Annotated in this window: 48 protein-coding genes and 1 pseudogene (1 of these 49 running past the window's edge); 31 read left to right on the forward strand and 18 right to left on the reverse strand. The window is 72.3% G+C overall.

Annotated features, from left to right (window positions below):
- Positions 1-244: 244 nt before the first annotated feature.
- From ACZ7LY_RS30440 to ACZ7LY_RS30450, 3 genes are read left to right on the forward strand one after another with little or no spacing between them, the layout of a single operon-like run.
- A complete protein-coding gene (locus ACZ7LY_RS30440) occupies positions 245-1141 on the forward strand; it encodes a metal-dependent hydrolase (protein WP_471627960.1) in 897 nt (298 codons plus the stop codon).
- A complete protein-coding gene (locus ACZ7LY_RS30445; protein ID WP_471627961.1) occupies positions 1138-2211 on the forward strand; it encodes a PDR/VanB family oxidoreductase in 1074 nt (357 codons plus the stop codon). The genes ACZ7LY_RS30440 and ACZ7LY_RS30445 overlap by 4 nt, the downstream gene beginning before the upstream one ends.
- A 43-nt stretch (positions 2212-2254) precedes the next feature.
- On the forward strand, positions 2255-2947 hold the full coding sequence (locus ACZ7LY_RS30450) for a TetR/AcrR family transcriptional regulator (RefSeq protein WP_471627962.1): 693 nt from the start codon (positions 2255-2257) through the stop codon (positions 2945-2947).
- Between the two features lie 8 nt (positions 2948-2955).
- Here the strand turns inward: ACZ7LY_RS30450 and ACZ7LY_RS30455 are convergent, their stop codons facing one another.
- Entirely contained in the window at positions 2956-3309 is a 354-nt protein-coding gene (locus tag ACZ7LY_RS30455) for a 5-carboxymethyl-2-hydroxymuconate Delta-isomerase (RefSeq protein ID WP_471627963.1), read from the reverse strand.
- Between the two features lie 223 nt (positions 3310-3532).
- Between ACZ7LY_RS30455 and ACZ7LY_RS30460 the strand changes: the two genes are divergently transcribed.
- Positions 3533-4393, forward strand: a complete 861-nt coding sequence (locus ACZ7LY_RS30460) for a phosphatase PAP2 family protein (RefSeq protein ID WP_471627964.1) — start codon at positions 3533-3535, stop codon at positions 4391-4393.
- A 41-nt stretch (positions 4394-4434) separates the two neighbouring features.
- On the opposite strand, the gene ACZ7LY_RS30465 is transcribed toward ACZ7LY_RS30460, so the two are convergent.
- Both ACZ7LY_RS30465 and ACZ7LY_RS30470 read right to left on the reverse strand, forming a co-directional pair.
- On the reverse strand, positions 4435-6009 hold the full coding sequence (locus ACZ7LY_RS30465; protein ID WP_471627965.1) for an amidohydrolase: 1575 nt from the start codon (positions 6007-6009) through the stop codon (positions 4435-4437).
- A 65-nt stretch (positions 6010-6074) separates the two neighbouring features.
- Positions 6075-7526 carry an APC family permease gene (locus ACZ7LY_RS30470; protein ID WP_471627966.1) on the reverse strand — a complete coding sequence of 484 codons (1452 nt, stop codon included), beginning with the start codon at positions 7524-7526 and terminating at the stop codon, positions 6075-6077.
- A gap of 169 nt (positions 7527-7695) precedes the next feature.
- Here ACZ7LY_RS30470 and ACZ7LY_RS30475 point away from each other — a divergent pair, with 169 nt between their 5' ends.
- On the forward strand, positions 7696-8307 hold the full coding sequence (locus ACZ7LY_RS30475) for a TetR/AcrR family transcriptional regulator C-terminal domain-containing protein (protein WP_471627967.1): 612 nt from the start codon (positions 7696-7698) through the stop codon (positions 8305-8307).
- A 340-nt stretch (positions 8308-8647) separates the two neighbouring features.
- Here the strand turns inward: ACZ7LY_RS30475 and ACZ7LY_RS30480 are convergent, their stop codons facing one another.
- Positions 8648-11662 carry a bifunctional [glutamine synthetase] adenylyltransferase/[glutamine synthetase]-adenylyl-L-tyrosine phosphorylase gene (locus tag ACZ7LY_RS30480; RefSeq protein WP_471627968.1) on the reverse strand — a complete coding sequence of 1005 codons (3015 nt, stop codon included), beginning with the start codon at positions 11660-11662 and terminating at the stop codon, positions 8648-8650.
- 318 nt (positions 11663-11980) lie between these two features.
- Between ACZ7LY_RS30480 and ACZ7LY_RS30485 the strand changes: the two genes are divergently transcribed.
- Genes ACZ7LY_RS30485 through ACZ7LY_RS30495 form a run of 3 tightly spaced genes read left to right on the forward strand, consistent with a single transcriptional unit; the run spans position 11981 to position 15172 of the window.
- Positions 11981-12874 carry an alkaline phosphatase family protein gene (locus tag ACZ7LY_RS30485; RefSeq protein WP_471627969.1) on the forward strand — a complete coding sequence of 298 codons (894 nt, stop codon included), beginning with the start codon at positions 11981-11983 and terminating at the stop codon, positions 12872-12874.
- A gap of 1 nt (position 12875) precedes the next feature.
- Complete coding sequence (locus tag ACZ7LY_RS30490) at positions 12876-14150, forward strand: MFS transporter (protein WP_471627970.1); 1275 nt, start codon at positions 12876-12878, stop codon at positions 14148-14150.
- Positions 14147-15172 carry a TolB-like translocation protein gene (locus ACZ7LY_RS30495; protein ID WP_471627971.1) on the forward strand — a complete coding sequence of 342 codons (1026 nt, stop codon included), beginning with the start codon at positions 14147-14149 and terminating at the stop codon, positions 15170-15172. The genes ACZ7LY_RS30490 and ACZ7LY_RS30495 overlap by 4 nt, the downstream gene beginning before the upstream one ends.
- 440 nt (positions 15173-15612) lie before the next feature.
- Here ACZ7LY_RS30495 and ACZ7LY_RS30500 read toward each other — a convergent pair whose 3' ends face one another.
- Positions 15613-16974 carry a glutamine synthetase family protein gene (locus ACZ7LY_RS30500; RefSeq protein ID WP_471627972.1) on the reverse strand — a complete coding sequence of 454 codons (1362 nt, stop codon included), beginning with the start codon at positions 16972-16974 and terminating at the stop codon, positions 15613-15615.
- A gap of 280 nt (positions 16975-17254) precedes the next feature.
- Between ACZ7LY_RS30500 and ACZ7LY_RS30505 the strand changes: the two genes are divergently transcribed.
- The 3 genes from ACZ7LY_RS30505 (at position 17255) to ACZ7LY_RS30515 (ending at position 20710) form a co-directional block, all read left to right on the forward strand.
- The gene (locus tag ACZ7LY_RS30505; RefSeq protein ID WP_471627973.1) at positions 17255-17938 is read left to right on the forward strand and encodes a DUF3105 domain-containing protein; all 684 of its coding nucleotides are present in this window, start codon (positions 17255-17257) and stop codon (positions 17936-17938) included.
- A 74-nt stretch (positions 17939-18012) separates the two neighbouring features.
- The gene (locus tag ACZ7LY_RS30510; protein ID WP_471628009.1) at positions 18013-18564 is read left to right on the forward strand and encodes a DUF305 domain-containing protein; all 552 of its coding nucleotides are present in this window, start codon (positions 18013-18015) and stop codon (positions 18562-18564) included.
- A 196-nt stretch (positions 18565-18760) separates the two neighbouring features.
- Positions 18761-20710, forward strand: a complete 1950-nt coding sequence (locus ACZ7LY_RS30515) for a S53 family peptidase (RefSeq protein WP_471627974.1) — start codon at positions 18761-18763, stop codon at positions 20708-20710.
- Positions 20711-21255: 545 nt separating this feature from the next.
- Here the strand turns inward: ACZ7LY_RS30515 and ACZ7LY_RS30520 are convergent.
- Positions 21256-22239 carry a hydroxyacid dehydrogenase gene (locus ACZ7LY_RS30520; protein WP_471628010.1) on the reverse strand — a complete coding sequence of 328 codons (984 nt, stop codon included), beginning with the start codon at positions 22237-22239 and terminating at the stop codon, positions 21256-21258.
- A gap of 346 nt (positions 22240-22585) precedes the next feature.
- Here ACZ7LY_RS30520 and ACZ7LY_RS30525 point away from each other — a divergent pair, with 346 nt between their 5' ends.
- The 6 genes from ACZ7LY_RS30525 to ACZ7LY_RS30550 all read left to right on the forward strand — a co-directional run bounded on the left by ACZ7LY_RS30525 (position 22586) and on the right by ACZ7LY_RS30550 (position 29795).
- Positions 22586-23440 carry an ABC transporter permease gene (locus tag ACZ7LY_RS30525; RefSeq protein WP_471627975.1) on the forward strand — a complete coding sequence of 285 codons (855 nt, stop codon included), beginning with the start codon at positions 22586-22588 and terminating at the stop codon, positions 23438-23440.
- A 35-nt stretch (positions 23441-23475) separates the two neighbouring features.
- Positions 23476-24339 (forward strand): carbohydrate ABC transporter permease, encoded by an 864-nt coding sequence (locus tag ACZ7LY_RS30530; RefSeq protein ID WP_471628011.1) that lies wholly within the window; start codon positions 23476-23478, stop codon positions 24337-24339.
- Positions 24340-24416: 77 nt separating this feature from the next.
- The gene (locus ACZ7LY_RS30535) at positions 24417-26066 is read left to right on the forward strand and encodes a type 2 periplasmic-binding domain-containing protein (protein ID WP_471627976.1); all 1650 of its coding nucleotides are present in this window, start codon (positions 24417-24419) and stop codon (positions 26064-26066) included.
- Positions 26067-26159: 93 nt separating this feature from the next.
- On the forward strand, positions 26160-27206 hold the full coding sequence (locus ACZ7LY_RS30540) for a LacI family DNA-binding transcriptional regulator (protein WP_471627977.1): 1047 nt from the start codon (positions 26160-26162) through the stop codon (positions 27204-27206).
- 380 nt (positions 27207-27586) lie between these two features.
- Positions 27587-28030, forward strand: coding sequence for a DUF6153 family protein (locus ACZ7LY_RS30545; protein WP_471627978.1), 444 nt, complete (start codon positions 27587-27589; stop codon positions 28028-28030).
- A gap of 118 nt (positions 28031-28148) precedes the next feature.
- Complete coding sequence (locus tag ACZ7LY_RS30550) at positions 28149-29795, forward strand: multicopper oxidase family protein (RefSeq protein ID WP_471627979.1); 1647 nt, start codon at positions 28149-28151, stop codon at positions 29793-29795.
- A gap of 52 nt (positions 29796-29847) precedes the next feature.
- Here ACZ7LY_RS30550 and ACZ7LY_RS30555 read toward each other — a convergent pair.
- From ACZ7LY_RS30555 to ACZ7LY_RS30565, 3 genes and pseudogenes are all read right to left on the reverse strand, one after another.
- Positions 29848-30787: pseudogene (locus ACZ7LY_RS30555) on the reverse strand (endonuclease/exonuclease/phosphatase family protein); the annotation flags it as partial.
- 309 nt (positions 30788-31096) lie between these two features.
- The gene (locus ACZ7LY_RS30560; RefSeq protein WP_471628012.1) at positions 31097-31744 is read right to left on the reverse strand and encodes a TetR/AcrR family transcriptional regulator; all 648 of its coding nucleotides are present in this window, start codon (positions 31742-31744) and stop codon (positions 31097-31099) included.
- Between the two features lie 151 nt (positions 31745-31895).
- Complete coding sequence (locus ACZ7LY_RS30565; protein WP_471627980.1) at positions 31896-33491, reverse strand: DHA2 family efflux MFS transporter permease subunit; 1596 nt, start codon at positions 33489-33491, stop codon at positions 31896-31898.
- A gap of 195 nt (positions 33492-33686) precedes the next feature.
- Here ACZ7LY_RS30565 and panB point away from each other — a divergent pair, with 195 nt between their 5' ends.
- The 3 genes from panB (at position 33687) to ACZ7LY_RS30580 (ending at position 36926) form a co-directional block, all read left to right on the forward strand.
- Positions 33687-34577: a 3-methyl-2-oxobutanoate hydroxymethyltransferase gene (gene panB, locus ACZ7LY_RS30570; RefSeq protein WP_471627981.1), complete on the forward strand. Its 891-nt coding sequence runs from the start codon at positions 33687-33689 to the stop codon at positions 34575-34577.
- 490 nt (positions 34578-35067) lie between these two features.
- Positions 35068-36090 (forward strand): ATP-binding cassette domain-containing protein, encoded by a 1023-nt coding sequence (locus ACZ7LY_RS30575; protein ID WP_471627982.1) that lies wholly within the window; start codon positions 35068-35070, stop codon positions 36088-36090.
- On the forward strand, positions 36087-36926 hold the full coding sequence (locus ACZ7LY_RS30580) for an ABC transporter permease (RefSeq protein ID WP_471627983.1): 840 nt from the start codon (positions 36087-36089) through the stop codon (positions 36924-36926). The genes ACZ7LY_RS30575 and ACZ7LY_RS30580 overlap by 4 nt, the downstream gene beginning before the upstream one ends.
- 19 nt (positions 36927-36945) lie before the next feature.
- Here ACZ7LY_RS30580 and ACZ7LY_RS30585 read toward each other — a convergent pair whose 3' ends face one another.
- The gene (locus ACZ7LY_RS30585; RefSeq protein WP_471627984.1) at positions 36946-40215 is read right to left on the reverse strand and encodes a BTAD domain-containing putative transcriptional regulator; all 3270 of its coding nucleotides are present in this window, start codon (positions 40213-40215) and stop codon (positions 36946-36948) included.
- Positions 40216-40711: 496 nt separating this feature from the next.
- Here ACZ7LY_RS30585 and ACZ7LY_RS30590 point away from each other — a divergent pair, with 496 nt between their 5' ends.
- The gene (locus ACZ7LY_RS30590) at positions 40712-41515 is read left to right on the forward strand and encodes a site-2 protease family protein (protein WP_471627985.1); all 804 of its coding nucleotides are present in this window, start codon (positions 40712-40714) and stop codon (positions 41513-41515) included.
- A 20-nt stretch (positions 41516-41535) separates the two neighbouring features.
- On the opposite strand, the gene ACZ7LY_RS30595 is transcribed toward ACZ7LY_RS30590, so the two are convergent.
- Positions 41536-41733: a hypothetical protein gene (locus ACZ7LY_RS30595; protein WP_471627986.1), complete on the reverse strand. Its 198-nt coding sequence runs from the start codon at positions 41731-41733 to the stop codon at positions 41536-41538.
- Positions 41734-41821: 88 nt separating this feature from the next.
- Positions 41822-42526: an NADPH-dependent F420 reductase gene (gene npdG / locus ACZ7LY_RS30600; protein WP_471627987.1), complete on the reverse strand. Its 705-nt coding sequence runs from the start codon at positions 42524-42526 to the stop codon at positions 41822-41824.
- A gap of 82 nt (positions 42527-42608) precedes the next feature.
- Between npdG and ACZ7LY_RS30605 the strand changes: the two genes are divergently transcribed.
- Positions 42609-43226 (forward strand): hypothetical protein, encoded by a 618-nt coding sequence (locus ACZ7LY_RS30605; RefSeq protein ID WP_471627988.1) that lies wholly within the window; start codon positions 42609-42611, stop codon positions 43224-43226.
- 70 nt (positions 43227-43296) lie between these two features.
- On the opposite strand, the gene ACZ7LY_RS30610 is transcribed toward ACZ7LY_RS30605, so the two are convergent.
- Positions 43297-43530 carry a hypothetical protein gene (locus ACZ7LY_RS30610; RefSeq protein WP_471627989.1) on the reverse strand — a complete coding sequence of 78 codons (234 nt, stop codon included), beginning with the start codon at positions 43528-43530 and terminating at the stop codon, positions 43297-43299.
- A gap of 57 nt (positions 43531-43587) precedes the next feature.
- Here ACZ7LY_RS30610 and map point away from each other — a divergent pair, with 57 nt between their 5' ends.
- Both map and ACZ7LY_RS30620 read left to right on the forward strand, forming a co-directional pair.
- A complete protein-coding gene (gene map, locus ACZ7LY_RS30615; protein ID WP_471627990.1) occupies positions 43588-44460 on the forward strand; it encodes a type I methionyl aminopeptidase in 873 nt (290 codons plus the stop codon).
- A gap of 169 nt (positions 44461-44629) precedes the next feature.
- Complete coding sequence (locus ACZ7LY_RS30620; RefSeq protein ID WP_471627991.1) at positions 44630-45280, forward strand: biliverdin-producing heme oxygenase; 651 nt, start codon at positions 44630-44632, stop codon at positions 45278-45280.
- A gap of 45 nt (positions 45281-45325) precedes the next feature.
- Here ACZ7LY_RS30620 and ACZ7LY_RS30625 read toward each other — a convergent pair whose 3' ends face one another.
- A complete protein-coding gene (locus tag ACZ7LY_RS30625; RefSeq protein ID WP_471627992.1) occupies positions 45326-45964 on the reverse strand; it encodes a PhzF family phenazine biosynthesis protein in 639 nt (212 codons plus the stop codon).
- Positions 45965-46173: 209 nt separating this feature from the next.
- Here ACZ7LY_RS30625 and efeO point away from each other — a divergent pair, with 209 nt between their 5' ends.
- From efeO to ACZ7LY_RS30645, 4 genes are read left to right on the forward strand one after another with little or no spacing between them, the layout of a single operon-like run.
- Positions 46174-47331 (forward strand): iron uptake system protein EfeO, encoded by a 1158-nt coding sequence (gene efeO, locus ACZ7LY_RS30630; RefSeq protein WP_471627993.1) that lies wholly within the window; start codon positions 46174-46176, stop codon positions 47329-47331.
- A 43-nt stretch (positions 47332-47374) separates the two neighbouring features.
- The gene (efeB, locus tag ACZ7LY_RS30635; protein WP_471627994.1) at positions 47375-48664 is read left to right on the forward strand and encodes an iron uptake transporter deferrochelatase/peroxidase subunit; all 1290 of its coding nucleotides are present in this window, start codon (positions 47375-47377) and stop codon (positions 48662-48664) included.
- A 3-nt stretch (positions 48665-48667) separates the two neighbouring features.
- On the forward strand, positions 48668-49519 hold the full coding sequence (gene efeU / locus ACZ7LY_RS30640) for an iron uptake transporter permease EfeU (protein ID WP_471627995.1): 852 nt from the start codon (positions 48668-48670) through the stop codon (positions 49517-49519).
- Between the two features lie 48 nt (positions 49520-49567).
- The gene (locus ACZ7LY_RS30645; protein WP_471627996.1) at positions 49568-50548 is read left to right on the forward strand and encodes an SCO2278 family lipoprotein; all 981 of its coding nucleotides are present in this window, start codon (positions 49568-49570) and stop codon (positions 50546-50548) included.
- Between the two features lie 278 nt (positions 50549-50826).
- Here ACZ7LY_RS30645 and ACZ7LY_RS30650 read toward each other — a convergent pair whose 3' ends face one another.
- On the reverse strand, positions 50827-51549 hold the full coding sequence (locus ACZ7LY_RS30650; RefSeq protein ID WP_471627997.1) for a bifunctional DNA primase/polymerase: 723 nt from the start codon (positions 51547-51549) through the stop codon (positions 50827-50829).
- Positions 51550-51745: 196 nt separating this feature from the next.
- Between ACZ7LY_RS30650 and ACZ7LY_RS30655 the strand changes: the two genes are divergently transcribed.
- Positions 51746-52594, forward strand: coding sequence for a glycerophosphodiester phosphodiesterase (locus ACZ7LY_RS30655; RefSeq protein WP_471627998.1), 849 nt, complete (start codon positions 51746-51748; stop codon positions 52592-52594).
- Here the strand turns inward: ACZ7LY_RS30655 and ACZ7LY_RS30660 are convergent.
- Positions 52566-53246, reverse strand: a complete 681-nt coding sequence (locus ACZ7LY_RS30660) for a TetR/AcrR family transcriptional regulator (RefSeq protein WP_471627999.1) — start codon at positions 53244-53246, stop codon at positions 52566-52568. The two genes, ACZ7LY_RS30655 and ACZ7LY_RS30660, sit on opposite strands and share 29 nt — an antisense overlap.
- Before the next feature lie 134 nt (positions 53247-53380).
- On the opposite strand from ACZ7LY_RS30660, the gene ACZ7LY_RS30665 reads away from it, so the two are divergent.
- Positions 53381-53566 (forward strand): DUF6243 family protein, encoded by a 186-nt coding sequence (locus tag ACZ7LY_RS30665; protein WP_471628000.1) that lies wholly within the window; start codon positions 53381-53383, stop codon positions 53564-53566.
- A gap of 70 nt (positions 53567-53636) precedes the next feature.
- On the forward strand, positions 53637-54512 hold the full coding sequence (gene ddaH, locus ACZ7LY_RS30670; protein WP_471628001.1) for a dimethylargininase: 876 nt from the start codon (positions 53637-53639) through the stop codon (positions 54510-54512).
- A gap of 504 nt (positions 54513-55016) precedes the next feature.
- Here the strand turns inward: ddaH and ACZ7LY_RS30675 are convergent.
- Positions 55017-56027, reverse strand: a complete 1011-nt coding sequence (locus tag ACZ7LY_RS30675) for a small ribosomal subunit Rsm22 family protein (RefSeq protein WP_471628002.1) — start codon at positions 56025-56027, stop codon at positions 55017-55019.
- 27 nt (positions 56028-56054) lie between these two features.
- A protein-coding gene (locus tag ACZ7LY_RS30680) for a serine hydrolase domain-containing protein (RefSeq protein ID WP_471628003.1) crosses the window boundary here: on the reverse strand, positions 56055-56078 show its final stretch. The gene runs 1173 nt beyond the window's last position; 24 of the gene's 1197 nt are visible here — the last part of the coding sequence; its start codon lies beyond the right edge, outside the window — the gene reads right to left on this strand; it ends in the stop codon at positions 56055-56057.

Here is a 56078-nt window from a genome sequence, read left to right on the forward strand (position 1 = left end):
TGCACTGCGTGCAGCTTCCCCAGGGAGGAGGCGGCGACGCAGTCGCCCCTCCAGGGGCGCGGGGAACTGCGCGAGAAGCCCCACCGGCCCGCAGAAAAAGAACGCACGGTCGTGCCCCGAAGGGGCGCGGGGAACTGCGCAAGACGGTCACTTCAAGGGGGCCCGCGCTGGAACAGCACCCTCATCCGGAGAAAGTGCGGAGCAAAGGGTGGGCAGTTCGGCTACCGCTCAGTACATTGACGCCATGTCTAATGAGCGCGTCAAGCTGAAGGCACGCCAGGTGTCCTTCGCCTGGGACAAAACCCCCTTGCACTGGCTCCCGGAAGACCCGTTCGCCACGCACACCATCAACGTGCTGCACCTCCTCCTCCCCGCAGGCGAACGCTGGTTCGTGCACGTCTACAAGCAGGCCCTCCCCCTCATCCGGGACGCCCGCCTGCGCGAGGACGTCATCGGCTTCATCGGCCAGGAGGCCATGCACTCGCAGGCGCACGACGAAGTCCTCCCGCACCTGCGTGAACAGGGCCTGGACCCGACCCCGTACACCGCCCAGGTCGACTGGTTCTTCGAGAAGCTGCTCGGCGACCGGACCCTGCCCCCGGGCAAGGCGCGCCGCTGGTGGCTGCTGGAGCGGGTCGCGCTGATCGCGGCGATCGAGCACTACACCGCGTTCCTCGGCGACTGGGTGCTGAACGCCGACGAGCTGGACCGCAGGGGCGCCGACCCGACGATGCTGGACCTGCTGCGCTGGCACGGCGCGGAGGAGGTCGAGCACCGGGCGGTCGCCTTCGAGCTGTTCGAGCACCTGGACGGGAGCTACCGGCGCCGGGCCCGCACCTGGGCCACCGCGTTCGCGGCGCTGATCTTCCTGTGGCAGCGCGGCGCGCGGTTCTTCATGGAGAACGACCCGACGCTGGTCGACGGCAAGGCCAGCTTCAAGGCGTTCTACCAGGGCGGCAAGGAGGGCGTGCTGCCGTCCACGGGCGCGATGCTGCGGTCCATACCCCGCTATCTGAGCCGGGGTTACCACCCGGAGCAGGAGGGCGACACCGCGCAGGCCGTCGCGTATCTGGCGTCCTCCCCGGCCGCCCTCGCCGCCGAGTCCCGCGAGGACGCGCGCCGCCCGGGGGCCGCCCGATGAGCGCGCTGCGCCGGGCCGCCGTGGTCGTCGGGGCCGCGTTCGTCGTGCGGCGGGCGCTGCGCCGCCGGGTGCGCGTGTCGCCGCTGTGGCCGCTGCCCGCGCTGGAGGAGCCGATCTCGGGCCGCCCGCGCGCCCGCGCGCTGCGCCTGACCGTCGCGCGGCACGAGGAGATCGCGGACGGGGTGGTGCGGCTGCGCCTGGAGGGGCACGCGCTGCCCGCCTGGCGCCCCGGCGCGCACCTGGACCTGGTGCTGCCCTCCGGTCTCGTACGGCAGTACTCGCTGTGCGGCGACCCCGAGGACGCGTCGTCGTACACCGTCGCCACCCGGCTCGTACCGGAGGGCGAGGGCGGGCGCGGCGGGTCACGGGAGGTGCACGAGGTGCTGCGCGAGGGCGCGGAGGTGGAGGTGCGCGGGCCGCGCAACCGCTTCCCGCTGAGCGCGTCGGCGCCCGCCTACCTGTTCGTCGCGGGCGGCATCGGCATCACGCCGGTGCTGCCGATGCTGCGCGAGGTGGAGGCGCGCGGCGCCGAGTGGCGGCTGCTGTACGGGGGCCGCACGCGGGCCTCGATGCCGTTCCTGGAGGACGTGCTGAAGCTGGACGGAGCCCGGGGCCGGGTCACGGTCGTCGCCGAGGACGAGGACGGCCGGCCGGACCTCGCGGCGGCGCTCGCGGCGACGGCGCCGGGCACGGAGGTGTACTGCTGCGGGCCCGAGGGGCTGATGGCGGCCGTCGAGGAGCTGCTGCCGCCGGGGCGGACGCTGCGCCTGGAGCGGTTCGCGCCGCGCGTGGACGTCGCGGAGGGGAACACGGCGTTCGAGGTGGAGCTGCGGCGCTCGGGCACGGTGGTGGAGGTGCCGGCGGACACGTCGGTGCTGGCCGCTGTACGGCAGGCGGTGCCGGCGCTGGCGTACTCCTGCGAGCAGGGGTTCTGCGGGACGTGTCAACAGCGGGTCGTGGAGGGCGAGATCGACCACCGCGACGAGCTGCTGAGCGACGCCGAGCGGGAGTCGTCGATGCTCATCTGTGTGTCGCGGGCGCGGGGCGAGCGCCTGGTGCTCGACCTCTGACCGGGATCGGCGGTCGGCCGGATCCGCTCGGTAGAGTGTTCGCATGACGACCGGGGTGCGACGCAGGATGGGAGTCGAGGAGCGGCGGCGGCAGTTGATCGGGGTCGCCCTCGAACTGTTCAGCCACCGCTCCCCCGACGAGGTCTCCATCGACGAGATAGCGGCCGCGGCGGGCATCTCGCGCCCGCTGGTGTACCACTACTTCCCGGGCAAACTCAGCCTGTACGAAGCCGCGTTGCAGCGGGCCGCGCAGGATCTCGCGGGGCGGTTCGAGGAGCCCATGGAGGGCCCGCTGGGGGCGCGGCTGCTGCGGGTGATGGGCCGTTTCTTCGACTTCGTGGACGAGCACGGGCCGGGCTTCTCTGCGTTGATGCGGGGCGGCCCGGCGGTCGGCTCCTCGGCGACGAACGCGCTGATCGACTCCGTACGGCAGGCCGCGTACGTGCAGATCCTCGCGCACCTGGACGTGCGGGCGCCGTCCGCGCGGCTGGAGCTGGTGGTGCGCTCCTGGATCTCGCTGGCCGAGTCGACGGCGCTGCTCTGGCTGGACGGGCGGCGCATTCCGCGCGCGGAGCTTGAGCGGCAGCTCGTGCACGACTTCGCGGCGCTGGCCGCCGTGAGCGCCGCCTACGACGGGGAGATGGCGGCGCTGCTGACGCGGCTGCTGGCGGGCGAGCCGGCCGACGGCCCGTTCGCGGAGCTGGCCGGACGGCTCGCGGTACTGGCGCCCGCGTAGGGGCGGCGTCAGGCATGGACGGCGGCGCGGTAGGCGGGCGTCAAGTCGCGTACCTCCACGGACAGGTGCACGCCCGCCGGGTCGGCGACGTGCGCGGGCAGCAGCGCGAGGACGGTCTCGGCGAGCGCCGCCTTGGCCTCGTCGGCGCGCCCGGCGGCCAGCGCGATCTCCACGTGCAGGACCGGGTCGGCGCCGGCGCCGTCCCCGACGACGGTGTCCTCGGCGCGCCGGAAGCGGGTCTTGCAGGCGGCGACGCGGGCGCCGACGACGTCCACGCACGCCTGGTGCACGGCCCCGGCGAGCCCGCGCCGGTCGATGCGGTCGGCGAGGGGCGCGGAGTGGTCGACGGTGATGTTGGGCATGCGGGGCTCCGGTGCGTGGCGTCGGGTCGTGTCACCGCCCACCTTGACCGTGATCACCGGCGCGGCACAAACCGCGTCCCGAGCGGCGGACACCGGCGGGCCGCGGGCCGGGCGAGGGCGCCCCCCTGGGGTGCCGTCTCGTCCTTGAGGCGTAGCGGATGCGCCACGAACCCGTCCGAGGGATGATCGGGGCAGGAGCCGATATCTGGCAGACTCTTCGCCTATGGGTGAAACGACCGTGACGACACTGGAAGGCCGACAGGGGCCCACCACCTCACCCATCGCGGGCGACCGCGCCGGGCGCACAGGCCGTGGTCCGTTCCGGCGCCTGCGGGTGCCCCGGCGGCCCCGGCTCTGGTTCGAGATCCTGCTGATCGCGGTGAGTTACTGGACGTACTCGCTGATCCGCAACGCGGTCCCGGAGCAGAAGGCGCAGGCGCTGCGCAACGCCGACTGGATCTGGAGCCTGGAGCAGCATCTGGGCATCGCGGTCGAGCAGAGCGTCAACCACGCGGTGGACGCGGTGACTTGGCTGATCGTCGGGATGAACTACTACTACGCGACGCTGCACTTCGTGGTGACGCTGGGTGTCCTCGTGTGGCTGTTCCGCAGTCATCCGGGGCGCTACGCGGCGACGCGGCTCGTGCTGTTCGCCACGACCGGGGTGGCGCTGGTCGGCTACTACTTCTTCCCGCTGGCCCCGCCGCGCCTGATGAGCGGCGGCCACTTCATCGACACGGTCGCGGTGCACGAGACCTGGGGCTCGATGGCGTCGGGGAACCTGAAGAACATGTCGAACCAGTACGCGGCGATGCCGTCGATGCACATCGGCTGGTCGCTGTGGTGCGGGCTGACGATCTTCGCGCTCGCGTCGGTGCCGTGGGCGCGGGTGCTGGGGCTGCTGTACCCGGTGGCGACGCTGGTGGTGATCGTGGCGACGGCGAACCACTTCTGGCTGGACGCGGTGGGCGGGGTGCTGTGCCTGGCGTTCGGCTTCGCGGTGGCCCGTTTCTGGTACGGGGCACTGCCGTACGCGCTGCCGCGCCTGGTGCCGCCCCCGGAGCCGGTACCGGCGAAGGACTGAGCGCGGGAAGGGGCGGCACCCACGGGTGCCGCCCCTTCGTGTCACCGTTCGGCGCGGTGCGTGACGCGTCCGGCGACCGTGGTGAGCAGGACGGGCGCCTCGGCGACCTCGTCGGCGGGCGCGGTGACCGCGTCGAGGCCGAGGGCGGTGAGGTCGGCGCGCAGGCCGACCGCGATCCGGCCGCCGTCCTCCCCCGCCGCGAGCGCCGCGTGCGAGGTGACGCCCTCCAGGGCCTCCAGGCCGGTCAGCCCCTGTGCGGGCCCGGCGGCGCCGCGCGGGACGCGGGCGGTGGCGAGGACGGCCCGTACGTCGTAGTGGGCGATGGGCCAGTCGGAGCCGAGGGCGAGGACCGCGCCGGCGTCGCGCAGGTCGCGGGTGCGCCAGGCGCGGGCGGCGCGCTGCTCACCGAGCCGCTTGGACCACTCGTCGCTGTGGTCGCCCTTGGTGTACGCGGTGTGCGGCGGCTGCATGGAGGCGGCGACCCCGAGCGCGGCGAACCGGGGGATCGTGTCGTCGGGGACGGTCTCGATGTGTTCGATGCGGTGGGCGCCCCGGCCGCTCGCGCCGAGCGCCTCGATGGTGTCGAGGGCGTGCCGCACGGCCGCGTCGCCGATGGCGTGGGTGGCGGTGCGGACCCCGGCCGTGTGCAGGTGTCGTACGGCGGCCGCGTAGGCGGCGGGGTCGGGCCAGAAGGCGGCGGTGCCCTGGCCGTGGCAGTCGGCGTGCTCCAGCCAGGCGGTGCCGCCCTCGACCGTGCCGTCCATGAAGAACTTGACGCCGCCGACCCGCCAGGAGCGGCCGTGGCGGCGCTGGAGCGCGACCAGCTCGTCCAGCCCCGCGGCATCGACGCCGGGCATGCACCAGGGCGCGATGGTCAGCCGCAGCGGCAGCTCGGCGCCCTCCTCGACGGCGGCGAGCAGGTCCAGGTCGGCGCCGTCCATGACGTGGGCGCCGGTGAGGCCGGTGGCGGCCATCGCGGAGAGCAGGTCGAGCAGGCCCGCGCGGCGCTCCTCGTAGGACAGGCGGGGCACGACGGCGTCCACGACGTCCATGGCGGCGTGCTCGACGAGGTACCCGGTGGGCGCGCCCTGGCCGTCGCAGACGATCTCGGCGCGCTGGGCGAACGTACGGGGTCCGGTGACGCCCGCGGCGGTGAGGGCGGCGGCGCTGGCGAGCGCGGAGTGGCCGTCGTACAGGCGCAGGAACGCGGGGGCGCCGCCGAGGACGTCCTCGATGAGGTCGCGGTGGACGGGCCGGCCGCCGAAGGCGTTGTGGTCGAGGCCCCAGCCGATGATCCAGCCGTCCACGCGGGGCGCGTCGCGCAGCGCGGCCCGCAGGCCGTCGAGGTCGGTGACGCCGGTGAGGTCGGCGCCCGCGGACATGGTCAGGCCCCATACGGGGTGGCTGTGGGCGTCGACGAGGCCGGGGGTGACGGTGGCGCCGGGCAGGGCGACGCGCTCGGTGCGCGGGCCGCTCCAGTCGCGCAGCAGGGTCTCGGTGTCGCCGAGCGCCGCGATGCGCCCGTCCCGGACGGCGACGGCGGTGGCCTCGGGCCGGGCGGGGTCCAGGGTGCGGATGTGCGTGTCGGTGAGGATGAGGTCGGCAGGGGGTGTCACGGTGCGGGTCGTCCGTTCTGGTGCGGGTGCGTTCTCGGCTGCCGTGCGGCGGCCGTACGGGAAGGTCAGGCGCTGCCGAACTTCTCGTAGGTCTCGGGGCGGGTGCGGCGCAGCCTGCGGGCGAGCGGGAAGCCGAGCAGGAACACGGCGGGCGCGATGAGGATCATCACGGTGTTCGCGGTGGTGGAGGCGCCGGTGAACAGGTCGATGTGGGTGACGACGAGGTAGAGCGCCGCCGTGAGCAGGACGGTCGCGGCGATCGGCGCGGCCAGGGTGCGCAGCCGGCCCTCGCCGTGCCCGCGCAGCCGCCGGAAGAAGAACGGGACGGCGAGCGCGGCGAGGAGCTGGAGCGCCATGAGGCCCAGCATGCCCGGGGTGTTCACCCACAGCAGGAGCTGGCTGTACGGGTCGGCTCCGGCGGCCCAGAAGGCGAGGACGACGACGGCGCCGAGGGCGGTCTGGGCGAGTCCGGCCGCGTACGGGGAGCGGTGGCGGGGGTGGACGCGGGCGAAGGCGCGGGGCAGGACGCCTTCGTCGGCGAGGGCGAGCCCGTACCGGTTGATGGCGTTGTGGAAGGCGAGGAGGGAGGCGATGACGCTGGTGACGATGAGGACGTGCATGACGTCGGCGGCCCACGGCCCGACGAAGGTGGTGATCGCGGTGAAGAACAGGCCCGCCGGGTCGTCCCCTGCCGCCGCGACGATGCGGGAGTCGCCGAAGGACTGGATGGCGATCCACACGGTGAACGCGTAGAAGAGGCCGAGGAAGGCGACGGCGATGTAGGTGGCGCGCGGGACGGTGCGGTCGGGGTCGCGGGCCTCGCGGCGGTAGATGACGGTCGACTCGAAGCCGGTGAACGCGGCGAACGCGAAGGCGAGCACGGCGGCCGTGCCGGGCACCAGGACGTTGCCCGGGGCGAAGGACGCGGCGGACAGGCCGTGCGCGCCGCCCTTGAGCAGGACGCCCGCGGCGAGCAGTACGAGGATGCCGGTCTCGGCGACGAGCAGCACGCCGAGGAGCTTGGCGCCGAAGTCGATGGAGCGGTAGCCGCCGTACCAGATGAGCACGAGCCCGGCGAGAGAGACGGGCAGCCAGGGGATGTCGGCGCCGAACAGGGCGTGCACGGTGTCCTGGGTGGCCGAGCCGAGCAGTCCGTAGACGCCGATCTCCATGCCGTTGTAGCCGACCATGGCGAGCAGCGCGGCGCCGATCCCTGCGGGCCGTCCGAGGCCCTGGGTGATGTACGCGTAGAAGGCGCCGCCGCCCTGTACGTGGCGGCTCATCGCGGTGAACCCGATGGCGAAGACGGCGAGGGTGAGGCCCGCGAGGAGATAGCCGGCGGGGGCGCCGATGCCGCCGAGGGCGATGGCGATGGGAGCGACGCCGGCCATCACGGTGAGCGGGGCGGCGGCGGAGACGACGAAGAACGAGATGTCGGCGGTGCCGAGGGTCCCGGTGCGCAGGCCGGGTGGCGCGGGCTCCGTCTCGGCGGTGGTCTTCGGGGAGGTCACGGACATGCGGCGGCGGACCCTTCTGGCGGCAGGCAGGGGGCGACAGGGAGCCGGCTGTGGGGTGGCGACGGCGTAAATCTAAAGGCTTTTGGTTTTCTGCGGTTTCCGCAATGTAACCTCCCGTTGGGCCTACGGGAAGACCCCTTTTCGCGGACGTGATCGGAGAGCGCCAGCCATGGGACGGCCGAGCAAGCCACTCCTGGACCGGGAGCGCATCGCGGCGACGGCGCTGGAGATCGTCGACGAGAGCGGGGAGTTCAGCGTGCCGCAGGTCGCGCGGCGGCTCGGGGTGCAGACCGGGTCCGTCTACCACCATGTCGACGGGCGGGACGGGATCGTGGAGCTGCTGCGGGAGCGGATCTGCGCGGCGATCGATCCCGGGCCGCTGGAGTCGGGACTGCCGTGGGACGCCGCGCTCGCCGCGTGGGCCCGCTCCTATCGTGCCGCGTTCGCCGCGCATCCCCGGGCGATCCCGCTGCTGACGGGCAGTCCTGTGCGGGCGCCTCGGGTGCTGGAGCAGTACGAGTTGGCGGTGCGGGTGTTGGTGGATGCGGGGTTCGTCCTCGGGGACGTGATGCCGGTGATCATCGCGCTGGACAACGTGGTGCTCGGGTCGGCGCTGGATCTTGCCGCGCCGGAGGCGATGTGGGAACCGTCCGGGGAGGTTCCCACGCCCCTGCTGGAGCGGGCCCTCTCAGCGGGGTCTGCACCCGGCACGGACCGAGCGTTCGAGCTGGCGCTCACGGGAGTTCTGACCCAAGCGGCGACTTTCCTAGGCCCGACCTGAGGTGCCGGCCCCTTCGGGCGGGTTCTTCGCCCTCGACTCGCGTCGTGGCTGATCGCGCAGTTCCCCGCGCCCCTGAGGCAACTGCCCCTTCGGGCGGGTTCTTTGGCCTCGACATTCGTCGTGGTTGCTCGCGCAGTTCCCCGCGCCCCTGGGTGAGTGGGCCTGCCCGTGGTCTTGATCCTCGACTCTCGTCGTGGCTGGGCGCGCAGTTCCCCGCGCCCCTGGAGGGGCGACTGCGTCGCCGCCTCCTCCCCTGGGGAGTTGGGGCGAAGCCCCGCTCCTCAGGGGCGCGGGGAACTGCGCGGCCAGCCACCCACCGGGCCGCAGGTGAGAGACAACGTCACGCTGAGCCGTAGAAATGGTGTTCCATTACCGCCCGCGCCCGCCGCGTGACCCGCCGATAGTCGTCCAGCATGTCCCCCACATGCCCGGGGTCATACCCCAAGTACCGCCCGACGGCCCCAAGTTCACGCCCGTCGGAGGGAAACGTGTCCCCGGCCCGCCCCCGCACCAGCATCACGGCATTCCGCACCCGCGAGGCCAGCACCCACGCCTCGTCGAGGACGGCCGCGTCCTCCCCGGGGATGAGCCCGGCCGCGCAGGCCGCCGCCAGCGCCTCCCGCGTCCGCGTCGTACGCAGCCCGGGTTCGGCCCACCCGTGCCGCAGTTGCAGGAGCTGCACCGTCCACTCCACGTCGGAGAGCCCGCCCCGCCCGAGCTTGGTGTGCAGGGTCGGATCGGCCCCGCGCGGCATCCGCTCCGACTCCATGCGCGCCTTGAGCCGCCGGATCTCCCGCACCGCGTCGTCCCCGAGCCCTTCCGCCGGGTACCGCAGCGGGTCGACGAGGTCGAGGAACGCCTGCCCCAACTCCGCGTCCCCGGCGACTGGTTCGGCCCGCAACAGCGCCTGGGACTCCCAGACGAGGGACCAGCGCCGGTAGTAGGCCCCGTACGACTTGAGGGTGCGTACGAGCGGGCCGGACTTGCCCTCGGGGCGCAGGTCCGCGTCGATGATGAGGGGCGGGTCGGCGCTGGGCAGGGCGAGCAGCCGGCGCATCTCGGAGACGACCTTGTTGGCGGCCTGGGCGGCTTCCTGGTCGCTGACGCCCTCGCGGGGTTCGTGGACGAAGAGGACGTCGGCGTCGGAGCCGTAACTCAGCTCGTGCCCGCCGAAGCGGCCGAGGGCGATGACGGCGAAGCGGGTGGGCAGCGTGTCGCCCCAGTTCTCGCGGACGACGGCGCGCAGGGTGCCGGCGAGGGTCGCGGCGGTGAGGTCGGTGACGGCGCCGCCGACGCGGTCGACGAGGGCGCCCTGGTCGGCGACGACGGGCTGGTCCTCGGTGCCGTAGGAGGCGATGATGTCGGCGGCGGTGGTGCGGAACAGTTCCCTGCGGCGCACGCCGCGTGCCGCGTTCACGGCCTGTTCGGCGCCGTCGGCGCGGCCCACGGCGGACAGCACCTCCTGCGTCAACTGGGCGTACCCGCGCGGTTCGAGGCCGCGTTCGTCGCCGAGCAGGGCGACCGCCTCGGGGGCGCGCATGAGCAGGTCGGGGGCGAGCCGGCCGGCGGACAGGACGCGGGCCAGGTTCTCGGCGGCGGCGCCCTCGTCGCGCAGCAGCCGCAGGTACCAGGGCGTCTTGCCGAGCGCGTCGGAGACCTTGCGGAAGCCGAGCAGGCCCGCGTCGGGGTCGGCGGAGTCCGCGAACCAGCCGAGCAGCACGGGCAGCAGCGTCCGCTGGATGGCGGCCTTGCGGGAGACGCCGGAGGCGAGCGCTTCGAGGTGGCGCAGGGCGGCGCTGGGGTCGGCGTAGCCGAGGGCCACGAGCCGTTCGCGGGCGGCGTCCGTGCGCAACCGGATCTCGCCCGGGGCGAGTTGGGCGACGGCGTCGAGCAGCGGCCGGTAGAACAGCTTCTCGTGCAGCCGCCGTACGACCGAGGTGTGGCGTTTCCAGGCGCGGTTGAGGTCGGTGATGGGTTCGGTGCGCATGCCCATGGAGCGGCCGATGCGGCGCAGGTCGGCCTCGTCCTCGGGCACGAGGTGGGTGCGCCGCAACTTGTAGAGCTGGATGCGGTGTTCGAGCGTACGCAGGAAGCGGTAGGCGTCGTCGAGCTGGACGGCGTCGACCCGGCCCACGTAGCCGCCCTCGGCGAGCGCGGCGAGGGCGTCGAGGGTGGTGCCGCTGCGGAGCGTGGCGTCGGAGCGGCCGTGCACCAACTGGAGGAGCTGGACGGCGAATTCGACGTCGCGCAGGCCGCCGGGCCCGAGCTTCAGCTCCCGTTCGACCTCGCCGACGGGGATGTTGTCGACGACGCGCTTGCGCATCTTCTGGACGTCGGGGACGAAGTTCTCCCGCTCGGCCGCCTGCCACACGAGCGGGGAGACGGCCTCGACGTAGGCCGCGCCGAGGTCGGGGTCGCCGGCGACCGGGCGGGCCTTGAGCAGCGCCTGGAACTCCCAGGTCTTGGCCCAGCGCTGGTAGTAGGCGAGGTGGGAGGAGAGGGTGCGCACCAGCGGCCCGTTGCGGCCCTCGGGGCGCAGGTTGGCGTCGACGGGCCAGATGGTGCCCTCGACGGTGGTGTCGGAGCAGATCCGCATCATGTGCGAGGCGAGCCGGGTGGCGGCCTGGAGCGCCTTGTTCTCGTCGGCGTCGCCGCTCTGGTCGGCGGGTTCGGCGACGAAGATGACGTCGACGTCGGAGACGTAGTTGAGTTCGTGGCCGCCGCACTTGCCCATGGCGATGACGGCGAGCCGGCAACGGGCCGCGTCCTGCGGGGAGTCGGCGCGGGCGAGGTCGAGTGCGGCGCGCAGGGTGGCGGTGGCGAGGTCCGCGAGTTCGGCGGCGGTCTGGGCGAGGTCGGTGGTGCCGCACACGTCGCGGGCGGCGATGGACAGCAGGCAGCGCCGGTAGGCGACGCGCAGCGCGTCGGGGTCGCCGGCGTCCGCGAGGCCCGCTTCGAACTCCTCGATGCCGGGGTGCAGATCGCTGTGCTCGTACGTGGCGAGGGCCCGCCAGTCGTCGGGGTGGCGGGCGAGGTGGTCGGCGAGGGCCTCGGAGGCGCCGAGCACGGCGAGCAGCCGGTCGCGCAGCGGTTTCGCGGCGATGAGGGTGTCGAGCAGTTCGCGCCGGCCCGCGTCGCCGTGCACCCGCTCCTGCGCCTCGGCCAGCCGGACGAGTCCGAGCAGGGCGAGGTCGGGGTCGGCGGTGGCGCCGAGCGCGTCGAGGAGCAGCGGGTCGTGGCGTACGGAGGACAGGGCCTCGGCGTCGAGGAGGCGCTCGGCCCCGGACGGGTCGGTGAACCCGTGCCGCAGCAGTCGCGTGAACGTGCTGCTCCTGCGTCCTTGCGGCACCGACATCGCGCGGCCTCCTGTTCGATCTTTCCCGCCTTGAGCCTATAGCCCCGGGTCGGCGAGGGGCGGGTCGGCGGTCCGTGGCCGGGCGGTGATCGGGTGCGGGGTGGGCAAAGGATTCACCAGCGCTTCATCCGGCGGGGTTGAGCGCCACCCCCGAGGGGCAACTTGGCGTGTGCATGCTCTGTCCGCACCGCCAGGGGCCCGCGTCCGGCGCGCTCGGCACGACCGTACGACAGGCCCGCCAGGGGCCCGCTTCGGCGCGCTGGGCACGTCCGTACGACAGGCCCTCGTCCCCCGTTCTCCCCCACACCGGAGGTCTTCGTGCCCGGCAGAACATTCCTCTCGCGCGCCCGCGGCAAGGTGCTCGCCTCGGCGCTCGCCCTCGCGGCGGCCGCGGGCGGCGGCTGGCTCGCCCTGACCGGCATCGCGCCCGCGCACGCCGCCGCGAGCGTGCCCACCCCCGACCACACGATCGTGGTCGTCTTCGAGAACCACGCCTACAACCAGGTCATCGGCTCCAGCAGCGCCCCCTACATCAACAGCCTCAAGGCGGGCGGCGCGAACCTCACCGCCTCCTACGCCGAGACGCACCCGAGCCAGCCCAACTACTTCGCCCTGTTCTCCGGCTCCACCCAGGGCATCACCGACGACAGTTGCTACACCCCCGGCTTCTCCTCCGCGCCGAACCTCGCCTCGGAGCTGATCGCCGCCGGCAAGACCTGGGGCAGCTACAACGAGACCCTGCCCAGCCAGGGCTCCACCACCTGCTCCTCGGGCAAGTACGCCCGCAAGCACAACCCGTGGTTCGGCTTCAGCAACGTACCCACGTCGTCCGCGAAGACGTTCGCGCAGTTCCCGAGCGACTACTCGACGCTCCCCCAGGTCTCCTTCGTCGTCCCGAACCTGTGCAGCGACATGCACGACTGCTCCGTCGCGTCCGGCGACACCTGGCTCAAGGACAACCTCGGCGCCTACGCCACCTGGGCCAAGACCCACAACAGCCTCCTCGTCGTCACCTTCGACGAGGACAACCGGCTCAGCGGCAACAAGATCCCCACGGTCCTGTACGGGCAGCAGGTCACCCCGGGCTCGACGACCTCCACCACGTACAACCACTACGACCTGCTGCGCACCCTGGAGGACATGCACGGCCTGAGCACCCACGCGGGCAACGCGGCCTCCGCCAAGGACATCACCGGCGTCTGGACGTCCTGACATGTACGTAGCGGACAGCCGCGCCACCCCCTCGGCGCCCCCGTCCGCGGAGTCCGCCGCCCGGCAGCAGGCCAGGCGGCGGCGCGCCGTGGGCTCCACCGTCCTCGCGCTCGGCACGGTCAGCCTCATCACCGACGTCTCCTCCGAGATGGTCACCGCCGTCCTGCCGCTGTACCTCGTCGCCGGGCTCGGCCTCAGCCCCCTCGGCTTCGGCCTCCTCGACGGCGTCTACAACGGCTTCTCGGCGCTCGTCCGGCTCGTCGGCGGCCGGTACGCGGACAGCGGCGCGGGCCGCCACAAGACGGTCGCCGTGCTCGGCTACGGCCTGTCGGCGGTGTGCAAGCCGCTGCTCCTGCTCGCCGGTTCACTCCCCCTGATCGGCGCCGTACTCGCCGCCGACCGCACCGGCAAGGGCCTGCGCACCGCGCCGCGCGACGCCCTGATCGCCGCGTCCAGCACGCCCGAGACACGCGGCCGGGCGTTCGGCGTGCACCGCGCGATGGACACGGCGGGCGCGCTGCTCGGGCCGCTCGTCGCGTTCGTCATCCTGCGGGCCACGGTCGACGGCTACGACGCGGTCTTCACCGTCAGCTTCTGCGTCGCCGCGCTCGGCGTCGTCGTCCTGCTGCTGTTCGTGCCGTCCTCGGCCCGGCGCCGCCCCGAGCCCGCCGCTCCCCCGCCGGACCGCCGCCCCCTGTGGCCGGTCCTCGCCCGCCCCACGCTGTGCGCCGCGCTGCTCGGCCTCGCCACGGTCAGCGACGCGTTCGTCTACCTCGTCCTCCAGCGCCAACTCGGCGTCTCCGAGCGCTGGTTCGCGCTGCTCCCGCTCGGGACGGCCGCCGCGTTCCTGCTCCTCGCGGCGCCGCTCGGGCGGCTGAGCGACCGCGTCGGCGCGTGGCCGGTCTTCCTCGGCGGCCATCTCGCGCTGCTCGCGGTGTACGGGCTGCTGCTCACGCACGCGCACAGCCCGGCGCTGCCCTTCCTCGTCCTGCTGCTGCACGGCACGTTCTACGCGGCGACCGACGGCGTCCTCATGGCCGCCGCGTCCGCCGGGCTGCCCGCCGCGCGCCGCGCCTCGGGGCTCGCCGTCGTCCAGACCGGACAGGCCGCCGCCCGTTTCGGCTGCTCGATCGGGTTCGGGGCGGCGTGGACGGCGTGGGGCGACCGCCCGGCCCTCGGCGCCGCCGCGCTGCTGCTCGCCGCGAGCGCGGCCGTGGCGTACGTCTTCCGCCCCCTGCCCGACCGGCCCTCCACCCGTACGGAAGCGACCGCATGACGAACCGCGGCAAGTTCACGATCCTGCTCGCGGCGGTGCTCGCGCTGGCCGCCGTCGCCACGGCCGCCGTGCTGCACGCCTCGGCCCGCGCCGACCTGCGCACCCGGGCCAGGCCCGGCGGCCCGCGCGTCACCAGCGGCGAGGTCGCGCTCGCGCCGCGCGGGCACCGGCTCGTCTTCCGGAACATGGCGTGGGGCCCGCACCGCGACGAACTCGCCTCCACTCCCCGCTCCGCGCCCTTCGGCCCGCGCACGGCGACCGCCACCGGCCTCAAGTGCCTGCGCTTCTACGCCGCTTCGGGCACCGGGATCTGCCTCCAGGCCGTGCACGGCGCCCTCGGCGACACCTACCGGGCCGTCGTCCTCGACGCCCGTCTGCGCGAAGGGCCGCACTATCCGGTGCCGGGCATCCCCTCCCGCGCCCGGGTCTCGCCGAGCGGGCGGTACGCGGCGTGGACGGCGTTCGTCGGCGGCGACAGTTACGCGGGCACGGACTTCTCGACGCGGGCGGCCATCCTCGACACGGCTACGGGAAAGCTGACGCCGTCGCTGGAGGCGTACCGCATCCTCAAGGACGGGCGGCCCTACCGGGCGGCGGACGTCAACTTCTGGGGCGTCACCTTCGCCGCCGACGACCGCCACTTCTACGCGACGCTCGCCACGGGGGGCCACACCTATCTGGTCCGGGGCGATCTGCGCGACCGTACGGTGACGACGCTGCACCGGAACGTCGAGTGCCCCTCGCTGTCGCCGGACGGGACGCGGGTCGCCTACAAGAAGCGGGTGGCGGGGTTGCCGGCGGATGCGCCGTGGCGGCTGTACGTGCTTGATCTGGTGACGATGAGGGAGACGGCCCTCGCGGAGACGCGCAGCGTCGACGATCAGGCCGTCTGGAGTGACGACGCCCACGTCACGTACGCCCTTCCGGGCGACTACGGCGCGGACCTCTACGCCGTCCCAGCCAACGGCACCGGCCACCCCCACCGCCTCCTCCGCGCAGCGGTCTCCCCGGCGTACTTGTAAGGGGGCGTTACGGGCAGCCCCGGGCGCCGCTGGGGGTGGCTCCGGCCGGTGGGGGTCCTCGACATTCGTCGTGGCTGATCGCGCAGTTCCCCGCGCCCCTGAGGTAGTGGGCCAGCCCGTGGGTTCCTACCTGACGGCCCGTCGTGGTTGCTCGCGCAGTTCCCCGCGCCCCTGTCGGGGCGACTACGTCGCACCCTCCCCCCTGGGGGAAGCGGGAGGGGCGACTTCGTCGCCGCCCCCGCTGGGGAGCTGGGGCGGAGCCCCGCTTCCCGAAGGGGAAGCTGCACGAAGTGCACGCTTCAGGGGCGCGGGGAACTCCGCGAGAAGCCCCCACACACCCGCAGGTGACCACGCACGCGTAGTGCCCCGACAGGGGCGCGGGGAACTGCGCGATCAGCCAGCACGGGCCCGCAGGCAACGACGCACCGGCGCCGGCAGGGCTACAGCACCGGCAAGTTCTTCCTCAGCTCGAACGCCGTTACCTCGGAGCGGTACTCCTCCCATTCCTGCTTCTTGTTCCGGAGGAAGAAGTCGTAGACGTGTTCGCCCAGCGTCTCCGCGACCAGTTCGGACCGCTCCATGAGGGCGATGGACTCGCCGAGGTTCTGGGGCAGGGGCTCGATGCCCATGGCGCGGCGCTCCGCGTCGGAGAGGGCCCAGACGTCGTCGTCGGCGCCCGGAGGGAGTTCGTAGCCCTCCTCGATGCCCTTGAGGCCGGCGGCGAGCAGGACCGCGTAGGCGAGGTACGGGTTGCAGCCGGAGTCGAGGGAGCGGACCTCGACGCGGGCCGAGCCGGTCTTGCCGGGCTTGTACATGGGGACGCGGATGAGGGCCGAGCGGTTGTTGTGCCCCCAGCAGATGTACGAGGGCGCCTCGCCCCCCGCGCCGGCGGTGCGCTCGGAGCCGCCCCAGATGCGCTTGTAGGAGTTGACCCACTGGTTGGTGACGGCGGAGATCTCCGCGGCGTGGCGCAGCAGGCCCGCGATGAAGGAGCGGCCGACCTTGGAGAGCTGGTACTCGGCGCCGGACTCGTAGAAGGCGTTGCGGTCGCCCTCGAAGAGGGAGAGGTGCGTGTGCATGCCGGAGCCGGGGTGCTCGGAGAACGGCTTCGGCATGAACGTCGCCTGCACCCCCTGCTCCAGCGCCACCTGCTTCATGACCAGGCGGAACGTCATGATGTTGTCCGCCGTGGAGAGCGCGTCGGCGTAGCGGAGGTCGATCTCCTGCTGGCCCGGCGCCCCCTCGTGGTGGCTGAACTCGACCGAGATGCCCATCGATTCGAGCATGGTGATGGCCTGGCGGCGGAAGTCCATGCCGACGTTCTGCGGGGTGTGGTCGAAGTAGCCGGAGTTGTCGGCCGGGGTGGGGCGGGAGCCGTCGAGCGGCTTGTCCTTGAGGAGGAAGAACTCGATCTCGGGGTGCGTGTAGAAGGTGAACCCGAGGTCGGAGGTCTTGGCGAGGGCCCGCTTGAGGACGTAGCGCGGGTCCGCGAAGGACGGCGAGCCGTCGGGCATCAGGATGTCGCAGAACATGCGCGCGGTGCCGGGGGCCTCGGCGCGCCACGGCAGGACCTGGAACGTGCTCGGGTCCGGCTTGGCGATCATGTCGGACTCGTAGACCCGGGCGAAGCCCTCGATGGCCGAACCGTCGAAGCCGATGCCCTCGTCGAATGCCTGTTCCAGTTCGGCCGGGGCCACCGCCACCGACTTCAGGAAGCCCAGCACGTCGGTGAACCACAGGCGCACGAACCGGATGTCGCGCTCCTCCAGGGTCCGGAGCACGAATTCCTGCTGCTTGTCCATCTTCCGATTCCACCCATCCTTGCTGGTCAGGCTGGTTGCTCCCATGCTGAGGAACACTTCACGCACACATGGTCACATCCCACCACACGCCGGTTTCGCGCGCGTTGCCGACGATGATCGAACGTGATCGGCCGGTGTCCTGTTCATAGTGCCCGGTGAACCCCTCCCGCCCATAGTGCCTGCCCTGCGGGACACCCACGACGCCACCTCCCGCAGCCCCTGTTTTCCCCTTACGATCAGCGGGCCCACCCGTCACGCCCCGCACCCCGAAGGACACGCCATGGGTTCCGCGAAGAAGATGTCCGCCGCGTCCCCGAGGGACCGCATAGAGCAGATGCGGCAGGCCGAGCGTTCCCGTCAGCGCCGGACACGGATCGCGGTCGTCTCGGTGAGCGCCGTGGTGGTCGCGGCCCTGGTCGGCGTGGGCGCGTGGGCGGTCACGAAGGGCGGCGACGACACGGCGGCCGCCGCCGAGGCCAAGAGCGGCAAGGACGGCAAGAGTGCGGCCGGGTCGTTCACGTACGACAAGGACGGGGTCGGGACGTGGAGCGGGAAGCTCACCCGTAACCATGTCACGAAGCAGGTGACGTACCCGATGACCCCGCCGGCCGGCGGTGACCACAACCAGGTCTGGATGAACTGCAACGGCGACGTGTACACGAAGGCCATCCCCGACATGAACGCCGTGCACTCCCTGGAGCACGGGTCCGTCTGGGTGACGTACACGGCGAAGGCGAAGAAGGCGGACGTGGCGGCGCTCGCGGCGAAGGTGCGGCAGACGCCGTACTCGCTGATGAGCCCGTTGGAGGGGCAGAAGGACCCGATCATGCTGAGCGCCTGGGGGCATCAGCGGACGGTCAAGAGCGCCTCCGACCCGGCGGTCGCCTCGTTCTTCGCCGCGTTCGTGCAGGGCAAGCAGACCCCCGAGCCGGGCGCGGCCTGCACGGGCGGTCTGTCCCAGTGAGGCGGCGCGCCACGCGGTGGCCGGTGGCCCTGGCGGCGGCGGTGTGCGTCGCGGCCGGGGCCGCCGGCTGTTCGATGGCGGCCGGGCACGACGGGCCCGCGGCGCTCAAGGTGCCGGGGGCGGAGTCCGCGGACGCCGGGTTCGCCCGGGACATGGCGGTCCATCACCAGCAGGCCGTCGAGATGTCGTACATCGTGCGCGACCGCACCGGCGACGAGGAGGTCCGCCGTCTCGCGTACGACATCGCGCAGACGCAGGCCAATCAGCGCGGCATGCTGCTCGGCTGGCTCGATCTGTGGCAACTGCCCAAGGTGTCGACCGAGCCGCCGATGGCGTGGATGGGCATGGCGCGCGCGCCGGTGGGCGAGGACGGCGCGCTGATGCCGGGCATGGCGACGAACACGCAGCTCGACGCGTTGCGCGAGGCGAGCGGCAAGGACGCCGAGGTGCGGTATCTGCGGCTGATGATCGCCCACCACAAGGGCGGCGTGCACATGGCCAAGGGGTGCGTGAAGCGCTGTGACGTGGAGGTCGAACAGCGGCTCGCGCGCGGGATGGTGGCGTCCCAGCAGTCGGAGATCGATCTCATGACGGCGATGCTCAAGAAGCGGGGCGCGCGGCCGTGAGTGGCCGCCACTGACGGCGGGTGATCGTTTCCGACCGCCCAAACCGCCTCAACCGTCACACACGTGACGGGACTTGACGCCTTCTTGATCGATCCATTCCCCCGGCGTGAACGGTTCCTGGCAAGAGTGGGGCTCTCTCTGCGTGTGCCTTACACAAGTGCACTTACCCAGGGGTTCCATGAGACCAGGGGGTTCTATGAGATCCACCAGCGGCACCCGCCGCACGCGCGCCCGGGCCGGCCTCAGCATCGCAGCGACACTGCCGCTGCTCGCCGGTGCCCTCGCCCTCGCCGCGCCCACCGCCCAGGCCGACCCCGGCACGGGCCGCCACACCCTCTCCGGCACCAAGCCGCTGTGGGCGACCGGTTCCGCCGATCGCGGCGCCACCGCCGACAGCAGCAAGGTCAACGCCCGCGTCTACCTCGCGGGGCGCGACCCCAAGGGGCTCGCCGCGTACGCGAAGGCCGTGTCGGACCCGCACTCGCGCTCGTACGGTAAGTACCTGAGCGCCGCCCGCGCCCGCGCCCGGTTCGGCGCGTCCACGGCCCAGACAGCCGCCGTCTCCAAGTGGCTGCGCGCCTCGGGCCTGACGGTCACCGGCACGACCGCGCACTACATAGCGGTCACCGGTGACGTGGCCGCCGCCGAGAAGGCGTTCGGCACCCAGTTCCACAACTTCGCCAAGGGCAAGCACACCTACCGCGCCCCCGCCGCGACCGCGTCCGTGCCGGCCTCCCTCGACGGGGCCGTGCTGACCGTCACCGGCCTGGACAGCGCGCCGCACAAGGCGACGAAGAAGGACCAACTGCCGCCGCCGGACGCGGTGTTCCGCAACGCCGGGCCGTTCTCCTCGTACTACGGCTCGAAGGTGGCGACCACGCTGCCGGACGCGTACGGCACCAAGGTCCCCTACGCGGTGCGCGGTTACACCGGCAAGCAGCTCCGGGCCGCCTACGGCGCGGGCAAGGCGACCGGCAAGGGCGTGCGGGTCGCCATCACCGACGCGTACGCCTCGCCGACCATCGCCAAGGACGCGGCGACGTACGCGGCCAAGAACGGTGACGGCCGGTATGCCGCCGGGCAGTTCAAGCAGGTGCTGCCGAAGAACTACACCAAGACCGAGGAGTGCGGGGCCTCCGGCTGGTACGGCGAGGAGACCCTCGACGTCGAGGCCGTGCACGCGCTCGCCCCGCAGGCGGGCATCACGTACGTGGGCGCCGCGTCCTGCTACGACGACGACCTGCTCGACTCGCTCGGCAAGGTCGTCGACAACCACCTCGCCGACATCGTCTCCAACTCCTGGGGCGACGTCGAGGCCAACCAGACGCCCGAGCTGGCCGCCGCGTACGACCACGTCTTCCAGCTCGGCGCGGTCGAGGGCATCGGCTTCTACTTCTCCTCCGGCGACAACGGCGACAACGTCGCGTCCACGGGGACGAAGCAGGTCGACACGCCCGCCAACTCCGCGTGGGTGACGGCCGTCGGCGGTACGTCGCTGAACGTCGGCAAGGGCGACACGTACAAGTGGGAGACCGGCTGGGGCACGCTCAAGGCCAATCTGTCGGCCGACGGCAAGAGCTGGACCGGCTTCCCCGGCGCGTACACCTCCGGTGCGGGTGGCGGTACGAGCAAGTCCGTTCCGCAGCCGTACTACCAGAAGAAGGTCGTGCCGTCCGCTCTGGCGCGGGCCAACGGCGGCGTCAACCGGGTCGTCCCGGACATCGCGGCCGTCGGTGACCCCAACACGGGCTTCCTCGTGGGCCAGACCCAGACCATGCCCGACGGGTCGCTCGGCTACGACGAGTACCGCATCGGTGGTACGTCGCTGGCGGCGCCGGTGATCGCGGGTGTGCAGGCGCTCGCGCAGCAGGCGCGGGGTGGCAAGGCGATCGGGTTCGCCAACCCGGTGATCTACTCGCGGTACGCGTCCGGTGTCTACCACGACGTCACCGACCGGCCCACCGGTAAGGACCTCGCTGTCGCGCGGGTGGACTTCGCCAACGGGTACGACTCCGCGGACGGGCTGTTGACGTCTGTGCGCAGTCTCGGCAAGGACGCGTCCTTGAAGGCCGTTCGCGGGTATGACGATGTCACCGGGGTCGGTACGCCTGCCTCCGGGTACGTCGATTCTTATCGGCGGCGCTGAGGCGGTTGCCTCCGGCGGTCGGGCGGGCTCCGAGTTCCCAGAACCCGGGCCCGCCCGTCCCTTTTGCGGGGCGGCTTCGACCGGGGGCCACCTGCGGGCCGGTGGGTGGCTGGTCGCGCAGTTCCCCGCGCCCCTGGGTTGTACTTCGTCCGCGGCCCGGTGGGGCTTCTCGCGCAGTTCCCCGCGCCCCTGAAGCATGCACTCCGTGCAGCTTCCCCTGAGGGAAGCGGGGCTCCGCCCCAGCTCCCCGGCGGGGGCGGGCGACGAAGTCGCCCCTCCCGCTGCCCCCAGGGGGGAGGTGGCGACGCAGTCGCCCCTCCAGGGGCGCGGGGAACTGCGCGACCAGCCACGACGAACCGTCACGTAAAAACCTACGGGCTGGCCCACCCGCCCAGGGGCGCGGGGAACTGCGCGCTCAGCCACGACGGACCGTCGGATACGAACCCACGGGCAGACCCACCCACCCTAGGGGCGCGGGGAACTGCGCGAGCAACCACGACGGACCCGCAGACGGCACACTCACCCCCACCCGGGACGGGAAGCGCTCAGGCCACCCTCGACAAGTCGCCCCGCGCCAAAGCGCCCCGCAGCGGAGCCCCCAAGACGTACCGCTCGACCTCCTCCACCGCGAACAGCCCGAGCCGCCGCACCTCGCTCCCCTGCGCCCCGGCGACATGCGGAGTGACCAGCACGTTCGGCAGCGTCAGCAGCGGATGCCCCGCCGGCAGCGGTTCCGGGTGCGTGACGTCGAGGAACGCCGACAACCGACCCGCCCCGCACTCAGCGGCCAGCGCCTCCGTGTCGAGGAGCGCCCCCCGCGCCGTGTTGATGACGACACCCCCGTCGGGGATGAGCCGGAGCATGGCCGCGCTGACCATCCCCCGCGTCGACTCCAGCAGCGGCGCGTGCACGCTGACGATGGAGCTGCGCCGGCACAGCTCGTCCAGGGCGACCCGCTCCGCGCCCATCCGCGCCGCGTCCCCGGCATCGACGTACGGGTCGCAGAGCAGTACCCGGTATCCGGCGGGGTCGGCGCGCAGCGCTTCGATGACCCGGCGTCCGATGCGGGAGGCTCCGATGACGCCGACGACCCGCGCGTCGGCCCCCTCGCGGTCGAGGAACGCCGGCCATCCCTTCCCGTACCGGGCGGCCGTGCCCAGCGCGTCCTTCGCGGCGAAGGTGATCGCGGCGAGGGTGTAGGCGACGACGGGTCCGGCGTTGGCGTCGGCGGCGGAGGAGACGAGCAGGCCGCGCTCCCAGACGGCGTCGGTGACGATGGGCCTGACCGACCCGGCGGCATGCATGACGGCCCTCAACCGGGGTGCACCGGCGAGGACTTGGGCGGTGAGCGGCGGGCAGTCCCAGCCGGTGACCAGGACCTCCACGTCCGCCAGGACCTCCCGCGCCGCCGGCTCCTCCAGTGACCCGGTCAGCGCGAGCGCCCCCGCCGGGGACGTCAACCGGGCGCTGCGGCCCAGCCGTTCACGCAGGTCGGGCGGGAAGGCCCGCTCCACCACCTGGGCCCCCATGGCCAGTGCCGCGGTCGGTCGGTGTGCCGTCACGCGTTCCCACCTCTCCTCAGAAGCCCTCACTGTAACCGGTTACTCCACTGACGCTGGAGGCTAGGCATCCGGCGTGCATGCGGTCAAGACTGCCTTGTGCCAAGGGGGTTGACCGCCCGTAGTAACCGTTTTAGATTCCGCCTCACCTTGTTCCAACGACGGAGGGGTTCCCGTGCCCACGGTGGCGAAGGACAGGCCCGATGCCGGGATGGCGGCACCTCCCGGCGGGCCGCAAAGCAGGACGGACACCAGCAAAAAGCCGCACGGAGAGGGCTGGAAACGTTTTCGCGGCAGCCGCACCCTGGTGCTGCTCATGGTGCCGGGGCTGGCCTACTTCCTCGTCTTCCACTACGGCGCCTTCGTCGGCAACGTCGTGGCGTTCAAGGACTACGACCCCTTCGCCGGCCTGTGGGGCAGCTCCTGGGTCGGCTTCGGCAACTTCGCCCGGATGTTCGGCGACCCCGACTTCTGGCACGCGACCTGGAACACGCTCTACATCGCGGTGCTCCAGCTCGTGTTCTACTTCCCCGTGCCGCTCGCCATCGCGCTGCTGCTGCACAGCCTGACCTCGGACATCACCCGCCGCTTCGTGCAGTCCGTGGTCTATCTGCCGCACTTCCTGTCCTGGGTGATCGTCGTCGCCCTGTTCCAGCAGGTGCTCTCCGACACGGGCCTGCTCAACAGCTTCCTCGGCGACACCGGCCTGCACAGCGTCGACATCATCGGCAACCCCGACGCCTACCGGCCGCTCGTGGTCGCCGAGGTGATCTGGAAGGACGCCGGCTGGGGCACGATCATCTTCCTGGCCGCGCTCATGCAGGTCGACGAGCAGCAGTACGAGGCCGCCGCCATCGACGGGGCAGGACCCTGGCGCCGCTTCTGGCACGTCACCCTGCCGTCGATCCGGCCCATCGTCGTCCTGCTGCTCATCATGCGGCTCGGCGACATCCTCTCCGTCGGCTTCGAACAGATGCTGCTCCAGCGGCAGTCGGTGGGCCCGGAGGTCGGCGAGGTCCTCGACACGTTCGTCTTCTGGCAGGGCATCGTCGGCGGCGACACCGGATACGCCGCGGCGGCCGGCCTGTTCAAGGGCGTGGTCGGCGCCCTGCTGGTCTTCGTCGCCAACCGCATCGCGCACAAGCTCGGCGAGCAGGGGGTCTACAAGTGAGCAGCACGACAGCGCGGCCGGTCCGCCCCGCCTGGATGGAGAAGCCGAAGCCGCTGACCCGCGCCGCCAAGGGCCTGGCGATCCTCGTCCTCCTGGCGCTGGTCCTCGTCCCCTTCCTCGTCATCGTCTCCACCTCGCTCGCCTCCAACCAGGAGGTCGTGGCCAACGGCGGCTGGGTGCTGTGGCCGAGCGAGCCGACGCTGCGCGCCTACCAGAACATCCTGAGCGGCGGCATCGTCACCAAGGCCCTCGGCGTGAGCGTCGGCGTCACCGTCGTCGGTACGCTCCTCTCGCTGGCCTGCACCGCGTTCCTCGCGTACGCGCTGAGCCGGCCCGGGGTGTGGGGCGGCCAGCCGGTCCTGCTGCTCATCCTGTTCACGTTCCTCTTCCCGCCCGGCATGATCCCCGCGTTCCTGCTGGTCAAGGGGCTCGGCCTGATGGACACATACGCGGCCCTGATCGCGCCGGTGCTCATCAACGTGTTCAATCTGATCGTCCTGCGCGGCTTCTTCCAGGGCATCCCCGAGGAGCTGTACGAGGCGGCCCGCCTCGACGGCGCCGGCGACTGGACGACGTTCTGGCGGATCGCTCTGCCGCTGTCGAAGGCGGCGCTCGCGGTGGTCGGCCTGTTCTACGCGGTGTCGTACTGGAACGCCTGGTTCACCGCGTCGATCTACCTGGAGTCCGGGCACTGGCCGCTGTCGCAGGTGCTGCGCACCTACGTGATCGGCGGCGCGCAGATCGCCGACACCGGGCTGAGCGAGGCGGGCATGGTGTCCGCGCCGCAGACCACGCAGATGGCGGTCCTGGTGATCGCCACCGTGCCGATCCTGATCGTCTACCCCTTCCTCCAGAAGTACTTCGCCAAGGGCGTGCTCACCGGCGCCATCAAGAGCTGAGCCGCCCGCTGTTCGCCACCCCCCTTCCCCGTACGTCGCCCGTCCCCCGACTTCCTTGATCCGAAGGGTCCTTCACCATGTCCGCGAACATCTCCCGCCGTACGCTGCTGCGTTCCATCGCCATCGGCGGCGCCGCCGTCGCCGCCCCCTCGCTGCTCACCGCCTGCTCCACGGACAGCGGCGGCGGCGGTTCCGTGTCCAACGCGGGCAAGAAGGCGGCGGCCTGGCCCGCGTACAGCCCCGCCAAGGGCGCCACCCCGGACCTCGCGCCGACCGCCGAAGGCGTGCAGGCCGGCTACACGAAGTACCCGTCGGACCTGATCAAGGCGGTCGCGGAGAAGCCGGGCTCCGGCAAGGAGAAGATCCGCGTCCTGACCATCACGTACGGCACGCCGCCCAAGCCGGCCGCGCAGAACAAGTACTGGGCGGCGGTCAACGAGGCGCTGGGCGTGGACGTCGAGTTCACGGTCGTGCCGGACGCTGACTTCCGCTCGAAGATGGCGACGCTGTTCGCGGGCGACGACCTCCCCGACGTCATCAACATCGGCGGCGGGTACGTGCTGCCGCGCGAGGCCCAGTTCGTGAAGTCGCGCTGCGCGGACCTCACCGAGTTCCTGTCCGGCGACGCGGTCAAGGACTACCCGCACCTGGCGGGCATCCCCCAGTACGCGTGGGAGGGCATGGGCCGGATCTCCGGGCGGATCTACGGCGTCCCGGTGGAGCGGCCCAAGCCGCAGGACACCATGTTCTCCAACGCGCAGGCGCTCGGGAAGGCGGGCTACAAGCCGGGCATGTCCGCCGACGACTTCGCGGCGATGGCCAAGGAGGCGACGGGCGGCAAGAAGTGGGCGCTCGGTTCGTCGGCGACCGCGTACTTCGGCTACAAGACGCACGCCAACTGGTTCGGCGCGCCCAACGAGTTCGCCGTGCGGGGCGGCAAGGCCGTGCACTTCGGCGGCACCGACGAGTTCAAGTCGATGCTGGAGTACCTGGCCAGGCTGCGGCAGCAGGGCTCGTACTACCCGGAGGCCACCTCGGTCTCCCAGGTCGACCTCAAGACGCAGTTCTGGAACGGCTCCGTGCTCTCCATGACGGACGGCTTCCTCGCCTACCCGGCGTCCGCGCAGGGCATCAAGAAGGCGTACGACCTGGACGCCGTCGTGCCGTACGCGGCGCCCGGCGCGAGCGCCAAGTACCAGCAGAGCCGGGGCATCTTCGGCTACACCGTGCTCAAGAAGGCGTCCAAGGACCGCGTGAAGCTGATCCTGCGCGTCCTCGACTACCTGGCCGCGCCGTTCGGCACGAAGGAGTACGAGCTGACGCACTTCGGCCTGGAGGGCACGCACTTCGAGCGGGACAAGGACAACAACCCGATCCCGACCGAGCTGGGCCTCGTCGAGTCGAAGACGAACGTGCCGTTCCAGTACCTCTCGGACGCCCCGCAGGTGCTGTACGTGCCGGGCTTCGGGGACGTCGTGGAGCGGCTGCACACCTGGCAGACGAAGGTCGTGCCGATGATGCAGCCGAACATCCGCTTCGGCCTCCAGTCCGACACGTACAACCGGCAGGGCGCGGCGCTCCAGCAGCTCATCGACGACGGGGTCACGGCCGTCGTCTCGGGCCGCAAGAAGGTCTCCGACTGGGACGGCATCTACGCCAAGTGGCAGGCGCAGGGCGGCAAGAAGATCCTGGACGAGTTCTCCACGGAGTACGCCGCCGCCCACTGACCCGGCTGCCGCACGGCACCGGTACACGCGATGATGGTGCGGGGCCCGCGCGACGGCCGGGCCCCGCACCGCTGGACCAAGGGGAGTCACACTGTGAGCGAGCGGGCCACGATCCGGGACGTGGCGGCGCGTGCGGGGGTGTCGGTGGCCACGGTGTCACGGGTGCTCGCCGGGAACTATCCGACCTCGGCGGCCTCGCGCGCCAAGGTGCTGCGCGCCGCCAAGGAACTGGACTACGTCGCCAACGCGCACGCCCGCGCGCTGGCCGGCGCCGGCCGCAAGACGATCGCCGTGCTCACGCTGGACGTGGTCAGCTCGTTCTACGCGGCCATCGCGCAGGGCGTCGAGGAGGAGGCCGCCCGGCACGGCCGGCTGACGCTGGTCGCCTCCACGGGCGCGGACCCGGCGCGCGAGCTGGCGCTCGTGCAGATGATGCGCGAGCAGGCGGCGGAGGCGGTCGTGCTGGTCGGCGGGGTGGTCGAGGACGACGAGTACCGGCAGCGGATGGCCCGGTACGCGCAGTCGCTCGCCGCCGCCGGGTCGCGCCTGGTGCTGTGCGGCCGCCCGGCCCCGGCCCCGGACGTGCCGGCGGTGGTGGTGCAGTACGACAACGAGGCGGGCGCCCACGCCATCACCAGCCATCTGCTGGGCGCCGGGCACCGCCGGATCGCCCTGATCGGCTACCAGCCCGGCAACACCACGGGAGAGGACCGCGTACGGGGGTATCTGCGCGCCCTCGACGACCACGGCGTGCCGCGTTCGGACGCCCTGTTGCACGGGATCGGCTTCGGGCAGCACAACGGTGACGCGGCGATCCGCGACCTGCTGGAGAAGTGCGGCGGGCGGCCCGAGTTCACGGCGGTGTTCGCCGGGGACGACCGGGTGGCGGCGGCCGCGGTGAAGGCGCTCGCGGAGTACGGGCTGCGGGTGCCGGACGACATCTCGGTCGTCGGCTACAACGACGACCCGGTCGCGGCGGACATCACGCCGGGCCTGACCACGGTGCACATCCCGGGCGAGGAACTGGGCCGTACGGCGGTGCGGCTCACGCTCGGGGACACGCCGCGTACGGCGCAGCGGCGGCAACTTCTCGGTACGCACATCGTGATCCGAGACAGTGTGCGGCCTGTCGCCCGCTGACACGGGGTGATTTGGTGGGCCGGGTTTTTTGGGGTGAGGGTGCGGACCTCCACGCCACGGGGCTCCGCCCCGAACCCCGCTCCTCAATCGCCGGAGGGGCTGGAGATGGGGCTGGGGCCGGGCCCCGCTCCTCAAGCGCCGGAGGGCTGGAGATGGGGCTGGGGCCGGGCCCCGCTCCTCAAGCGCCGGAGGGCTTGAGAGGGGAGCTGGGGGTGACACCCGTTCCCTCAGGGGCGCGGGGAACTGCGCGACCAGCCACGACGCGACCGTCAGACGAAGAACCCACCCACCGGGGCTGTCACCTCAGGGGCGCGGGGAACTGCGCGAACTGCCACTACGGCGCCGCACCGCTCATACCGGGTGGGGGTAAGGTACGGGGCATGGCCGGGAGGACGACGAGGGGGCGCGGGCGCGGACGGCTGCTGCTGTTCGTGGCGCTGCTGTTCGGCATCGTCGGCATGCACACACTCGGCCACCCGATGGCACACACGGAGCCCTCCGGGGACATGGGGTCCGCCCATGTGGTCGCCGCGCACATGGATGCCGCCCACATGGGCCCCGCCCCCATGACCACCGACGCCAGCGCCCAGGTCGGCGCCGGTTCGCGGCACCCCGGCGGCGGGGACAGCGGTATGGATCCGCTCTCGGTCTGTCTCGCCGTGCTCGGCACGTTCACCCTGTTCGTGATCGCCCTCGTGGCGCTGCGTCCGGGCGGCGCCGACGCCACCGGCACCCTTCTGCGCCGCGTGGCGGCCTCCCCGTACGCCCCGCACGCCCCTCCCCCGCGAAGACTCCTCGCCCGTCTGTCGGTCCTGCGGATCTAGGTCGTGCCGCCGGCCGTGCGCTTCCCCCTGCCCGGAAACGGGGCGCGGGGCGCGTGCGGCGGACGCGTTCGCCTGCTCATCGCAGATCCCTCACCGACTTTCGAGGTGTACCTCAGTCATGCGCGACACACGTCTCTTCTCCTCCGCCCCCTCCCGGCGCTCCCTGCTCGGCGCGTCGATCGCCGTGGCGGGCGCGGGGGTCCTCGCCGCCTGTTCCGCCGACGGCGACGGCACCGGCACCGGCACCGGAAGCGGCGGCGCCGGTCACGGCGCCCACGGCTCCGGCGGCCCCGCGCCCGCCGGCTACGTCGACCCCGCCGGCCAGGAGGTCGCCGCCGCCGAGCGCGAGCGGGGCTCGGGTCCCGTCCGTTCCGTCCGGCTCACCGCCGCGAAGACCCGCGTCGACCTCGGCGGACGTACCGTCACCTCCTGGACGTACGGCGGTGAGCTGCCCGGCAAGGAGGTCCGGGTCACCGCGGGCGACACGCTCGCCCTCACCCTCGCCAACCATCTGCCCGAGCCGACCTCCCTGCACTGGCACGGCCTCGCCCTGCGCAACGACATGGACGGCGTCCCCGGACTCACGCAGAAGCCGATCGCGCCCGGCGCCGACTTCACGTACCGCTTCGCCGTGCCGCACCCGGGCACGTACTGGTTCCATCCGCACTCGGGCACGCAGCAGGACCGGGGGCTGTACGCGCCGCTGGTCGTGGAGGACCCGAAGGAGCCGCTGGCGTACGACAGGGAGTGGGTCCTCGTGCTCGACGACTGGGTCGACGGCGTGGACGGTTCGACGCCGGACGCGGTCCTGAAGGAGCTGAGCGCGGGCATGGACCACGGCGGTTCCGGCTCCGGCTCGGGCGGCGGGCACTCCGGACACGACATGCCCGGGATGGACGGCATGGAGGGGATGGAGGGCGACGGCCCCTCCCGCATGATGATGGGCGCCCGCAGCGAGTTGCTCGGCGGGGACGCGGGCGATGTGGCGTACCCGTACTACCTGGTCAACGGCCGGACGCCGAAGGCCCCTTCGGTGTTCAAGGCGCGGCCGGGCGACCGGATCCGGCTGCGGATCGTGAACGCGGGCGGTGACACCGCGTTCCGCGTCGCGCTCGGCGGCCACGAGATGACCGTGACGCACACCGACGGCTACCCGGTGCGGCACGCGAAGACGGACGCGCTGCTGCTCGGCATGGGTGAGCGCTACGACGTACTGATCACGGCCGGCGAGGGGGTGTTCCCGCTGACGGCGGTGGCCGAGGGGAAGAAGGCGTCGGCGCTGGCGGTGCTGCGTACGGGTTCGGGCGCGGCGCCCTCCGCGACGGCGCGGCCGAAGGAGCTGGACGGCAGGCTGCTGACCGCCGACAGGCTGCGGGCCGACGCGTCGGTGGCGCTGCCCGCGCGGAAGCCCGACCGGACGGTCCGGCTGCGGCTGACGGGCGGGATGGCGCGCTACGACTGGGCGTTCGACAAGACCCCGTACACGCCGGACCAGCGGCATCCGGTGAAGGCGGGTGAGCGGGTGCGGCTGGTGTTCGTGAACGCGACGTCGATGTGGCATCCGGTCCATCTGCACGGCCACACCTTCGCGCTGACCGGCGCGTCGGGCCGGGCCGGGGCGCGCAAGGACACGGCGATCGTGCTGCCGGGGGCGACGCTGAGCGTGGACTTCGACGCGGACAACCCGGGGCTGTGGATGGTCCACTGCCACAACGTGTACCACGCGGAGGCGGGCATGATGACGGTCCTCGGCTACCGCGCCTGACGCCACGTCAACCACCGCCGCCGCTCCGGGAGTCCGGGGCGGCGGCGGGCGCTCAGAGCTGGACGCGGGCGGCGACCGGGAGGTGGTCGCTGCCCGTCTCGGCCAGCGTCCACGACGACACCGGCTCGATGCCGCGCACCATGATCTGGTCGATGCGGGCCATCGGGAACGCGGCGGGCCAGCTGAACCCGAAGCCGCTGCCGGCCGCGCCCTGCGTCGAACGCATCTGGGACGTCACCGCGTTCAGGGCGCGGTCGTTCATCGTGCCGTTGAGGTCGCCGAGCAGGATGACCTTCTGCTGCGGCTCGTCGGCGATGGCCTCGCCGAGCGCGTCGGCGCTGCGGTCGCGCTGGCTGGCGGTGAACCCGGAGTCGAGCTTCACGCGTACCGACGGCATGTGCGCGACGTACACGGCGACTTCGCCCTGCGGGGCGGTGACCGTGGCGCGCATGGCGCGGGTCCAGCCGAGCTTGATGTCGACGGGCGCGGTACGGGACAGCGGGTACTTGCTCCACAGCCCGACCGTGCCCTCGACCTTGTGGTACGGGTAGGCGGCGGCGAGCGACTTCTCGTACGCGGGCAGGTCCTTGGCGGTGATCTCCTCCAGGGCGACGACCTGGGCGCCCGAGGCGGCGAGGTCGTGGGCGGTGCCGGTGGGATCGGGGTTCTCGGCGTTGACGTTGTGAGTGAGGACGGTGAGGTCGCCGCCCGTGGACTGCTTGTCGGTGAGCAGGCCGCCGAAGAGGTTCAGCCAGACGATGACGGGGACGAGCACGGCGACGACGGCGGTGGCCGAGCGGCGCAGCAGCCCGAGGACGAGCAGCACGGGCACGAACACGCCGAGCCAGGGCAGGAACGTCTCCGTCAGGGAGCCGAGGTTGCCGACGGTGTTGGGGATGCGCGCGTGCAGCAGCATGACGAGCGCGAGGAGGATCGCGAAGGCGGCGACGACGACACCGCGCCGCCAGTAGCCGCGGTCGGTGCGCAGACCGTGAGCGAGGCGCCGCACCCGGCCGCCAGGCCCCTGCTCGCCCGGGTTCCCACTGCCGTACGCCTGCGCCATGCTCTCGTCGCCTCACTGCCGTGCCCGCCGTCCCGCCCGAAACCCTAGGCGATGGACGGCGGCTTTCTGTTCCGTCACGGCGCGCCGTGCGCGCGGGTCGTGACGTCCGTACGGCCACCATGACGAGCGGGGCGGTGCCGGAAGTTCCGCGCGCGGGGGTCCGCGGGGGCCTTGTGACGAAACCCGCACATTGAGGACCGGCCGTGACCAGGGCTTTCCCCGGCGCGGCCGAGCGGGGTCAGTGCGTGCGGCGCAGGCCCGCCATGACGGTGTCCACGATGTGCTCGGAGAGGTCGTCGGCGAGCGGCGCGTCGGTGCGCATGACGCTGCGCAGCAGCATCGGCCCGGTGAACAGGTCGGCGGCGAGTTCGATGTCGAGGTCGGGGGGCAGTTCGCCCTGGGCGACCGCGCGGCGCAGCACGTCGTGCATGAGGCGGCGGCGGGGTTCGACGAGGACGGAGTGGTAGGCGTCCCAGAGCTTGGGCAGGGTCTTCATCTGCGCGAACACGTTGTGCATGAGCGCGGAGGTGCGCATGGTGAGGCCGCGCCTGCGCATGTGCTCCAGGAGCTGGACGAGGTCGTCGCGCACGTCGACGCCGTCGAGTTCGGGGGTGGGTTCCTCCAGGGAGGCCACGACGTCCACGAAGAGGGCCTCGCGGCCGCTCCAGCGCCGGTAGATGGTGGCCTTGCCGACGCCCGCGGTACGGGCGATGCGCTCGATGGAGAGCTGGGCGAGCGGGACGCCGTCCTCCAGGAGTTTCACGACGCCCTCGACGATGGCCTGTTCGGCGGCCTCGCTGCGCGGACGGCCGCGGACGGGCGGGCGCGGGCCGGGCGCGGGCGCCGTGACGCCTCGCGCGCCGCCGTGCCGCTGCTGCCGTACCAACCGTTCGGTGTCCACGCCTCCGCCTTCCGCCTCAGCCCCGGGTCCCGGCCGGGCGGCGCGGGTCCCGGGGCGATTGTCTCAGCGCCGCCTGCGGCTCCTTGAAGAACCGGCCGCATGGGGAAAGCGGGGCGCGCCCGCTTTCCCCGTACGGTCACTGTCCGGCGCCGACCTTCTGCGGCTCGTCCTTGCGGCCGGCGGGCGCGGCGGGCGCCTTGCCGGGCAGCCACAGGCCGGTGACGACGGCGCTGACCAGGGCGACGCCCGCGCCCCACAGGGCGGTGACGTGCATGGCGTGCAGGAACGAGTCGTTGGCCGCCTGGACGAGTCCCTGGGCGCGCGGCCCGATCTTCTCGGCGACGCCGAGGGTGGCCTCGATGGAGGCGCCGGCCGCGTCCCGCAGGCCCGGCGGCAGCAGGGTGAGCTTGTCGTCGATGCCGCTGCGGTACGCGGTGGAGAGCACCGAGCCGAGTACGGCGATGCCGAGCGCGCCGCCGACCTGCCGGAACGTGTTGCTGAGGGCGGAAGCGGAGCCGGCCTTCTCGCGGGGCAGCGCCTGCATGATGACGACGCTGGTCGGGGTCATGACGTGGGCCATGCCCGTGCCCATCAGGAAGAACATGACTTCCAGGAGCCAGATCGGGGTGTTCTCGTCCAGGATCGTGAACGCGGCGAGCATGGCCGCGAGCAGGACGAGACCGCCGGTCGTGGTGGCCTTCACACCGAGCTTGGCGACGACGAGCCGCGCGCGCGGGGCGAAGATCAGCTGGGCGAGGGCGAGCGGCAGCATGAGGGCGCCGGTCTGCAGGGGCGAGTAGCCGCGCACGCTCTGGGTGTAGAAGACGGAGAAGAAGGTGACGCCCATCAGCGCGAAGAAGACCAGGGCGATGGCGGCGATGGCGGCCGAGAACACCTTGTTCTTGAAGTAGTCGATGTCGATGGACGGGTGGTCGCTGCGCTTCTCGTACAGCACGAACGCGACGAGTACGGCGAGGCCCGCGGCGATGGTGGCGAGGACCTGGACGCCGGTGAAGTCGCCCTCGTCGCCGCCCTTGATGATGCCGTAGACGAGCAGGACGAGTCCGACGATGGACAGGACGACGCCGACGAGGTCGACGCGGCCCGGGTGCGGGTCCCGCGAGTCGGGGACGAGCACGATCATCAGCACGACCGCGAGGAGCACGATCGGGACGTTGACGAGGAAGACGGAACCCCACCAGAAGTGGTCGAGGAGCAGGCCGCCGGTGATGGGGCCGATGGCGATGGCGAGGCCGACGCCGCCCGCCCAGATGCCGATGGCCTTGGGCTGCTCCTCGCGCTCGAAGACGTTCATGAGGACGGCGAGGGTCGCCGGCATGACGAACGCGGCGCCGAGGCCCATCAGGGCGCGGAACGCGATGAGTTGAAGGGGCGTACCGGACTCGGCGGCGAGCGCGGAGCCGATGCCGAAGACGACGAGGCCGCCGATGAGGACCTTCTTGCGGCCCAGGCGGTCGCCCAGCAGACCGGCGGTGAACAGCAGGCCGGCGAAGACGAGGGTGTAGGCGTTGATGGCCCACTCCAGCTCGCTCTGCGTGGCGCCGAGGCCGGTCGGGGCGGGGGTCGAGATCGTCTTGATCGCGACGTTCAGGATCGAGTTGTCGAGGACGACGATCAGCAGGCTCAGCATGAGCACGCCGAGGATCGCCCAACGGCGGCGGTGCACGGCCTCCGGTATACGGGGGGCCGCGGGGACGGCAGGACTGGTCATGCGTTCGACTTTAGCGTCATTACGATACGGAACCGTCTCGTATTGAAAGGGATGGGGCAATCCTTACCCGGCCTTACCGAGCCTTTACCCGGGTGTGCGGTCTGGCGCGAGGGCCGCGACCGGTGCCACCATGGGAGGCGATCCGGGGACGCCGTCAGGGCGCCTCGAGACGAATGAACCGAAGGAGCCGTTGCGATGACGCAACAAGTTTCGGCTGCCCCTGCCCAGAAGCAGGCGACCGACGGCGACCAGGGGCGCGACCCCAAGGCGCTGTACGGCGGCAAGAGCACCCGGCGCATCACCGTGCGCGACATCGGTCTCGCCAAGGAGCGGGGCGAGAAGTGGCCCATGCTCACGGCGTACGACGCGATGACCGCGTCCGTCTTCGACGAGGCCGGCATCCCCGTGATGCTGGTCGGCGACTCGGCGGGCAACTGCCATCTCGGCTACGACACGACCGTCCCCGTCACCCTCGACCAGCTCACGATGCTGTCGGCGGCCGTCGTGCGCGGCACGTCGCGGGCGCTGATCGTGGGCGACCTGCCGTTCGGCTCGTACCAGGAGGGGCCGACGCAGGCGCTGCGGTCGGCGATGCGGCTGGTGAAGGAGGCGGGCGTCGGCGCGGTCAAGCTGGAGGGCGGTGAGCGCTCCCACGAGCAGATCAAGCTGCTCGTCGAAGCCGGCATCCCCGTCATGGCCCACATCGGGCTCACCCCGCAGTCCGTCCACACCCAGGGGTACCGGGTGCAGGGACGGGGGGAGGAGGCGGCCGCGCAGTTGTTGCGGGACGCCAAGGCCGTGCAGGACGCGGGGGCGTTCGCCGTCGTGCTTGAGCTTGTTCCCGCGGAGCTTGCGGCGGAGGTGACGCGGGTGCTCCATATTCCTACGGTGGGGATCGGGGCCGGGGCGGCCACGGACGCGCAGGTTCTTGTCTGGACGGACGCGTTGGGGCTGACGCCCGGGAAGATGCCGCGGTTCGTCAAGCAGTACGCGGATCTGCGTGGGGTGATGAGTACGGCGGTACGGGCCTTCGCGGACGACGTGGTCGCGGGCACGTTCCCCGAAGAGACCCACACGGTCCACTGACCTCAGCCAGAACTCCCCGCGCCCCTCCTCAATCGCCGGAGAGGCTCAAATCCGGCGCTGAGACCAGCCCCATAAGGGGCGCGGGGACGCTACCGCTGGGAAGGTGCGCTCAGGTCAGCCCCGCAAGGGGCGCGGGGAACTGCGCGAGAAGCCCCACCGGGCTGCACTGGACGCTCGACCTTTGCGCACCCGGCGCTGCCCCCTGGGGCTCCGCCCCAGACCCCGCTCCTCAATCGCCGGAGGGGCTTGATTTACCGGCGCTGAGGTGAGCCCCGTCAGGGGCGCGGGGAACTGCGCGCTCAGCCACGACGCACCCGGCACTCTGGGGCGCTGCCCCAGACCCCGCTCCTCAATCGCCGGAGGGGCTTGGATTACCGGCGCTGAGACCAGCCCCGTGAAAGAGGGCCCCGGCCGGAGGCCTACACGCCGGCGATGAGGGATGTAGGGCCGCTGTCGGAGACGTGTCGGTGGGGGCTGGGAACCTCGGGGCATGACGAAGAACGACGTGAACCCGGAGAGCGGCCGCCCCGTCGCCGTATCCGTAAGGGGGCTGGTCAAGCACTACGGCGAGACCAAGGCCCTGGACGGCGTGGACCTGGACGTCCACGAGGGCACCGTCATGGGCGTCCTCGGCCCGAACGGCGCGGGCAAGACGACCCTGGTCCGCTGCCTGTCCACCCTGATCACCCCGGACGCCGGCACGGCCCTCGTCGCGGGCTACGACGCGGTCCGCCAGCCCCGCCAGCTCCGCAGGGTGATCGGCCTCACCGGCCAGTACGCCTCGGTGGACGAGAAGCTGTCGGGCCGCGAGAACCTGTATCTCATCGGCCGCCTGCTCGACCTCCCCCGCAAGGAGGCCCGCGCCCGCGCCGACGCCCTGCTGGAGCGGTTCTCGCTGACGGAGGCCGCCGGCCGCCCCGCCCGCACCTACTCCGGCGGAATGCGCCGCCGCCTGGACCTCGCCGCGTCGATGATCGGCCGCCCGCATGTGCTGTATCTGGACGAGCCGACGACGGGCCTCGACCCCCGTACCCGTAACGAGGTGTGGGACGAGGTGCGCTCGATGGTCCGCGAGGGCGTGACCGTGCTACTGACCACGCAGTACATGGAGGAGGCCGAGCAGCTCGCGTCGGAGCTGACGGTCATCGACCGCGGCAGGGTCATCGCCGGCGGCGGCATCGAGGAGCTGAAGGCGAAGGTCGGCGGGCGCACCCTGCGCGTCCGCCCGGCCGACCCGAGGGAGCTGGCCCCGCTCGCCGCCGCCCTGGACGACCTGGGCCTGACGGGCCTCGCCACGTCCACGGTGGACAGCGCGAACGGCGCGGTCCTCGTGCCGATCCTCAGCGACGAGCAGCTCACGGCGGTGGTCGGCGCGGTCACCGCGCGCGGCATCACGATCGGTTCGATCGCCACCGAACTACCCAGCCTCGACGAGGTGTTCCTGTCCATCACCGGCCAGAAGGCGTCCGCCCCGCAGGACGTACGGCCCCAGCGCGAGGAGGTCGCCGTATGAGTGCCACCACCCTTGACCCGGCGAGCCCCGCCGCCACCATCACCGTCGCCGCCGACCCGCGGATCGGGCTGCGCGGCCATCTGCGCCACACCGGCGCGCTGATCCGCCGCAATCTGCTGTGGATCCGGCAGGACCCGGAGTCGATGTTCGACGCGGTGCTGATGCCGGTCGTGTTCACGCTGCTGTTCGTGTACGTCTTCGGCGGCTCGATCGGCCAGGCGCTGGGCGGCGGGCAGTCCGCGTACGTGCAGTACGTGATCCCCGGCATGCTGGCGATGATGAGCATGAACATCGCGCAGGGCGTCGGCACGGGCTTCAACGAGGACTTCCACAAGGGGATCATGGACCGGTTCCGGTCGCTGCCGATCGGGCGGGCGTCGGTGCTGATCGCCAAGGTCGCGGTGGAGCTGCTGCGGCTGATGGTGGCGACGACGGTCCTGATGATCGTCGCGGTGCTCGTCGGCTTCGACATCACGAGCTGGCCCGGCCTGTTCGCGGCGCTCGGCCTGTCCGCGCTGTTCGGCTCCGCGATCATGTGGATCTTCCTGGTGCTCGGCGTGACCATGAAGAACGCGCAGTCGGTGCAGGCGATGGGGTTCCTCGTGATGATGCCGTTGCAGTTCGGTTCGTCGATCTTCGCGCCGACCGCGTCGATGCCGGGCTGGCTGGAGAGCTTCACGAAGTACAACCCGATGTCGGGCCTCGCGGACGCGGCGCGCGGCCTGATGGTGGGCGGCCCGGTCGCGCACGGCCTGTGGGTGACGCTCGCGTGGACGGCGGGCCTGACGCTGGTCATGGCGCCGGTCGCCATCCGCAAGTTCACCAAGACGGCCTGACCGAAAGGCAGTTGCTACGTCACAGCAGGGCGGCGGCCTCCTCCACGGTGAGGCCGCCGCCTTCGGCGTACGCGCGCGCGTAGGCGTCGGTGTCGAGCAGGGCGCGGGCCTCGGCCTCGGCGCCCTCGCGCCAGGAGCGCTCCATGGCGCTGGTGATGTGGTCGTCGGGGAGCAGGGCGTCGGCGGCGCCGAGGAAACGGGCGGCGAGCGCGGCGTCCCCGGCCCTGCCGCGCTGGGTGAGGGCGCGGGCGGCGGTGACCACGAACAGCGAGGTGAGCTGTGGCATCAGCATCCGGGCGAGCGGATACGCGGCCAGGTCAAGGGAGGAGCGGACCAGTTCGATGGCGCGGTCGGGCCGCCGGTCGACTACGTCGATCATGGCTTCCATGCCGACGGTCATGGCGTGGAAGAAGCCGACGCGCGCGACCTGGAACTCCTCGCGCAGCAGGGCGAGTTGGGAGCGGGCCTCGGCGGTGCGGCCGGTGGCGGCGAGCCGGCTGACGAGGAAGACGCGGGCGGCGGGCCGGGCCTCGCCCGCGTGGCCGCGGGAGCGGTCGACGGCGTCCCACAGGAGCTGTTCGCCCTCCTCGGCGTCGCCGCGCTCCACGTACACCTGCCCGAGCCGCACCTGGAGGACCATCGTCTGGGCGTGGGCGCCCATACTCTCGGCGAGTGCGCTGGCGCGGACGTAGTCCTGCGCGGCGGCGTCGAACCGGCCGAGTTTCTCGTGGGCCTCACCGCGCGCGGACAGCGCCTCGGTGATGCCCCAGGCATCGCCGAGTTCCGTGAACAGGCCGAGGGATTCACCGGCGTCGGCGATGGCGGCCTCGGCGGTGCGGGCGCGGTTGGCGCGGATGTTGGCGCGCATCTGGAGGATGAGCGCGAGTTCCCAGGTGTAGCCGAGGGCGCGGCAGGTGTCGACGGTGGCGTCGGTCAGTTCGTGGATGAGGTCCATTTGGCCGGTGAGGATGACGGAGAAGTACCAGACGTTGCCGGGCGGGCGGGCCGCCTGGGGCAGCGAGGCGTCGTACGTGGCGCGGACGGCGGCGAGGCGGGCCTCCCCCTCGGGGGTGTGCCAGCGGTCCATCTCCATGTCCATGTACGCGAGTTGGACGAGGTGGACCTGGCGGCGGGCCTCGTCGAGGAGGTCGCCGGTGAGCGGCGGGGGCGTGTCGGTGCAACGCTGGAGGATCGGCGGGGCGGGCCGGCCGCCGTCCGCGAACGGGTCGGGGCCGAGGGCCGCGGCCTCGCGGGACCAGCGGCGCGCGTCGACGCGCAGGGCGCGCATCTGCCAGAACCAGGCGAGGGACAGGACGAGGCTGAGCGCTTCTTGTTCGTCGCGGGCGGCCACGGCGTGCCGCAGGGCGGTGCGCAGATTCTCGTAGTCCCGTTCGAGTACGGCGATGGCGGCGCGCTGGCCGCTGCCGCGCAGCAACGGGTCGGTGGTGCGGGCGAGTTCGCGGTAGTACGTGAGGTGCGCGCGCTCGGCGGCGGCGCGGTCGGCGCGCTCGTCCAGGCGGTCGCGGGCGTACTCGGCGACGGTCTCCAGGAGCCGGTAGCGCATGCCCGCGCCGCTCTCGTCGTCGCCGTCGGGGGCGGTGACGACGAGGGACTTGTCGACGAGGGAGGCGAGCAGGTCGAGGGCGTCGGGCCCGCAGACGGCCTCGGCGGCGGCGAGGTCGCAGCCGCCGCTGAACACGGACAGCCGGGCGAGGACCGCCCGTTCGGGCTCGTCGAGCAGATCCCAGGACCAGTCCACGACCGCGCGCAGCGTCTGCTGGCGGGGCAGGGCGGTGCGGGCGCCCGAGGTCAGCAGCCGGAACCGGTCGTCCAGGCGGTCCGCGATCTGGCGCGGGGTGAGCATCCGCAGCCGGGCGGCGGCGAGTTCGATGGCGAGGGGCAGTCCGTCGAGCCGGTGGCAGATCTCGCGGACGGTGTCGGCGGCGTCCTCGACGCGGAAGCCGGGGCGGGCTGCGGCGCCGCGCTCCCCGAACAGGCGCAGCGCGTGCGGCTGCGGCAGCGGCTCCACGGAGTGCAGGAACTCGCCGGGCACGCCGAGGGGTTCGCGGCTGGTGGCGAGGACGGTGACGCCGGGGCAGTGCGCGAGGAGGCGGTCCACGAGGGCGGCGGCGGCGCCGATGACGTGCTCGCAGTTGTCGAGGACGAGGAGCATGCGGCGCTCGGCGCAGTGGGCGAGGAGACGGGCGGTGGGGTCGTCGCTCTGCCGGTCGCCGGCGGCGCGCAGTTCCTCGGCGCCCGCGCCGCGCAGCACGGTCTCGCGGGCGCCGAGCGCGCCGACGACGGCCTCGGGGACGGCGGCGGGGTCGCCGACCGGAGCGAGTTCCGCGAGCCACACGCCGTCGGGGGCCGCGTCGCCCGTCGCCTCGGCGGCTTCCTGCGACAGCCGGGTCTTGCCGGCGCCGCCGGGGCCGATCAGGGTGACGAGCCGGGTGCGGGTGAGGGCGTCGCGGAGCGCGGCGAGGTCGTCGTCGCGGCCGACGAAGGAGGTGAGCCGCGCCCGCAGGTTCCCCGTCGCCCGCGGGGCCGCGGTGGTGGGGTACGGGGACTGCGGCGCGGCCAGCAACTCGGCGTGCAGGGCGCGCAGTTCGGGCCCCGGGTCGGTGCCGAGGCGGTCGGCGAGGAGCCGGCGTACGGCGTCGTAGGCGGCGAGCGCCCGGGCGGGGCGGCCGGTGTCGCGCAGGGCGCGCAGGCGCAGGGCCTGGAGCGGTTCGTCCAGCGGGTGGGCGTCGGCGAGGGCGGTCGCCTCGGGCAGCGCGGTGTCGGCGTGGCCGAGGGCGAGGGCGGCGGTGAGGCGGGCGCGGCGCGCTTCGAGGTGGCGGGCTTCCCAGCGGGCGGCTTCGGCGGTGCGGTCGGGCAGGTCGGCGAGTACGGGGTCCTGCCACAGGGCGAGGGCGGTGTCCAGGGTGTCGGCGGCCTTGGTGGGGTCGCCGTCGGCGAGGGCGCGGAGCGCGTCCGCGGTGAGGCGGTCGAAGCGGAACAGGTCGACGGCGTCGGTGGGGGCGGCGAGGCGGTAGCCGCCGTCCGCGGACTCGATGGCCTCCTGGCCCAGGGCTCTGCGCAGGCGGCCTACCAGGGCCTGGAGGGCGCCGGGTGCGTCCGCGGGGGGCCGCGTGCCCCAGATCTCGTCCACGAGGGTGGACGCCGGGACGGTTCTGCTTGGGCGCAGGGCCAGTACCGTGAGCAGGGCGCGCAGGCGGGCTCCGCCGACGGTGACGGCGACTCCGTCGTCCCGAACGGCCCGAGCCCCTCCGAATACGCAATAGAACACCCCCCCATTCAACACCGCCCGACACCACACCCTCCTCAATCGCCGGAGGGGCTGGGAGTATGCGCTCAGGTCAGCCCCCTGAGGGGCGCGAGGAACTGCGCGCTCAGCCACGACGAACCCGGCACTCTGGGGCGCTGCCCCAGCCCCCGCTCCTCAATCGCCGGAGGGGCTGGAAATTGGCGCTGAGGCCAACTCCCTAAGGGGCGCGGGGAACTGCGCGAGAAGCCCCACCGGGGCTGCACCCGAGGCACATCGATCACGCACCCGGCGCTGGGTGCCGCCTTGCCCACCCGTGCCGCCCTGGGGGTCCCTCCCGGACGAAGTCTGGGGGAGGCAGACTGCCCAAGGCGGCGGGGGCGCCTAAAAGGCACCGGCGCTGACAGCCCCGTCAGGGGCGCGGGGAGTTCGGGGCCAGGCACGATGGACCCGCACCCTCCGGAAGGAGAAGGGTACGTTCGGGGGCACCCCCAGCCCCCGACTCCCTGGAGCCCCGGACATGCCCACCCCCCGCAAGGGACCCCGCCCCCACAAGATCAGCCCCGTCTTCCTCGGCATCGCCGCCGTCACCGCCGTGGCCGCCTGGGCGGTGTGGACGGACTTCGCCGCGACCCCGGGCATCGCCGTGTTCCTGTTCGTGACGGGCGCCTGGGTCGTCTCCCTGTGCCTGCACGAGTACGCCCACGCCCGCACCGCCCTGCACAGCGGCGACATCACGGTAGGCGACAAGGGCTATCTGACGCTGAATCCGCTGAAGTACACGCACGCCCTGCTGAGCATCGTCCTGCCGGTGCTGTTCGTGATCATGGGCGGTATCGGCCTGCCCGGCGGCGCGGTCTACATCGAGCGGGGCCGGATCGCGGGCCGCTGGCGGCACAGCCTGATCTCGGCGGCGGGCCCCCTGACGAACGTGCTGTTCGCCGTCGTGTGCACCGCCCCGTTCTGGCTGGACGCGATGGACGGCGTCCCGGACACGTTCCGCTACGCGCTGGGCTTCCTGGCGCTGCTTCAGGTGTCGGCGGCGATCCTGAACTTCCTGCCGGTGCCGGGCCTCGACGGCTACGGCGTGATCGAGCCGTGGCTGTCGGCGAACGTACGCCGGCAGGTGGAGCCGTTCGCGCCGTTCGGCCTGCTCGCGGTGTTCGCGCTGCTGTGGCTGCCGGAGGTCAACGGCTGGTTCTTCGACGCGGTGCGCGGCATCCTGGGCGGGCTCGGGGTGACCGAGTGGGACACGTTCTGGGGCCGCGAGTTCTACCAGTTCTGGAACGGCACCCCGCAGATCCCGGTGGTGAACCAGCCGTAGTCCCCGCGGACGGCGGCGGGTCAGGCCGTGGGGGCGGAGGCGGCCTCGGCCGCCTTCTCGGCCTTGGCCTTGCGCACGTAGTACCACGTCATGTTCGACGTGATGCCCGCGATCAGCACCCACGCGATGCCGAGGAAGCTGCCCTCGACGAAGGAGACGACCGCGGCGGCCACCGCGAGCACGCACAGGACCAGGGAGAAGAGGGCGATGCGGGGCATGGGGGTCGGCTCCAATACGGCACGGCGGTGATACGCCGACCAGTGTCCCCCATGCCCCGCCCTCGCCCGAACGCGCCCTATACGTCCGTCATACGTCCGTGACGCGCAGCCCGGCGTGCGCCTTGTAGCGGCGGTTCACGGAGATCAGGTTGGCGACGAGGGACTCCACCTGGTGGGCGTTGCGCAGCCGCCCGGCGAAGACGCCGCGCATGCCGGGGACGCGGGCGGCGAGGGCCTGCACGGTGTCGGTGTCCTCGCGGGACTCGCCGAGGACCATGACGTCGGTGTCGATCTCCTCGATGCCGGGGTCGGCGAGGAGCACGGCCGACAGGTGGTGGAACGCGGCGGTGACCCGGGAGTCCGGCAGCAGCGCGGCGGCCTGCTCGGCGGCGCTGCCTTCCTCGGGCTTGAGGGCGTACGCGCCCTTCTTGTCGAAGCCGAGCGGGTTGACGCAGTCGACGACGAGCTTGCCCGCGAGGTCCTCGCGCAGCGCCTCCAGGGTGGCGGCGTGCCCGTCCCAGGGCACGGCGACGATCACGATGTCGCTGCGGCGGGCGCACTCGGCGTTGTCGGCGCCCTCGATGCCGAGCCCGAGTTCATCGGCGGCCGCCTGCGCGCGTTCGGCGGCGCGGGAGCCGAGGATCACCTTCTGTCCGGCGCGGGCGAACCGGTAGGCGAGGCCCTTGCCCTGGGGGCCGGTGCCGCCGAGCACGCCGACGACGAGCCCGGAGACGTCGGGCAGCTCCCAGGGGTCCTTGGCGGGCGGCTTCTGTGCGCTGTCACTGGTAGTCATGCGGCGACCTTACGCACTCGTTCGAGGGCAGTTGCGGCGAACGGGCCGGGCGGGGGCGGCCGATGAGGCAGCATGCGGGGCCATGGACGCCGTACGAGTCGCTCTGCTGCGGGAGGTCCTCGCGGGGACCGAGTGGCCCGCCGCCACCCGAGGGTTCGCCGGGGCGCTGCGCTCCTCGGTCACCGCGCACGGCGGGGGCCTGCTTCTGGTGGGCACCGCGGAGTACGAGCCCTGGCACCTGGCCGCGCACCTGGTCGACGAGGCGGCCTGGTCGGGTACGCCGGAGCTGGCGCCGACGCTGGTGCGGCACGCCCCGCGCCCGGGCGACCCGGCGCATCTGGCGGTGGGCCTCGGCCGTCTTGAGGCGGCGCGGCGCGGGGAGACGCTGCTGGTGGTGTCGCCGGACGCGGCGGGCGCGGGCCTGCTGGAGCGGGTGCACGACGCGCGGCGGGCGGGGGCGACGGTGCTGACGCTGGAGTCGCGGCTCCCGGCGGGCGGGGAGCTGCGGGCGATGGCGCACGAGGCGCTGAGCGTGCCCCGCGAGGGCGACCTCGATCTGGACACCGTGCAGCATCTGGTCAGCGCGGCGGCCGGGGAGAACGGGTCGCCGGCCGCGCCCCGCGCCGGCCGGCGCCGCTTCCGGGACCGGCTGTCCCGGCTGGCCGACCATCTGACCTCCCCGCCGCCGACCCGCTGGTGACCCCGCCGACCCGCTGGCGACCCGGCACCGACCCGCTGGTGCCCCGCCCCGGCCGGGCTCCGGGCGGCGCTCAGGCCGTGTCGTCGTCCTGGGCGCCCGACTTGTCGTGCCAGCGCGGGTCGTTCTCCCACTCCAGGTTGCGCTCGCGGGCGGTGGCCATCGCGTGCTCGGCCTCCTGGCGGGTGGCGTACGGGCCGAACCGGTCCTTCGCGGGGCACTCGGGCCCCTCCTCGACCTTGTGGTGCTCCAGGCAGTAGAACCACTCGCCCGGCTTGCCCTCGGTCCGCTTCTTGAACAGAGCCACGGTCTCTCCTCTCGTCAAGGCCATGCTCTCTTAGTACTGCTCGTTACACTCGCTGGCATGTCTGGCCAGTCACCGTCGTCGCCCGTGCTCCTCTCCCCCGGGCAGATCTCGCCCCCTCGTCCCGTGCCGGGGAACATCCGGCGCCCCGAGTACGTCGGCAAGCCCGCGCCGACGCCGTACAAGGGCCCGGAGGTGCAGACCCCGGAGACGGTCGAGGCGATGCGCGTCGCCGGGCGGATCGCGGCGCGGGCCATGGAGGAGGCGGCGAAGGCCATCGCGCCGGGCGTCACCACCGACGAGCTGGACCGGATCGCGCACACGTACATGTGCGACCACGGCGCCTACCCCTCCACGCTCGGCTACCGGGGCTTCCCCAAGTCGCTGTGCACGAGCGTCAACGAGGTGATCTGCCACGGCATCCCCGACTCGACGGTCCTGCGCGACGGCGACATCGTGAACCTGGACGTGACGGCGTACATCGGCGGTGTGCACGGCGACAACAACGCGACGTACCTGGTGGGTGACGTCGACGAGGAGTCGCGTCTGCTGGTGGAGCGCACGCGCGAGTCGCTGAACCGCGCGATCAAGGCCGTGAAGCCGGGCCGGCAGATCAACATCATCGGCCGGGTCATCGAGTCGTACGCCAAGCGCTTCGGCTACGGCGTGGTGCGGGACTTCACCGGGCACGGGATCAACACCTCGTTCCACAGCGGTCTGATCGTGCCGCACTACGACAGCCCGCACGCGACGACGGTGATCCAGCCGGGGATGACGTTCACGATCGAGCCGATGCTGACGCTCGGGACGCACGAGTACGACATGTGGGACGACGGGTGGACCGTCGTCACCAAGGACCGCAAGCGGACCGCCCAGTTCGAGCACACGCTCGTGGTGACGGAGACCGGCGCGGACATCCTCACGCTGCCGTAGCCCGCTCCCGCGCCCCTCTGTCGCCCAGGACCCGCCCCTCTTTCGGGGGCGGGTCCTTCTTTTACGTTCCGCTGACGGGTGTCCCGGGTACCTTTTTACCGACAGGTTGTCGGGAAAGCTGTTATGTTAGGTAAGCCTAACCTACCTAGAACTTGCCGGCGGAGGCTTCATGAACACCCCGTTCTCCACCCTGATCCGCACCGCGTCGCACGAGCAGCACACGGAGGCGGAGACGTCGACGTTCATGAGCGATCTGCTCGGCGGCGGCCTCGGCGTCGAGGCGTACGCGCGCTACACCGAGCAGCTCTGGTTCGTGTACCGCGCGCTGGAGGCGGACGTGGACCGTCTCGCACAGGACCCGGTGGCGGGCCCCTTCGTCCAGCGCGAGCTGCTGCGGGTGCCGGCCCTGGAGCGGGACCTCGCGCATCTGCGCGGGCCCGACTGGCGCGAGCGGGCGACCGCGCTCCCGGCGACGCGGGAGTACGCGGAGCGGGTCGCGCGGTGCGCGCGGGAGTGGCCGGCCGGTTATGTGGCCCACCACTACACGCGCTACCTGGGCGATCTGTCGGGCGGCCAGATCATCCGCGACAAGGCGGAGCGCACCTGGGGCTTCGCGCGCAAGGGCGACGGCGTGCGGTTCTACGTGTTCGACGCCGTGGGCAACCCGGCGGCGTTCAAGCGCCGCTACCGCGAACTGCTCGACGCCATCGCGGTGGACGAGCTGGAGAAGCAGCGCGTGGTGGCCGAGTGCAAGCGGGCGTTCGCGCTGAACACGGCGGTGTTCGGGGCGCTCGGCGAGGAGTTCCCCTCGGCGGCGTGAGACGCCCGGCCGCGACGGACCGGGCCCAGGCGCGTCGGACTCAGGTCAGGTCAGGCGGACGCGGCCGCCGATCTCCGTCCAGCCGTCCGGCTGGGGCGCGGTGAGGATCTGGGAGCCGCGCCCCTGGCGGATGTTGAGGGCGCGGCCGAGGGCGTCCGTGAGCAGCAGCGCGGCGGCGCCGGTGGCCTCGTCCTCGGTGATGCCGTCACCCCGGCCGGGGAAGGCGCGGGCGCGGACCCGGCCGGCGGCCTCGTCCTCCCAGGCCCACGCGTAGATCCAGGCGCCGGGCTCAGGCACCGGGAGGGCGTCGACCTCGGCGGGCGAGCCGTACTGGCGCAGGGTGCGCCCGGACGCCCACGCGGCGCGGGCCTCGATCCAGCTGAACTCGCCGTCCTGGCGGGCGCCGACGGTCCCGGCGGGGACGATCAGCTCGGGCACGTCGAGCAGCCAGGCCGCGCCCACGCAGGGGTGTCCGGCGAAGGGCAGGGTCACGGAGGGCGTACGGATGTCGAGGACGCCGCGCTCGGGGTCGTCGACGAAGACGGTCTCGCTGAAACCCAGCTCGGCGGCGAACGCCTGACGCGCGCCGGAGTCCGGCAGCAGGGAGCCGTCGCGGACGACGCCCAGCTCGTTGCCGTGGCGGCCGTCGGGCCCGCAGAAGACCCGCAGTACGTCGTAGTCCATGAGCGCAGTGAACCACCCGACCGCCCGGCTTGACCTCCCCTTTACCGTTCCCTGGGTCGCCCTAGGGTCGCTTGTGTCCGCTCCGCGACCTGGGGCTTTCCGTGAGAGGTGAATCACGGACGGGGTGGGTAGCACTGAGGTTAGCCTCATATAAGTTAGGGCCGCCTTATCAGTTAGCCGTGCTGTCCCGAACGCTTCCTGGAGCCTCTATGCGAGCCGCCCGACTGTCCGTCGTCACCGCCGTCACCGCGGTGGCGGCCCTGACCGCCGTGACCGGCTGCACCCAGAAGTCCGACGCCAAGGCCACCGGCTCCGGCGCGGTCAAGGTCACCGCGACCGACGACGACTGCAAGGTCTCCCAGACCGAACTGCCCGCGGGCCATGTCGAGCTGGCCGTCGAGAACAAGGGCTCGCGCGTCACCGAGGTCGAGATCCTCTTCCCCGACGACCGCATCGTCTCCGAGCGCGAGAACATCGGCCCCGGCACCCGCCACACCCTCACCGCCGAGGTCAAGAGCGGCGACTACACGATCGCCTGCGTCCCCGGCATGAAGGGCAAGGGCCACCGCCAGGCCATCAAGGTCACCGGCGGCGGCAAGACCGCCAAGCGCGACCCCCGTCTCGACAAGGCCGTCGCCGCCTACCGCCAGTACGTGCAGGCGCAGGCCGACGAGACGATGCCGAAGGTGAAGACGTTCACGGACGCCGTCCGCAAGGGCGACCTGGAGGGCGCGAAGAAGGCGTACGCCACCTCGCGCATCGGCTGGGAGCGCACCGAGCCGGTCGCCGAGTCCTTCGGCGACATCGACCCCAAGGTCGACGTCCGCGAGGACGGCCTGGAGGACGGCCAGAACCCCAAGACGGACTGGACCGGCTGGCACCGCCTGGAGAAGGCGCTGTGGGCCGACAAGAAGATCGGCGCCCGCGAGAAGCAGCTCGCCGACCAGCTCGACAAGGACCTCAAGGACTGGCAGCAGCGCGTCGGCAAGGCGGAGATCACCCCCACCTCCATGGCCAACGGCGCCAAGGAACTCCTCGACGAGGTCGCCACCGGCAAGGTCACCGGCGAGGAGGAGCGCTACTCGCACACCGACCTCGTCGACTTCAAGGGCAACGTCGAGGGCGCCGAGAAGGCGTACGACCTGCTCAAGCCCGTCGCCGCCGAGAACGACCCGGCGCTCGCCAAGGAGCTGGACAAGCAGTTCGCGGCGCTCGACAAGCTGCTCGACAAGTACCGCACGGACAAGAACGGCTACGACTTCACGTCCTACGACAAGGTCGGCAAGACGGACCGCAAGGAGCTGTCCGACGCGGTGAACGCCCTGGCGGAGCCGCTGTCCAAGCTGGCCGCCGCGGTCGTCAAGTAACCGGATCGGCAAGCACATCCCCGTGAGCGCGAAGGAGGCCGCCGTGCCCGACGACTCCCCCACCTCCCCGGCCGCCGCCTCGTCGGCCCCCTCCCGTCGTTCGCTGCTCGCCGTGGGCGGTGCCGGGCTCGCGCTCGGCGCCGTCGCGGCGGGCGGCGCGGTCGCCGTGACCCGCTCCGGCGACGACGCGATGGAGCCGGCCGCCGACTCCGGCGGCGCGGTCCCCTTCCACGGCCCGCACCAGGCCGGCATCGCCACCCCGGTGCAGGACCGGCTGCACTTCGCGGCGTTCGACGTGAAGACCGACGACCGCGAGGAGTTCGTCCAGCTCCTCAAGGACTGGACACAGGCCGCCGCGCTGATGACGCAGGGCCGCCCGGTCGGCGACGGCGCCTACGGCGGGCTCGCCGAGGCGCCCCCGGACGACACCGGCGAGGCGCTGGGCCTCAAGCCGTCGCGGCTCACGCTGACGATCGGCTTCGGCCCGTCGCTGTTCGAGAGGTACGGGAAGGCGTTCGGCATCGCGGACCGGCGCCCGGCCGCGCTGGAGGAGCTGCCGAAGTTCCCCGGCGACAACCTCGACAAGGCGCGCAGCGGCGGCGACCTGTGCGTGCAGGCGTGCGCCGACGACCCGCAGGTCGCCGTGCACGCCATCCGCAACCTCGCCCGGATCGGCTTCGGCAAGGTCGCCATCCGCTGGTCGCAGCTCGGCTTCGGCAAGACGTCCTCGACGACGCCGGGCGCGCAGACCCCCCGTAACCTCTTCGGGTTCAAGGACGGCACGCGCAACATCGCGGGCACCGAGACCGGCCGCCTCGACAAGCACGTGTGGGTGGACGGCGACGACTGGATGAAGGGCGGCTCCTACCTCGTCGCCCGGCGCATCCGCATGAACATCGAGACGTGGGACCGCACCTCGCTCCAGGAGCAGGAGGACGTGTTCGGCCGCGACAAGCGCGAGGGCGCGCCCGTCGGCAAGGCCAAGGAGCACGACGCGCCGTTCCTGAAGGCGATGAAGCCGACCGCGCACGTGCGGCTCGCGCACCCCGAGGCCAACGGCGGCACGACGATCCTGCGCCGCGGCTACTCCTTCACCGACGGCACGGACGGCCTCGGCCGGCTCGACGCCGGGCTGTTCTTCCTCGCGTACCAGAAGGACGTGCGCGAGGGGTTCGTGCGGCTCCAGCGGAAGCTGGCCGCGCACGACGCGCTCAACGAGTACATCCAGCACGTGGGTTCGGCCGTGTTCGCGGTACCGCCCGGCGTACGGGACAAGCACGACTGGTGGGGCCGCGGCCTCTTCGAGAAGAACGCCGCACAGAAGGGTGCCTGAGGGATGTTCGCCAACTATCTGATCGGTCTGCGCGAGGGGCTCGAGGCGAGTCTCATCGTCTGCATCCTCGTCGCCTACCTGGTGAAGACGGAGCGCCGGGACGCGCTGAAGCCGGTCTGGCTCGGCATCGGCGTCGCCGTGTTCGTGGCGCTGGCGTTCGGCGCGGGCCTGGAGTTCGGCTCGCAGGAGATGACGTTCAAGGCGCAGGAGGCGCTCGGCGGTTCGCTGTCGATCATCGCCGTGGCGCTGGTGACGTGGATGGTGTTCTGGATGCGGCGCACCGCCCGGCACCTGAAGACGGAGCTGCACGGCAAGCTGGACGCGGCGCTCCAGATGGGCACGGCGGCGCTCGTCGCCACGGCGTTCCTCGCGGTGGGCCGGGAGGGCCTGGAGACCTCCCTGTTCGTGTGGACGGCCGTGCACGCCACGAGCAACGGCACGGCGCAGCCGGTCATCGGCGCGCTCCTCGGCCTCGCCACCGCCGTCTTCCTCGGCTGGCTGTTCTACCGGGGCGCGCTCCGCATCAACCTGGCGAAGTTCTTCACGTGGACCGGCGCCATGCTGATCGTGGTGGCGGCGGGCGTGCTCGCGTACGGCTTCCACGACCTCCAGGAGGCGGACTTCGTCGGCGGGCTCAACAACCTGGCCTTCGACATCAGTTCGACGATCTCGCCGGACGGCTGGCTCGGCACGCTCCTCAAGGGCGTCTTCAACTTCCAGCCGGACCCGACGGTCCTGCAAGTCGTCGTCTGGTTCGCCTACTTGATCCCGACGATGGCCGTCTTCTTCGCCCCCGCCGGCCTGTTCCAGCGCCGGTCCGAGGCCGGGGCGGTACGCGCCTCCTCTTCCCGGTAGGGTTCGGCCCCGTGAAGGGGCAGGGCGGCGGAAGGTGAAGTCAACGTCATGAGCGAGGTCATGAAGAGGCTCGGCAGGCCCGTGGCGGCGAGTGCCGCGGCGGTCGTGCTGTCTCTCACGGCGAGCGGCTGCGTGACCGTGCACGGCGAGCTTGAGGTCGTGCCGACGACCACGAAGGCCGAGGCCGCACGCGCGCTGGACGCGTTCGTGACCGCGTACAACAAGGCGGACCGGACCTACGACCGGTCCGCCGACGCCCGTTACGTCACCGGGGCGCTCGGCGCGATCGACGCGGCGAAGCTGAAAGCGGGGCACACGCTGCACCCCGGCGGCAACCCCAAGCACGCGGCGCTGAAACTGACCGACCCGAACTTCACCGTGCCCAAGAAGGCGGGCTGGCCGCGCTGGTTCGTCGCCGACACGGCCAACAACCGCCTGGCCGGCTACCGGTGGGTCATGGTCTTCACCCGGCACGACGAGCGGGAGCCGTGGGCGGTGTCGTATCTGACGCTGTTCCGCGAGGGCAAGGTGCCGCAGTTCAAGAAGGACCGGGACGGGTGGGCCCAGGCCGTCGCGCCGAACGCGGGCGGGCTCGCGGTGCGGCCGGGTGCGCTCGGTTCGCGGTACGCGGCCTATCTCAAGGACGGCGGGGACGACTTCGCGCCGGGGCAGCACACCTCGCAGTGGCGGGCCTCCCGCAAGAAGAACGCCGCGCGGCCCGGGCTCGCCACGCAGTACATCGACGAGCCGCTCTCCTCCGGGGACTTCGCGCCGGTCGCCCTCCGGACGCGGGACGGGGGTGCGCTCGTCTTCTTCACGACGCGGCGGTACGAGAAGCAGACGGCGTCGCCCGGGAGTGATCTGCCGGCGATCAGTCCGAGTGTGAAGGCGTTGATGTCCGGCGACGCCAAGCAGTCCGCGATGTATGGGTATGTGTCCAATCAGGCAGCGCGGGTCCCCTCGGCGGGGGGCGGCACGGTGGAAGTTCTGGCCCGCCTGGAAGGCATCACAACAGCCCAGGGCTCCTGACCCTTCACCGCTGCCGGTATCGCCGGTGGGCGGGTTCTTCGTCCTCGACTCGCGTCGTGGCTGGTCGCGCAGTTCCCCGCGCCCCTGGAGGGGCGACTACGTCGCCACCTCCATCGGGGGAAGCAGGGGCGAAGCCCCGCTTCCAGGGGCGCGGGGAACTGCGCGAGAAGCCCCACCGGCCCGCAGGTGAAGGACAACCTCAGGGGGCAGCCCCATAAGGGGCGCGGGGAACTGCGCGATCAGGGGGGCATCGCCCGCAGGCGGCGACGTACCGGGGTTTACGGCCAGGCTGATGTGAAGTCGGGGTCCGCTACCGCGTGCCTTGTTCCCGCGTCCGTCAAAACCTCGAGCAGCGTCAGCGGATCCGGGAGCGGATGCTCAGGCCCCCGCAACCACGCGACCCCCCGCCCCCCGGGCAACCGCGCCGGAGGCACCAGCACATACGACCCACGGCAGTGCCACCGCAGCCCGGGATGCTCATCCATCGTCTCGGGATGACAGTCCAGCTCGCACGGCCACCACTCGTCCTCGTCCTCCGGAGTCCCCCGCGTCGCCGTGAAGAAGAGCATCCGGTCGTCCCCGCTGAGCGCGACGGGCCCGACCTCGACCCCGCCGGCCAGCAGCCGCTCCAGCGCCTCACGCCCCGCCGCGACCGGCACGTCGAGGACGTCGTGGACCATGCCGGTGGCGGTGATGAAGTTGGCCTGCGGCTGATGCCGCGCCCAGCGCTCGATCTGCGCGCGGTCGGTCGTCGACTGGGTCTGCCAGGCGAAGGAGACGGGGTGCCGGCCGGGCGTGGGGCAGCCGACGCGGTTGCAGGAGCAGCGGTAGTCCGTGGGGTACGCGGCCGGCGCGAGCGGCAGCCCGGCCCCGGCGGCGGCCAGCAGCAGGGACTCGCGGTCCATGTCGGGAACGGTCTCCTTCGGGCCGCGGGCGCCTTTCAGCCACCGCACGAACCGGCCCAGGCCAGTGAGTCCGCTTCCGTCATGCTCCGCGCCCATCGATCCCCTCACCATCACCGTCGAGCCGTCTCCGCCGTACGCCGGATGAGACACCCATGCTCCCACCATCCTGCTCCCCCCGGGGCCACCGTCCGCATCCGGGGTCGCCGGGCCCCCGGCGGGCGATGCCGGGCCGTGACCTCACGGGAGTGTCGATGCCCGATTTGCGGCGTTTTGTACGTCACGCTTGGGCGCCATGGTCACTCAGCGTCTCGCCCTCAGAGCCGCGCCCGTCGCCGCTCTCGCCGTCGGCCTCTCCCTCGCGGGCCTCGCGTTCGCCCCGCCGCTGGGCCGGGGCGGGGTCACCGTGGACTCCCTGCCCCGCGTCACGTACACCGCCCACCGCGGCGGCGCCCTCGAAGTGCCCGAGAACAGCATGGAGGGACTGACCGCCGCGTACGCCCGGGGCACCGCCCAGGTCCTCGACTTCGACACGCGGATGCTGCGCGACGGCACGATCGTCGTCCTGCACGATCCGACGCTGGACCGTACGACCGACGCCAAGGGCCGCGCCCGCGACCTGGACCGGGCCGGCTGGGACGCGGTACGGGTCCGGCCGAACCGCGCGCTGCCCGGGCACTGGCGAGCCGAGCGGCTGCCGACCGTGCCCGAGGTATTGGACCGCTTCGGTGGCCGGATCGTGCTCATGCTGGAGGCGAAGGACCCCGACAGCCTGCCGGGGCTCGCGCGGATGATCCGCGAGCGCGGCCTGACCCGCTCGGTGCTGGTGAACTCCAACGACCCGGCGCTCGCCGAGCGCGCGCACCGGCTCGGCCTGATCGCGCAGGTGTGGCGTTCGGCGCGGCAGATGCGCACGGACCGCCCGGCGCGCTGGGCGCGGTTCGCCGACGTACTCGACATGGACTACAAGGCGCGCGACGCGGACCTCGTACGGGCGGTCAGGTCGGGGGTGCCGCATGTGTGGGCGCACACGGTGGACACGCCCGCCGACCGGGACCGAGTGCTGCGGCTCGGTTGCAACGGCGTGATCACCGACGCGCCGGGCCTGCTGGCGGCTACGCGTCCCGGCGGGGGCGCGCGCTGATGCCGTGGAGGGCGTACTCGACGAGGGTGTCGGCGTAGGCGTGGTCGAGCGGCCCGGTGTGCTGGAGCCAGCGCTGGGCGAGCGGCGCGACGAACAGGTCGCGGGCGATCTCCGGGTCGAGGTCGGCGCGCAGCTCACCGGCGTCGCGGGCGGCGCGCAGCCGGGCGGCGTACAGGTCGAGGCCGGGCATGAGGAGTTTGGCGATGAAGCCGGAGGCGAACTCCTCGTTGGCGACACCCTCGGCGGCGAGCGCGCGGGCGGGGACGTCGAAGCGGGGGTCGGCGAGTTCGTCGACGGTGGCGCGCAGGACGAGCTTGAGGTCGGCTTCCAGGTCGCCGGTGTCGGGCAGGCCGCCCGGGTCGATAGGGGTGGCGCCCGGGTACTTCTCCGCGGCGGTGCGGGCGTTGCGCTCGTTGAGGTCGATGAACGCCTCCATCAGCACCTCGGCCTTCGAGCCCCACCAGCGGTAGATGGTCTGCTTGCCGACGCCGGCGCGGGCGGCGATGCCCTCGATGGTGGTCCTCGGGTAGCCGATCTCGCCGACGAGGGCGAGGGCGGCGTCGTAGATCGCGCGGCGGGAGCGCTCACTGCGGCGCGAGGAGTCGGGGGCCGTCTTCTTCGGCTCGGGGGCGCTGCTGGAGGTGGCTGCCATGTCTCGAATGTAGCAGCGAGCAAGCCGAGACGTACCGTCTCACAATCCCTTGACAAGACGGACCGTCTCGCCGAGTATGAGTGTGTCGATTGAACGAGACGATACGTATCGTCACTTTCCTGAGGAGGTACCCCATGACCCGAGGCGGAGCAGACGGCATGCTGGGCGTCGGCGGCACCCGCAGCAAGCTCTCCCGCACGGCGCTGCGCGGCGGCGGGCGCGGGGGACGCGGGGGCGGGGCGCCTGTCGATCCGGCGGCACAGAAGCGGGAGTTGTTGCGGATGTTGCGCGAGGGGCGGGACGCGTCCGGCTCGTCGTGACCGCGGCGGCCCGGGCCCCCCGGGAACCACCCGTTCGGTTCACATCCCCGAGGGCTCCCTCGGCCGCACCATGGGCGTCAACAGTCCCTGCGGTCGTGAGGAGCCCTCATTGCCTACTCCGCGTGCCGACGTACGCCGCGCCACACCCCGGCGCTATCTGATGTGCCCACCGGCGCACTTCGAGGTCACGTACTCGATCAACCCGTGGATGGACCCGGCGAAACCCGTCGACGTTCCGCTCGCCGTCGCGCAGTGGGAGGACCTGCGTGACCGGTACCGCTCGCTCGGGCACGAGGTGGAGGTCCTCGAACCGCGGCCCGGGCTGCCCGACATGGTGTTCGCCGCGAACGGGGCGACCGTCGTGGACGGGCGGGTCCTCGGCGCGCGGTTCGCGCATCCACAGCGGGAACCGGAGGCGGTCGCGCATCTGGAGTGGTTCCGTTCGCGCGGGTACGCGGAGGTGCGGGAGCCGGTGCATGTGAACGAGGGCGAGGGGGACTTCGCCGTCACCGCGTCGTACGTGCTCGCCGGGCGGGGGTTCCGGGCGTCGCCGCTGTCGCACGGCGAGGCGCAGGAGTTCTTCGGGCGGCCCGTCATCGGGCTCGATCTCGTCGATCCGCGCTTCTACCACCTGGATACGGCGCTGGCCGTGCTGGACGACGCGCGGGACGAGGTCATGTACTACCCCGCGGCGTTCTCCGCGGGGAGTCAGGCCGTGCTGCGGCGGCTGTTCCCCGACGCGGTGGTCGCCGAGGAGGCGGACGCCGTCGCCTTCGGGCTCAACTGCGTCTCCGACGGGCTGCATGTGCTTGTGCCGCAAGGGGCGGTGGGGGTGTTCGGGGTGTTGCGGGAACGGGGGTTCCTGCCGGTCGGGGTCGATCTCGGGGAGCTTTTGAAAGGGGGCGGTTCGGTGAAGTGCGCCACGCTCGAACTCCGGGACCGTTAAGGGGGAACGGTGTCTCAGCCCCGGCCCGTCCAGCGCAGTTCCCCGCGCCCCTGATGTTCTCGTCTGCCGACCCGTCGTGGCTGATCGCGCAGTTCCCCGCGCCCCTAGGTGAGTGGGTGGCTCCGCCCGGTGGCGATCCTCGACTTTCGTCGTGGTTGCTCGCGCAGTTCCCCGCGCCCCTGGAGGGGCGGCTTCGCCGCACCCTCCCCCCGGGAGGCAGCGGGAGGGGCGACTTCGTCGCCCGCCCCCGCCGGGAAGCTGGGGCGAAGCCCCGCTTCCCTCTGAGGGGAAGCTGCACGAAGTGCATGCTTCAGGGGCGCGGGGAACTGCGCGAGAAGCCCCACCCGCCCGCAGAAAACAACGCACGATCGTGCCCCAAAGGGGCGCGGGGAACTGCGCGACCAGCCCCCACCCACCCGCGGGTGGCCACGTACAGGTGTGCCCCGTCAGGGGCGCGGGGAACTGCGCGATCAGCCACCCACCCACCCACAGGTGAATGAGTGCCTAGGGGGCCGGGGGCCAGGTGTTGCCCCATGTTGTGGTGCGGGCCTGTTTGTACAGGGGGCCCTGTTTCTTCGTGACCGTGGCACGAGCCAACCGCCCCTCCGGCTCACACAGGTCGAGCAAAACCTGCCCCTTACGGAGCAGAGGCCGCCGCACCACCCGCCCGCCTCCCCTCCCCCCGGGAAGAAACCTCGTAGCGGCGACATACGAGAACTTCTCGTCCTCGTACGGCAGCGACCCGCCCTTGATCCGCCGGTGCAGAGAAGACCGGCTGACCCGCGCAGCGAAGTGGCACCAGTCCTCCCCCGGCACGATCGGACACCCCCCGTCATGCGGGCAGGGCGCGGCGACATGGAACCCGGCGCCGATGAGCCGCTCGCGGGCGGCGATGATCCGCGCGTACCCGTCCGGCGTCCCGGGCTCGACGACGACCACGGCCCCCGTCGCGGCGGAGGCGGCGGAGTCGATGAGGGCGTCCCGGTCCGCGCCGGTGAGTTCCTTCAGGACGTAGGAGATGGTGACGAGGTCCGTCGCCGGCAAGGCGGACGCGTCGATGCGGGACGCTTCCCAGGTGACGGAGGATTTCAGCACCGGGTCCGACGAAGCGAGCTGCCGCCCGAGTTCGAGCGCGGGCCGCGCCCAGTCCCGTACGGTCGTCGGCCGCCCGGCCCCCCACACCGTACGGGCCGCCCAGACCGCCGCCCCCGTGCCGCCGCCGATGTCGAGGTGCCCGGCGGGCGCCCAGTCCTCGGGGGCCGCGTCGGCGAGGGCGCCGAGGGCCGCGCACACGGCCTCGTACGTGGCCGGCATCCGGTACGCGGCGTACGCCACGACGTCCGCGCGGTCCCGCAGGATCGGCGCGTCGGTCGGGGTGGTGCCCCGGTAGGTCTCGATGAGCCGTTCGACGGCGCGCGCCGCCTGCGCGGCCGGCAGTCCGTCGAGCAGCGCGGCGAGCGCCGAGCGCAGCGTGTCGGCGGGGTCGTGGGAGGCGGAGGGGAGCGGGGCGTTCACCCGTGAAGTCTAGAAGGCGCCGGATCCTCAGAAGGCACCGAGCGGGGCGAC

It is taken from the genome of Streptomyces sp. NPDC107550 (genome assembly GCF_055639095.1).

Excerpts from the sequence above, each read along its gene's own strand:
- ACZ7LY_RS30440 (WP_471627960.1), top strand. The coding sequence starts at position 245 with ATGTCTAATGAGCGCGTCAAGCTGAAGGCACGCCAGGTGTCCTTCGCC.
- ACZ7LY_RS30445 (WP_471627961.1), top strand. The coding sequence starts at position 1,138 with ATGAGCGCGCTGCGCCGGGCCGCCGTGGTCGTCGGGGCCGCGTTCGTC.
- ACZ7LY_RS30450 (WP_471627962.1), top strand. The coding sequence starts at position 2,255 with ATGACGACCGGGGTGCGACGCAGGATGGGAGTCGAGGAGCGGCGGCGG.
- ACZ7LY_RS30455 (WP_471627963.1), bottom strand. The coding sequence starts at position 3,309 with ATGCCCAACATCACCGTCGACCACTCCGCGCCCCTCGCCGACCGCATC.
- ACZ7LY_RS30460 (WP_471627964.1), top strand. The coding sequence starts at position 3,533 with ATGGGTGAAACGACCGTGACGACACTGGAAGGCCGACAGGGGCCCACC.
- ACZ7LY_RS30470 (WP_471627966.1), bottom strand. The coding sequence starts at position 7,526 with ATGTCCGTGACCTCCCCGAAGACCACCGCCGAGACGGAGCCCGCGCCA.
- ACZ7LY_RS30475 (WP_471627967.1), top strand. The coding sequence starts at position 7,696 with ATGGGACGGCCGAGCAAGCCACTCCTGGACCGGGAGCGCATCGCGGCG.
- ACZ7LY_RS30480 (WP_471627968.1), bottom strand. The coding sequence starts at position 11,662 with ATGTCGGTGCCGCAAGGACGCAGGAGCAGCACGTTCACGCGACTGCTG.
- ACZ7LY_RS30490 (WP_471627970.1), top strand. The coding sequence starts at position 12,876 with ATGTACGTAGCGGACAGCCGCGCCACCCCCTCGGCGCCCCCGTCCGCG.
- ACZ7LY_RS30495 (WP_471627971.1), top strand. The coding sequence starts at position 14,147 with ATGACGAACCGCGGCAAGTTCACGATCCTGCTCGCGGCGGTGCTCGCG.
- ACZ7LY_RS30500 (WP_471627972.1), bottom strand. The coding sequence starts at position 16,974 with ATGGACAAGCAGCAGGAATTCGTGCTCCGGACCCTGGAGGAGCGCGAC.
- ACZ7LY_RS30505 (WP_471627973.1), top strand. The coding sequence starts at position 17,255 with ATGGGTTCCGCGAAGAAGATGTCCGCCGCGTCCCCGAGGGACCGCATA.
- ACZ7LY_RS30510 (WP_471628009.1), top strand. The coding sequence starts at position 18,013 with ATGGCGGCCGGGCACGACGGGCCCGCGGCGCTCAAGGTGCCGGGGGCG.
- ACZ7LY_RS30515 (WP_471627974.1), top strand. The coding sequence starts at position 18,761 with ATGAGATCCACCAGCGGCACCCGCCGCACGCGCGCCCGGGCCGGCCTC.
- ACZ7LY_RS30520 (WP_471628010.1), bottom strand. The coding sequence starts at position 22,239 with ATGGGGGCCCAGGTGGTGGAGCGGGCCTTCCCGCCCGACCTGCGTGAA.
- ACZ7LY_RS30525 (WP_471627975.1), top strand. The coding sequence starts at position 22,586 with ATGGTGCCGGGGCTGGCCTACTTCCTCGTCTTCCACTACGGCGCCTTC.
- ACZ7LY_RS30530 (WP_471628011.1), top strand. The coding sequence starts at position 23,476 with ATGGAGAAGCCGAAGCCGCTGACCCGCGCCGCCAAGGGCCTGGCGATC.
- ACZ7LY_RS30535 (WP_471627976.1), top strand. The coding sequence starts at position 24,417 with ATGTCCGCGAACATCTCCCGCCGTACGCTGCTGCGTTCCATCGCCATC.
- ACZ7LY_RS30545 (WP_471627978.1), top strand. The coding sequence starts at position 27,587 with ATGGCCGGGAGGACGACGAGGGGGCGCGGGCGCGGACGGCTGCTGCTG.
- ACZ7LY_RS30550 (WP_471627979.1), top strand. The coding sequence starts at position 28,149 with ATGCGCGACACACGTCTCTTCTCCTCCGCCCCCTCCCGGCGCTCCCTG.
- ACZ7LY_RS30565 (WP_471627980.1), bottom strand. The coding sequence starts at position 33,491 with ATGACCAGTCCTGCCGTCCCCGCGGCCCCCCGTATACCGGAGGCCGTG.
- panB (WP_471627981.1), top strand. The coding sequence starts at position 33,687 with ATGACGCAACAAGTTTCGGCTGCCCCTGCCCAGAAGCAGGCGACCGAC.
- ACZ7LY_RS30575 (WP_471627982.1), top strand. The coding sequence starts at position 35,068 with ATGACGAAGAACGACGTGAACCCGGAGAGCGGCCGCCCCGTCGCCGTA.
- ACZ7LY_RS30580 (WP_471627983.1), top strand. The coding sequence starts at position 36,087 with ATGAGTGCCACCACCCTTGACCCGGCGAGCCCCGCCGCCACCATCACC.
- ACZ7LY_RS30590 (WP_471627985.1), top strand. The coding sequence starts at position 40,712 with ATGCCCACCCCCCGCAAGGGACCCCGCCCCCACAAGATCAGCCCCGTC.
- ACZ7LY_RS30595 (WP_471627986.1), bottom strand. The coding sequence starts at position 41,733 with ATGCCCCGCATCGCCCTCTTCTCCCTGGTCCTGTGCGTGCTCGCGGTG.
- npdG (WP_471627987.1), bottom strand. The coding sequence starts at position 42,526 with ATGACTACCAGTGACAGCGCACAGAAGCCGCCCGCCAAGGACCCCTGG.
- ACZ7LY_RS30605 (WP_471627988.1), top strand. The coding sequence starts at position 42,609 with ATGGACGCCGTACGAGTCGCTCTGCTGCGGGAGGTCCTCGCGGGGACC.
- map (WP_471627990.1), top strand. The coding sequence starts at position 43,588 with ATGTCTGGCCAGTCACCGTCGTCGCCCGTGCTCCTCTCCCCCGGGCAG.
- ACZ7LY_RS30620 (WP_471627991.1), top strand. The coding sequence starts at position 44,630 with ATGAACACCCCGTTCTCCACCCTGATCCGCACCGCGTCGCACGAGCAG.
- ACZ7LY_RS30625 (WP_471627992.1), bottom strand. The coding sequence starts at position 45,964 with ATGGACTACGACGTACTGCGGGTCTTCTGCGGGCCCGACGGCCGCCAC.
- efeO (WP_471627993.1), top strand. The coding sequence starts at position 46,174 with ATGCGAGCCGCCCGACTGTCCGTCGTCACCGCCGTCACCGCGGTGGCG.
- efeU (WP_471627995.1), top strand. The coding sequence starts at position 48,668 with ATGTTCGCCAACTATCTGATCGGTCTGCGCGAGGGGCTCGAGGCGAGT.
- ACZ7LY_RS30645 (WP_471627996.1), top strand. The coding sequence starts at position 49,568 with ATGAGCGAGGTCATGAAGAGGCTCGGCAGGCCCGTGGCGGCGAGTGCC.
- ACZ7LY_RS30650 (WP_471627997.1), bottom strand. The coding sequence starts at position 51,549 with ATGGGCGCGGAGCATGACGGAAGCGGACTCACTGGCCTGGGCCGGTTC.
- ACZ7LY_RS30655 (WP_471627998.1), top strand. The coding sequence starts at position 51,746 with ATGGTCACTCAGCGTCTCGCCCTCAGAGCCGCGCCCGTCGCCGCTCTC.
- ACZ7LY_RS30660 (WP_471627999.1), bottom strand. The coding sequence starts at position 53,246 with ATGGCAGCCACCTCCAGCAGCGCCCCCGAGCCGAAGAAGACGGCCCCC.
- ACZ7LY_RS30665 (WP_471628000.1), top strand. The coding sequence starts at position 53,381 with ATGACCCGAGGCGGAGCAGACGGCATGCTGGGCGTCGGCGGCACCCGC.
- ddaH (WP_471628001.1), top strand. The coding sequence starts at position 53,637 with ATGGGCGTCAACAGTCCCTGCGGTCGTGAGGAGCCCTCATTGCCTACT.